The organism is Pigmentiphaga aceris, assembly GCF_008119665.1.
Classification (GTDB): domain Bacteria; phylum Pseudomonadota; class Gammaproteobacteria; order Burkholderiales; family Burkholderiaceae_B; genus Pigmentiphaga; species Pigmentiphaga aceris.
On sequence record NZ_CP043046.1, the window covers coordinates 3,045,367 to 3,103,037 of the forward strand.

Sequence of the window (57,671 nt, forward strand, 5' to 3'; positions counted from 1 at the left end):
TTCTCGGCCATGGTGGAAGCGGGCGAAAAGATCGCCATCATCGGTGCCAACGGTGTGGGTAAGACCACGCTGCTGCGCATGCTGGCCGGTGATCTGGCCCCGGATCGCGGCGAGCTGAAGTGGTCTGACAACGCCAACCTGGGCTACATGGCGCAGGACGTGTCAGACCAGTTCAAGAAGGTCGAAATCGTTTTCGACTGGATGAGCAACTGGCGTCAAGAGGGCGACGACGACCAGTCGATGCGCTCGGTGCTGGGTCGTCTGCTGTTCTCGGCCGACGATCTGCCGAAGGAAGTGCAGGTGCTGTCCGGCGGCGAGAAGAACCGCATGATGTTCGGCAAGCTGATGCTGGGTCGTCACAACGTGCTGCTGATGGACGAGCCGACCAATCACCTGGACATGGAATCGATCGAGTCGCTGCAATTCGCGCTGGAAAAATTCGAAGGCACGCTGTTCTTCGTGTCCCATGACCGTGAATTCGTGTCGGGTTTGGCCAGCCGCATCATCGAAATCCTGCCCTCGGGCGAGATTGTCGATTACAAGGGCACCTACGACGAATACCTGGAATCGCGCGGTATCGAGAACTGATACGCGCACAGCAGCCAGTCGCTGCGCCAGTGCCACGCGGCTCGTGTCCGGTCTGACAAGACTGGCACGAGCCGCAGTCGTTTGTGGCTGGCAAGACGGGCAGCGATCAGATTTGGAACAGGGAGGCTGGGCTGTCTGTCTGCACCAGACCTGATTGCATTAGATTTGATGCATCAGACTTAACCGCATCAGACTTAACCGCATCAGACTTAACCGCATCAGACTTAACGCATCAGGCATGACCCTCGGCCATGAACCGCGTGCGGTATTCCGATGGGCTGATTCCCACGCGTTGGCGGAAGTGGTGGCGCAGCCCGTAGGCGTTGCCCAGGCCTACGGTGTTTGCAATGTCATCGAGGCTGCCGCTGCGTTCCCGAAGCAGCGTTTTTGCGGCTTCCAGACGTTCCAACGTCAACCATTCGCCAGGTGGCATGCCGGTGGCTTCGACAAAGCGGCGCACAAAGGTGCGGTTGCTCATCCGGCATGCCTGCGCCATGCGGGCAATCGTCCAGCGGCCGGACAGCTCGGTGCGTATCTGGTCCAGCAGGGGCGCGATTTCGGTTCGTTCCCGCACGCGGACAGGCCGTTCAAGAAATTGCGCCTGCCCGCCGCTTCGATGTGCTGGCATGACCAAGCGGCGCGCGACGGAATTGGCGGCAGTGGCACCGAAGTCCTGCCGGACGATCTCGATCAGCAGGTCGATGCCCGCCGCGCTGCCGGCGGACGTAAAGATGTTGCCATGAATGCGGTAAAGCGCCGCGTCGTCGACGGTAATGGCAGGGAAGCGGCGGCGCATCGTGTCGGCATAACGCCAGTGCGTAACGGCCACGCCGCCGTCCAACAGCCCGGTTGCTGCCAACACGAATGCACCCGAGCAGATCGATGCCAGACGCGCGCCTCGGGCGTGGGCAGCACGCAATCGCGTGCAAAGCGCATCAGAAACGGGGGCATCGGCACTTGACCACCCCGGCACGACGATCAGATCGGCCTCATCGATCAATGCGGCGCTGTCGCTGGCTTGAACCACAATGCCGCCGTGTGCGCGCAGCGGACCATCATCCACCGCGCAACTGGCGAAGCGATACCAGCCGTCGCCCATTTCCGGTCGCGACAAGCCGAAGATTTCCGTGACGATGCCAAACTCGAACGTGCAGAGTTGGTCATACAACAGCGCGACTACAAGCGGACCGGACGCTTTTGGCATGATCTCTACGATAATTGTCAATCGCGCCAATTGTAGGGCGTGCGAGCCTGGCTGAAAATCTCATCTCACCAAGGAGATAGACGATGAACAGCGCCGTGAATACCGAAGGCACCTCGAACTTTCCCATTGCCAGAACAGCCGTCACCGCCGTTGCTCCCGCTTCCAGTGAAGCCGCCCGGCAGCATTTCGCCGCCGAATTCACGTTCGAGACCGATTGCTGGGACGTGCACGACGCCTTGCAAGATAAGGCGGATTTTGTCTTGCTTGATGTGCGCAGCCCGGCGCTGTATGCCCAGGGTCACGTTCCGGGCGCCATCAGCCTGCCGCGTGGAAAAATCATTGCGTCAAAACTCGCGGCGTGGCCGCAGGACACTGTCTTCGTGACCTATTGCGCCGGCCCGCACTGCAATGGCGCTGCGCGTGGTGCCTTGCGGCTGGCCGAGTTGGGACGTCCGGTAAAGATCATGGCCGGTGGCATCACCGGTTGGCTGGACGAGGGCTTCGCGCTTGCCGTTGGTGATTCCTCCGCAGCTTGAACAGCCGTAGCAGCGCCACCCAAACAGCCCGGCTGCTGACCCATGCGGGCGGCTGACGGCGTAGGGCAATCTGTAGCACCGGAAAACGACACTGCATCAGAAAAACCCGGCCCGGCCATGCTCGGGTGCGGGTTCTGTCTATAGACTGCTCGCCCTTGGCCGGATCTTTTGATCGCTGCGCCGCCTGGCTTTTTTCTTTCCTGACAATCCTGTCCTCACAATCTCGAGTTAACGTGTTCCGATCGTTTTGGCGCGACCTGTCGTTGCCGGCGCTTAGCGCTGGCTTCGTCGCTACCCTGGTGGGCTTCACCAGTTCCGCGCTTATCGTGTTCCAGGCAGCCGCCAGTTTGGGGGCCACGCCCGCGCAGACCACCTCCTGGGTGCTGTCGCTGGGCATCGGCCTGGGCCTGACCTGCATCGTGCTGTCCCTGCGCTACCGCATGCCAATTCTGACGGCGTGGTCCACGCCTGGGGCTGCCATGATGGCGACAGGGGCAGTCGGCACTTCCATGAGCGACGCCATCGGCGCGTTCATTTTTGTCGGTCTGCTGGCGGTGCTTGCCGGGGCAACCGGCGCGTTCGAGCGCCTGATGTCACGCATTCCCCGTTCTCTGGCCGCTGCCATGCTTGCCGGTGTGCTGCTGCGTTTCGGCATGGATATTTTCGTCGCCTTGCAACACCAGGCCGCTCTGGTGCTGACCATGTGCGCGGTGTACCTGATCGGTCGTCGCATGGCATCGCGATACGTGGTGATCGCTACCTTGATTGCGGGCCTGGTGGTGGCCTACGCCAGTGGGTTGATCCGCTTCAGTGACATCCACGTGCTGCCGTCGGAACTGGTGTTCACCATGCCAACGTTCTCCTGGCAGGTGCTGCTGGGGCTGGGTCTGCCGCTGTTCATCGTGACCATGACCTCGCAGAACGTGCCGGGCGTGGCTGCCCTGCATGCCCATGATTACCGCCCGCCGCTGTCTCCGGTGATAGGCGCGATTGGCGCGGTCAATGCGGTGTTGGCCCCGTTTGGTTGTTATGCGCTGAATCTGGCGGCCATCACTGCCACCCTGTGCATGACGGAAAACGTGGATCGCGATCCGGCGCGGCGCTACACGGCGTCTGTCTGCGCCGGGGTGTTTTACCTGGTGATGGGGGCATTTGCAGCGACGATTGTCGCGGTCTTCGCCGCCTTGCCGCGTGAACTGGTCATGGCCATTGCCGGCCTGGCCTTGCTGGGTACCATAGGCGGCAGCCTGAGCGCTGCGGTCATCGATGACAAGCAGCGTGAACCGGCAATCGTTTCGTTCCTGATTGCGGCGTCGGGCGTCAGCCTGTGGGGAATCGGGGCACCGTTCTGGGCCTTGGTCGGTGGGCTGGTAGTGCTTGCGATGCTGTCCTGGCGGCCAGGGCGGGGCGCTGCAAAGCTTGTTTGAGTCGGCAGAACGGCTTGATCAGACATAAGAAAACCCAGTAACTGTATAAATATACAGTTACTGGGTTTTTATACAGTTAGCTAGGATTCGTCGTCTGTTGCAGCAGCCCAGTCAGTTCACCACTGGCTATTGCAGCAGTGGCGTCACTTCCTCACCCGTGCGAATCGCTTCTTCCAAATTTGGGTAACCCGACAAGATGAAGCTGGAAATGCCCACCGAGGCATATTCCCGCAGCCGGTCGGCAACCTGCTGATAGCTGCCCACCAAAGCCGTGCCCGCACCGCCTCGCACCAGACCGACACCAGCCCACAAATTCGGGTAGACCTCCAGGTCGCGGACGTGGTTGATCGTGCGCCCCGCATGCAAGGCGTTCATCCGTTGTTGGCCCACTGCCTGGCTTGCACCCAGCGTGGCGCGTGCGCGCTCGATCGATTCACGAGGAATGCCGGCAAGCAGGCGATCTGCTTCGGCCCAGGCCTGAGCTTCCGTCGCACGGGCGATGATGTGCAGGCGCAGCCCGTAACGCAGCTGCCGCCCTTGTGCTGCAGCCAATTCACCGACGCGTTTCAGCCGCTCGGCCACCATGGGCGGGGTCTCGCCCCACAGCAGGTAGACGTCGCTATGGCTTGCCGCCACATGCTCGGCGGCGGGCGATGCGCCACCGAAGTAGATGGTGGGAGGGGTTGCCAGCGCATCGACCAGCCCGCCACCTTTCACCCGGTAATGTTTACCTTCGTGGTCTTGGGCGCGGCCGCGCCAGATTTTGGCGACCACATCCAGGAATTCAGCAGTACGTTCGTATCGGGCGTCGTGGTCCAGGAAGTCGCCGTAGGACTCTTGCTGGTCTTGTTCGCCGCCCGTCACCACGTTCAACAACAGGCGGTTCTGCGTGAAGGTTTGCAGGGTGGCGACTTTCTGCGCGGCGTAGGCCGGCAGCTCGAAGCCCGGCCGGAAAGCCACCAGGAATTTCAGTTGTCGAGTATCACGTGCTGCCGCTGCCGCAGTCAGCCAGGCGTCTTCGCAGGCGGGGCCAGTGGGGATCAATGCGGCATGGAAACCTGCGGCGTCGGCGGCTTGCGCTACTTGCACCAGGTAGTCGATGTCGGGTTCTCGATGCGAAATGAGGCTGCTTGACGTGCCCCTGTTCCGCACGCCTTGCACACTGGTGTTGCTGACAAGATGCCTGCCGTCGCCATTGGTAGGCAGGAACCAGTTGAATTCGATGCTCATGATGCCAGCGGCTCGGTGACAGAAGTGGAATGGGTAGGGGCGACAGACGTACTGATGGGCAACAGCGGCAAGACTTCCTCGCCCACGCGCAGCGATTCTTCCAGGTTCGGGTAACCCGACAGGATGAAACTGCTCAAACCCAGCTGATGGAATTCCTGAATGCGCTCGGCCACCTGCTGGTAGCTGCCGACGAACGCCGTGCCCGCACCGCCGCGCACCAAGCCGACGCCCGCCCACAGGTTGGGATAGACCTCCAGATCGCGCACATGATTGATGGTTTTGCCAGCATGCAGCGACACCATGCGCGCCTGTCCGACGGATTCGCTGGCACGAAACTGCTTCTGCGATTTTTCGATCACATCGCGCGGAACTTCCGACAGCAGGCGGTCGGCTTCCGCCCAGGCCGCCGCCTCGGTCTCGCGGGCGATGATGTGCGCACGAAACCCATAGCGCAATTGGCGGCCTGCCTGTGCGGCCAGTTCGTCCACGCGCTCGATGCGTTCGCGCACCATGTCCGGCGTCTCGCCCCACAGCAGGTAGGTATCGGCAAACTGGGCCGCAATCGGCTCGGCAGCCGCCGATGCGCCACCGAAGTAGATCGGCGGTGTCTGCGACAAGGGCTTGAGCAAGCCGCCATTGCGCAGACGGTAGTGATCGCCGGAATAGTCCACGCCGCGCTGCGTCCAGACCTGACGCACGATATCCAGAAACTCGCCCGTCCGGGCGTATCGCTCGTCATGGTCAAGGAAGTCGCCGTAGCCTTGCTGCTCTGTGGAGCTGCCGCCAGTCACGACATTGAGCAGCAGCCGATTGCCGGTAATGCGTTGCAAGGACTGCGCAGTCTGCGCGGCCACCGCTGGCAGCACGAAGCCAGGGCGAAATGCCACCAGGAATTTCAGTCGGGTGGTGTCGCGCGAAAGCGCTGCTGCGACGACCCAAGAGTCGTGGCAGGTTGGCCCGGTCGGGATCAACACGGCGTTGAAGCCCGCGTATTCGATTGCCCGGGCCGTGCGTGCCAGGTATTCGGGGCTAGCTGGACGGACGCCAGCGCTACTGTTTCGCAGCTGATTGTTGGTCAGGCCGTGGAAGTCGCCGTGGGTCGGCAGATACCAGTTCAGTTCGATGCTCAAGAGGATTCCCGTCTGTCAGCAGACAGTGAATAGGAGATCCATCGATTGTGCGCAGTCGCCGGACTCAGACCAAATAACGATTGGCGTTAAGCATAAGGGGGAAGAAGCGGGGCGGTGGCCGGGCGAAGGGAAGTCATATGCATATTCTAGAAATTAGATTCAAATATCTTTATAGATTCATGATTTATATAGGAAATTTCTAATTTCCTAGAATTCGCTTGAAGTTCTGTCCAAGATGCAAAAAATGAGGCTCAAGGCTCAAAATCGAGCCTTAAAACCTCAAAAATAACTTTCAAATCACCCTGTTAATCATTGATTTAAAACGTTTTTTCTCAAGTTTCTCGAATCTTCTTGAACATCACCAGGCAAGCATCCCGCTGTGTGGCGTGATCCACCACCGGGCGTGGATAATCCACTCCCAGCTTTACCCCTGACGCAGCCAACTTGCTGCTGTTTTCCCAAGGCGCGTGCAGCAACTTGGCATCGGCTTTGGCCAAGGCGGGCAGGTAGTGCTTGATGAACTTGGCGTCTGGATCAAAGCGTTCGCTCTGCCGAGACGGGTTGAAGATTCGGAAATAGGGCTGGGCATCACACCCGGTAGACGCCGCCCACTGCCAGCCGCCGTTGTTCGGGGCTTGATCGAAATCCAGCAACTGCTTGGCAAAGTAGGCTTCGCCCCAGCGGTAGTCCACCAACAGGTCTTTGGTCAGGAAGGACGCGACGATCATGCGCAGCCGGTTGTGCATGAAACCGCTGGTGTTCAGCTGGATCATGGCCGCGTCCACGATCGGGTAGCCGGTGCGGCCCTCGCACCAGGCGGCGAACAGTTCCGGGTCGTTCTGCCAGGCGATGTCGGTGTATTCGGTCTTGAAGGGCTGGGTGGCGACGTCGGGATAGTGGTACAGCAGCTGGAAGTAGAAGTCGCGCCAGGCCAGTTCGCTCAGCCAGGTCTCGGCACCTTCGCCTTTCGGCGCTGCCAAAGCTGCGCGCGCCAAGGCTCGGATTGATACCGTGCCAAAGCGGTTGTGAACCGACAGACGAGACGTGCCGGGCAGGGCCGGGAAGTCCCGATCTTCGTGATAACGCACGATGGCACGGTCAACAAAGCGTTCCAGCGCGGCCTGTGCCCCAGCCTCGCTGGCATCTATCTTGGTCTCGGCCAGCCCGGCGGGCTCGAACCCCAGCTTTTCCAGGCTGGGCATGGGCGACTCGGGAAGCTTGGCCAGTTTGTCCAGATGGTCTGCGCTGGGGTGGGCGGCGACGGCATCGTGGCCCAGTCGCTCGCGCCATTGCTTTTTGTAGGGGGTGAAGACGGTATAGGGCTTCTTCTGGCCGGTCATCACCTCGGCGCGCGCAAAGATCACAGTGTCTTTGAAGGTGCGCAGGGGGATGTCGCGCACGCCCAATGCCCGTGCCGCCAGCACGTCGCGGGCAATCGCATCGGGCTCGTAGTCTTCGTTCGTATAGACGGCCGACACCTTGTGCTCACCCGCTAGCCGCGCAATCCAAGTCACGGCATCGCCGTGCCGCACAATCAGGTCCGATCCCAATTCCTGCAGCCTGGCTTTCAGCGAAGCCACCGCAGCATGGATGAATTCCACCCGGCGATCCTGGCGCGGCAAGGGGTCGAGAATGTTCCGGTCGAAGATGAACACCGGCACCACGTCACCGACTTCCGTCAGCGCACGCGCCAAGGCGTGGTTGTCGTCCAGACGCAGATCGCGACGGAACCAGAAAAGGGCGCGGGCAGAGGTGCTGGGCATGGGCGAAACCGTTGAGGGCGGGGCGTTTGCAGTCCGGTTTGTCGGCCTGGGATCTTACCTGTTTGCCTATGGGAAAGCCGTCAGACGGCGAATCCTCTGCGTTACAAGATGAGCCGGGTGGCCAAGCTTCGGCAGCCAATGGCGCACCTAACGCGAAACCGTCCAGCCCTCGGTCTGCCTTGCGTTTTCGAGATGAAAGCATTGGTCACTATCGCGGCCGGCCTTTACTGATCCTGCCTTTACTGACCACTTGGCCAACCGACGGACGAGCCTGAGGTCGCCGGTCAGCACGTCAGCCTGACATCTTGCCGCTGGTATAGTCGTTCTCATTTCGGGGCCGATCTGCAGCGTGTGCCTGCCGCCCCGTGTTTCACCGGAATTTTCATGCGTAGTCGCCGACCTTTATCTCGGACCCGACGTGTTGTCAGGGGTCTGCTGGGTGCCGTTGGCGTGTTGACGCTGCTTGTCGCAGGCCTGGGCGTTGCCTGGCGTTATGTCAGTCTGCCGCAAATCGATGGCGAGCTTGCTGTGTCTGGCCTGCGCCAGGAAACCGAGGTGCTGCGCGACGCCTATGGCGTGCCGCACATCTACGCCAAGCATCTTGACGATGCGCAGTTCGCGCTGGGCTACCTGCATGCCCAGGACCGCCTGTGGCAGATGGAAGTCAATCGACGTCTGGTGTCAGGACGCATGGCCGAGCTGTTCGGTCGCCCCGCCGTGGATGCCGATAAATTCCTGCGCACACTCGGCATTCGTCGCGCCGCGCAAGCCATGTTCGACAGCTATTCGCCCGCAGACCGCCGCTTGCTGGAAGCCTACGCAGCCGGCGTGAACGCGTTTCTGGAAGAACATCCGCTGCGCGCCCAGCTTTCCCCGGAATTCCTGTTGGTCAACGCGCCGGCCCCTGAGCCGTGGTCACCGGCAGATTCCATTGCCTGGACCTTGATGATGGCCTGGGACCTGGGTGGCAACTGGTCACAGGAATTGACCCGCCTGCGCTTGGCGCTGCGCGGCATGGACGGCGCAGACATGGATCAGTTGCTGCCGCCGCAGCCGCCCGATCCGACGATGGTTTCCGTGGACTACAAGCAGGCCTTGCGCGACTGGGGCATTGCGTTCGAACCACTGCAAGCCCAGGCCGACCAACTGCAAACGCTGGCGGCAATCCGTCCTAACGGACTGGAAGGTGTTGGATCGAACAACTGGGTGATTGGCGGCGAGCGCACGCAAAGCGGCAAGCCTTTGCTGGCGAATGATCCGCATCTGGGCCTGAGCACCCCGTCGATCTGGTATTTCGCCAGCATGTCTGCCCCCGGACTGGATGTGGTGGGTGCCACCTTGCCGGGCGTGCCGGCGGTGATTCTGGGCCGAAACAAGCGCATCGCCTGGGGCTTCACCAACACTGGCAGTGACGTGCAGGACTTGTTCATCGAAGCGCTCGACCCGTCCGACCCGGAACGTTATCGCACGCCCGATGGCTGGCGGCGTTTCGAGACGCGCAATGAAGTCATCCGCATCAAAGGCGAGCCTGCCGAGACGCTGCGCGTTCGCGTAAGCCGGCATGGCCCCGTGCTGTCGATGGGCGGAAGCGTATCGGCAACCGGCGTCCTGCCGCCTAACTACGCGATTGCCTTGCAATGGGTTGCGCTGCAACCCGGCAACCGCACGCCGCTGGCCGCGTTCGCGCTGAACCAGGCAAACAACCGTGCCGAGTTCGAAGCCGCCATGCGCGACATCAGCGCGCCGCATCAGAACGTGGTGTACGCCGATGTGGACGGCCTGATCGGCTTCGTCGCACCCGGCGCGGTGCCAATGCGTCACGATGACAACCCGATCCGTGGACGCTTCCCGGTACCGGGTTGGGACATGCGCTACGACTGGGAAGACCGCATTCCGTATGCCGACTTGCCACAGGAATGGTCACCCGCGCGGGGTTACCGGGCAACCGCCAACGAAAAGGTCGTGGCACCCGACTATCCGTTCTTCCTGACATCCGAATGGGCTCCCAGCTATCGCGCCGAGCGCATAGCGACGCTGATCGAATCCACGGCGCGTCATGACATCGCGTCGATGAACGCCATGCAGTTGGACGAGGTGTCGTACATGGCACGCGCAACCTTGCCACGCCTGCTGAGCGCTGCGCCTACCGGCGAACGCGAGATCCGCATCTTGACCCGCATGCGCGAGTGGAATGGCGACATGCGCGCCGATGCCGCCGAGCCGGCCATTTTTGCGCTGTGGTGGCGGGAGTTGAATCGTCAGGTCGTGGATATCAACGGGCTGGGCGGTTTCGGTGTGCCACGTGCCCGTTTTCTGCAGCTGGTGCTGGCGGACCAGGATGGCGCAAGCCACTGGTGCGGCAAGCCCGACGGCATCGAGCCGCCATGCGATCGATTGATTGCGGAGTCCCTGGTTGCGGCGCTGGATGCGGGCGAAGCGGTGCTGGGGACTGATCCGCTGTCGTGGAAGTATGGGGAAATGCACCGCACGCGGGCAGAACATCGCCCGCTGGGCCGCGTGGCTGCGCTGGATTGGCTGTTTACGACGCGTGAAACGGTAGGGGGCGATGCATTTACGGTCAATGCCATGTCTGCACCGTTGCGGCCGCTTCCTGCTCCTGGCACGCACGCGCAGGAAGTGATGCAGAACGTCATGCAAAACGTCACGCACGGACCGGGCCTGCGTGCCATCTACGACATGGCAGACCCGGAACGGTCACGGTTCATTCATGGCACCGGGCAAAGCGGCAATCGCTTTTCACCACACTATGCCGACTTCTCGCCGGTCTGGGCCCGGGGTGACACGATCCCCATGCATGTGGCACGTGATCGGGTGGAACCCGGGGCAGTCGGCGTGTTGAAAATGGTGCCGGCGCAGTAGGGGGGCGTCAGTCGCAGTGGAAGCACGGCGAAACCAACGCATCCTCTTACAGATCCAATCAGAACGTGTACTTCATCGACAGCATGAAGTTGCGCGGCGCGCCATACACCCCGCGGGTATCGGATACGGCCGCAAGATAACGCTTATCCAGGGCGTTATTCAGATGCGCCGCCAGGGACAGCTGCCTGTCAACCTGATACCGGGCCATCAGGTTGAGCACGGTGTAGCTGGGCTGCGTGTAGACCACCAGCGGATCGCCGGTTTTGCTTTCCCAGTGCAGGCTGCCACCCAAGGTCAGTTTGTTCCAGTCGCCAGGCAGGCGATACGTGGTGGACAGTTTGACGGTGTGCTTCGGAATACGCGTCATCAGGCGCAGGCCGTCCTTGTTCCGGGTAACGCCATAGGTATAACCAGCCCCCACTTGCCAGCCCCGGGCCAATTCGCCAGCCACTTCCGCTTCGACGCCTTCCGTGACGATGTCATTGATGGCGGTGTAGCTACGCGTGGTGGCGTCCCACTCGGGGAAAGTGTCTTGCTGGGTACGGAACACCGACAGACTGGAATTGATCAGCCCATCTTTGAAGCTGCCTTTGATGCCCACCTCGTAGCTGGTGCCTTCTTCCGGGTCGAGCGTGTTGCCGCGAATGTCGACCACGTGCGGGGGCTGAGGGTTGAAGATCTTGGTGTAGCTGGCGTAGACAGAATACGTGTCGTCAAGCGCATGGACCAAGCCCGCGTAGGGCACCAGAATGTTGCGTTCCCGCAGGTTCGTGGAACTGACATTGCCGGTGGAATAGCTGAGCGAATCTCTATCCTGCTTCCAGTTGATCACACGGCTCCCCAGCAGCAGGCTGGTGGCACTGCTCAGTTGCAGACGGGAATTCAAATAAGCGCTGTACTGGAATTCCTTGGCCTTCGTGTTGCCGGTGGAAGCCGCCGTCGGCTTGCTCAGCTCGTTGGCCCAGTTGAATGCGTTGTTCAGCGTCACCCGAGGGCCAGGATACGAAGGGCTGTCCTGTTCAAGGCTGGACACCGTCACGCCGGCAATCAGCTCGTGGTTTCGTCCTAGCAAGGTGAATGGGCCGGTGACATAGGCGTCCAGGCTGGTCTGCTCAACCTCGCTGGCCCAGTGGATGAGCTGCGCGCTGCCCACACCGGTTGCCTGATCCAGCAGATTGACCGGCGACGCCATGAAGCTGTCGTACTTATAACGGCCATGCGTCAATTCGGCCTTGGCGCTCCAGCCCGATCCGAACCTGTGTTCAACCGAGCCAAACACGCTGTTCAACTCGTGGTCGTAATACGCCCAGTCAGGCGACGCGCCGGCCGACAGTCCTGCACCCGTGGGCTGGCCGTTGGAGTAGATCTCGTAGAACGCGCGGATCGGTGCGTCGGTATTGCGGGTGGTATGGCTGAAGCCGGCGGTAAGCAAGGTGCGGTCGCCCAGGTCCATTTCACCGATGCCGTACAGCACGCCGTAGTCTTGCCGATAGTTGTCGATCCACGCGCCGTCTCGCCGGTAATCTGCAACCAGCCGGCCACGTACAGATGCATCGGCATTGAGCGGGCGTGAAATATCCACCCCGCTTCCGTAGCGTTGCCAGCTGCCTGCTTCAGCGGTGATGCTGGTCTGCGGCTCGGCCGTCGGACGTTTGCGGATCATGTTGATGGTGGCTGCGGGGCTGCCCAGGCCGCTCATGATGCCGGTCGCACCCTTGACGATTTCCACACGGTCGTACATCGCCGTGTTCTGCAGATAATTGCTCATCGACGAGGCAACCGGCACGCCGTCGATCTGGAAATTGGTGATGCTGGAGCCGCGCGCCCACATTTGCGGGCTGTCCGAGCCCACGCTGAACTGCTTCATGGTGATACCCACGGCGGCGTCCAGCACGTCGATCAGGCTGCCCAGCCGCTGATCTTCGATACGTTGGCGCGTCATCACCGTGACCGACTGCGGCGTTTCCTGCGGGGTGAGGTTAAGACGGGTGGAACTGCTGGTGGACCAGGTGGTGTAAGACCCGGTGCCTTCGGTGGTCGAGCCGGGGGCCTTGCCGGACACCGTGACTGCCTGCATGGTCGTCACGCCCTGATTGGCGGGCGCAGCGATGATGACGATGCCGCTGCCTTCGCGCACCGCAATCAGTCCGCTGCCACTCAGCACCCGGCTCAAGGCCTGGTCTTCAGTCAGCGTGCCGGAAACCGCCGGGGCCATTTTGCCTGCGACGAGGGCAGGCGAGAAACCGATGGGCGTGCCGGTGGCGGCAGACAATGCGCCAAGTGCGGCAGCCAGCGGTTGCGCATTCAGAGCAAGATTCACGCTTGCATTGGCTGCCGCGGCTTGGGCTTGGACGGTGGCAGGAACTGCCAGCGCCAGGGCAATCGCCAAGGCGAGCGGCGCGGGGCGGAAGTGCAGGGAGGTACGGGAGGTACGGGAAGTAAGGTGCATGAAGATGGGTTTCACAGTCGGGTAGCGAATGAAAATAAGACTCACTCCCCTTAAGACGCACCAGCCCGCCAAAACTACACCGCTTTTTGAGATTTTTTTGCACGCGTGTTTGCGTGGCGATGTACGCCCGGCTGAACCCGACCGGGTGAAGCGAAAAACGGAAGCATGAAAAACGCCGGCACAAAGGCCGGCGTCATGGTCTGGCTGTCGATATGTCTAGCTGTCGATCTGTCTGACTCTCGATTTTTCCAGCTAATCCATCTTTAGCAGATCAAGCCTCGCGCGGCTTCACCTTCGCAGATGCGGCCTTGGCCTTCACGCGCGCCATGTCGACATTGGCAGCAGTTGCCAGCGCCACACCCATGCGGCGGCGAACGAAGGATTCCGGCTTGCCGAACAGGCGGATGTCCGTGCCCGGTTCAGCCAGGGCGTCGGCCACACCTTCAAACACAATGCCGCGCGCTTCCACGCCACCGTAGATCACGCTGCTGGCACCCGGCTGACGCAAGCTCGTGTCCACCGGCAGGCCCAGCAGGGCGCGCGCGTGCAGCTCGAATTCGTTTTGCGATTGTGTTGCCAAGGTCACCAGACCCGTATCGTGCGGACGCGGGCTGACTTCCGAGAACCAGACCTGGTCGCCCGCCACAAACAGCTCAACGCCAAAGATACCCAGACCGCCCAGGTCGCTCGTGACCTTCTCGGCGATTTCGCGTGCACGCTCCAGCGCGCTGTTGGGCATGGGATGCGGCTGCCAGCTTTCCACGTAATCGCCGTCCACCTGCACGTGCCCGATCGGCTCGCAGAAGTGCGTGCGGATTTCGCCTTCGCTGTCGCGAGCGCGCACCGTCAACAAAGTGATTTCGTAATCAAATTTGACGAAGCCTTCCACGATCACGCGGCCGGCACCGGTACGGCCGCCTTCCTGGGCGTAGCGCCACGATTCTTCGATGTCTTCCGGGCCGTCCAGCTTCGACTGGCCCTTACCCGACGAAGACATGACCGGCTTCACGATGCACGGGTAGCCAATGCCACCGTCGATGGCGGCGCGCAGCTCTTCCAGGGTCGATGCGAATTGGTAGGGCGAGGTCGGCAGGCCCAGTGTTTCGGCGGCCAGACGGCGGATGCCTTCACGATTCATGGTGAGCTTGGCAGCGCGCGCGGTCGGCGTCACACGGGCGATACCGGCTTCTTCGATCTCGACCAACAGGTCGGTGGCGATTGCCTCGATCTCGGGGACGATGATGTGCGGGCGCTCTTGCTCGATCAGCGCGCGCAGGGCGTTGGCGTCCGTCATGGCAATGACGTGTGCGCGATGCGCCACTTGCTGGCCCGGTGCGTCGGCATAGCGATCGACGGCGATGACTTCAACGCCCAGGCGCTGCAGCGCGATGATCACTTCTTTCCCGAGTTCGCCGGAACCCAGCAACATGACGCGGGTAGCGGAAGGGGACAAGGGGGTGCCGAGCACGACAGGGGTGGGCAAAGCCATGGAAATTCCACAAATTAGCAGTGAGGGGCGCAGATTACCGCACCCGAATTCTGCTTGCCACCCGGGTTCAGCGTGATGCTTGCGAAATCGCATATTCATATGGCTTTTCAGCGTGGTTTTACGCCGATTTTCTGACCATTACCCGGGGCTTATCGGCAATATGACAGCCGTGGTTTCCCTCGCGTGCAAACCCGCTGGGGCATACCCGATCTGGACGCTCTTGGCTGTGCTCGGTAACGTGGGCTCGTCACCCCCGAGTTAGCAATGAACGATCTGCCGAATTCCCCTCTTGTCATCCTGCTGGCTGCGACCGCGCTGTGTAGCTTATTGATGTGGCGCTGGATGGCGCATTTGCGCCTGCGATTGGTAGAGGCCAACACCGAACGCGACATGTTCCTGCGTGCCGCCGAAGGCTCGCCGTCGCCCATGCTGATCACGGGTGCCGACCGTCGGGTGACATGGGCCAATTCTGCGTTCGAGGGCCTGTGCGGGTACCGCCTGCACGAGCTGCAAGGCCGGTCGCCGGGCGAGATGTTGCACGGTAAAGACACCGATCAGGACACGGTGGCACTGATTCGCCACCAGTTGGCACGCAATGAAGTGGCCGCGGCCGAGATCCTGAACTATGGCCGAAGCGGTCGTGCGTACTGGGTCAAGCTGCACATCACCCCCATTCTGAATGCCGAAGGCGAAGTAGTGCGTTATATCGCCGTGTTCAACGAGACGACCGAACGGCGTCGCCTGCTTGAACAACTGCATCACGGTCAGCAGGAACTGGAACGCAGGGTGGCCCAGCGCACCCGCGAACTGCTGGCTGCAAAGGAATCGGCCGATATCGCCAACAGTACAAAAAGCGAGTTCCTGGGCCGGATGAGCCAGCAATTGCGCACGCCCATGCATGCCGTGCTGGCCTATAACAATCTGGCGCTGGAGCGTGTCGAACGCGATCTGAAGCTTCGGCAGTACCTGGTCAACCTGCAGAACGCGGGCACAGGCTTGCTGCGCCTGCTGAATGAATTGTTCGATGTGTCGCAGCTGGAAGCAGGGCGCGTGAACCTGTCTTTGCGCGAAACGCGGCTGTACGACGTGGTGCAGTCCACGGTCGATGCCTGGCGAGAAGATGCGCCGCTGACGGCGGCGCGGATACGGCTGGACATGATCGGCCCGAGTCCGGCCGTGGTGGCCGACGCAGACAGATTGGCCCAGGTCGTGCGTAATCTGCTGTCGAACGCCTTGCGTTACAGCGGCGACGAATCACCCGTTTACATCATGATCGACGTCACCGACGACGACGGTGTGGATACCTACGCACGCCTGACGGTTCGTGACGCAGGCATTGGTATTCCGCCTGAGGAAATGGGGCGCTTGTTCAACGGGTTCTATCGATCCAGCCGCACGGTTACCGAAGAACTGGCAGCGGCAACAGGGAAACGCGGAAGCGGTGTAGGCATCGGGCTGGCTGCCTGCCGCCACATCGTGGATTTGCATAACGGGCACATCCGCGCATGGAACAATGAAGATCACGGCAGCACGTTTGAAGTCTTGCTGCCATTGGTCACCATGGCACTGGTCGTGTAAGCGATGCCAGATTGCTGGCGCTTCAGGGGCGCCCCCCCTGAATGCTTGCCGCCATGTTTTTCGTCCCAGAGTTTTTCAATACGGCAGGTCGACCAGCGCAGCGTATTAATCTCGCCCGCATGGCACCGTCTCACTCATTTGCTATCTCATAAAGTTGCCATCTCATAAGCAGATGGCATGAGTGCAGATATGTGTATGAATTCTGCGTACCTTCTGTTTTAGAGTTGACAGCTGTTCACGGCATTTCAGGTAAATGCCTGGTCGGCAAACAGTCGCTCTATTTCGGATAGGAATCAGTATGAAATCACCACGTCGTCGCGCCTTGGTTCAGGCAGTTGCGGCTACTTTCGCCATTGCTTCTGCTGGCAGCAGCGTTGCAGCAGGTACGTCCATCAAGCCATCGGAAATGTCTGGCAAACGAATTCTGATCGTGGTGTCCAGCCATGACAGAAAAGGCCAGGATATGGTTGCCGGCTTCTGGTTTCCAGAGCTTACCCACCCTGCAAAGGTGTTTTCAGAGGCAGGTTATGCATACGATATTGCCAGCCCGCAGGGTGGCATGCCGCCATTCGATGGCTTCGATCTGAAGGACGAAGGCAATAGCTGGTTTTGGATTCAGCCCGCGCTACGCAATAAACTGGCCAACAGTCTGCCGCTTTCCAAGGTCGATGCGTCCAAATATGCGGCTGTCATGCTGGTTGGCGGGCATGGCCCGATGTGGGATTTCGTGAAAAACAACGACCTGCACAATGTCGTACGCAGAATCTATGAAAATGGCGGGATCGTCAGCGCCGTGTGTCATGGGCCGGCCGGGTTGTTGGATCTGAAATTGACCAACGGCAGCGCTTTTATCGAAGGGAAAAAGCTGACTGCTTTCACCAATGAGGAAGAAGTTTCCCGTCAGTATGACAAACTTATTCCTTTCCAATTGGAAACGGCCTTGAAAGCGCAGAAAGCCGTGTTTGAAGAAGCCGACATTTTCAAGGCTCGTGTCGTGATCGATGACAGATTGATCACCGGCCAGAATCCTGCGTCAGCCAAGCCGTTTGGCGAGGCCGTGGTGGCAGCCTTGAAAGCCCGATCCTTGTAACGTAATAAACCCTATGCGCCTCGTCACACGGCAGCCTGTTCATGAGTGATGTATCGATCGCGGCACTGCGCGCCTTCCGGGCCTTGGCGCGGTGTGGCAGCTTCACCGCGACGGCCAAAGATCTGAATCTGGCCCAGTCAGCGGTCAGCAGATATATAGGCATGCTGGAGGCGCATCTGGGCCAGACGCTGGTTCTGCGCGGTCATAGAAAGGTGAAACTTACCCACGCGGGTGAGATGTACCTGGAGACCGTGGTGCGTGTGCTGGACGAACTTGATCATGCGGCGCTTTTGCTCGCCAATGAACCGCGGCGTCCTCAAGTCAAAATTCTGGCAATGCCTTCTTTTTCGGCCCGCTGGCTGGTGCCGCGACTGACACGCCTGAAAGCGGCCCGGATTGATGTGGACCTGGAACTGGCCACTTCCATATGGGATTCGGATTATCACCAAGACCGATTCGACATTGCCATCCATTACAGCGATGGCGCGTGGCCGGGCGCGACCTTGTTGATGCATGACGGCCTGGTCCCGGTGATGTCTCCCAGACTGTTGACAAGGCCGTCGCTGGAACACGTTGAAGCACTTGGCCAGTTCTGCTGGCTGCATGACGCCCTTCGCAATACGAAGTGGGACCAATGGCTGGCCGCCAGCAGGATTGACGGTCTTAAAAGCGAGCGCCGTGTTGTGCTTCAGGATGCAGACGCCACCCTGACCGCCGCTGTTGAAGGGGTTGGTATCGCCATGGGCCACACGGTGCTGATCGAGAACGACATCCGCGAAGGGCGCTTGATCGAGGCCTGGCCCAAGCGGGTGCCGCTTGCAGCCGGTTATCACTTGATTCAATCAAAGCGATGCGCTCGCAGCCCAGCTGCGCAGGCGGTTGCCAAATGGCTGCTGGAAGAAGCGGCAATATTCGGTCGGATGCAATCTGACAGATGAATGGCAAATCCTGCCTACACGCGAATCTTGCCTAGACAATACCCAGCTTCGCTGGCGCAACCCCTGCAAAAACCTGATCCACCTGACGGGCACTCAACCCGTACATCTGCGTGAACAGCCCTGCGAACACACGCCGGTATTCATTAAGCACCGGATAGTCCCGATTCTGGAACAGGGTTGAGGCATCCAGCTTCTGTTGCTCGCCCAGAATGCGGCCACCTTGGATAGAGCCGCCCAGCACCCAGTAGACCGTTCCATGCCCGTGATCGGTACCTCGGTTGCCGTTCTCGCGGAAGGTGCGCCCGAACTCGCTGATGACCACGACAACCGTGCGTGGCCAGGCGTCGCCCATTTCTTCACCGAAGCCGGCCAGACCGTCGCCCAGTTCCGTGAACCGATCTGCCAGATAACCCGTGGCCCCGCCTTGGCCAACGTGGGTATCCCAGCCCCCGATATCGACAAAACCCACGTCAAAACGGTCTTTCATCAGCCTTGCTATGCGCCGTGCTTCGAGCGCAAAACCCTTTGTCGATATCGCCCGACCGCTGGCAGCATCCAAGGCTTCGGCGGCAGCGCGTTGCGCGTCCACCTTGACCGCAAAGCCTTCTTCGACTTGGCGGCCCAGCGGCGTCTGTTTGTACATTGCGGCGATCACGTCCGACTGCCGGGCGTTCAAGCCGCCTTTGCCCAAGGTGTTGAATGCGATGTTCGGAACTTGCTCGATGCCGCGCAGCGTAAGGGGGACTTGCTCTGTGAAGGCCACCGGGCGGGCAGCCTGCGGGCCGGACAACACATGCACCAGGCGATTCAGGAAGCCCGACTGGTAATCACGATGCGCATCCAGTCCTTGCCCAATTTCGACCGTATCCTGCGTCTCGAAGTGACTACGGCTCAGGTCGTCGGTGCCAGCAAAAGGCACGAAGGCTAGCTGTCCCGACTGGTACATGGGCAGCATGGACTTGAGCAAAGCAGGGTGCAGACCCCAGTTCGCATCCAGCGCAAGGGCGCTGGCTGGGCCTGTACCTGGGCGGGCAATCGCCAGATTTGGGCGAGACTCGTAGTAGAAGTCGCTGCTGATCGGCACCAGCAGATTGGTGGCGTCGTAGGCCCCGCGCAGGAACACCACCAGCAGCTTGGCACCCGCCTGGGGCGCGGCGTACAGACGGCCGCCAAGGGTCATCAGCGGCGTGGCGGCGAGTGCGGCCAGCAAATCGCGTCGTTTCATGTCGGGCTCCTTATCGTTCCTCGATGCATCATCGCGCCATGAATTCCGGAGACGAGAGCAAAAAGGTATTCCATTCCTGTGCATTCTTGGCCTGGGCAAGCGCATCGCGGGTTGCCGGACTCAGGCTCGGAGCGATGTGCTGCGTGAACCACGGCCCGGACAAGATCGGTGCCGCAGGCGGGGCAGCACCGAACAGACCACGGTCACTTGTTCCAATCGCGCGCGCAATCTCGAAGCGCGTGGCCAATTGCCCGGAACCGTTCCAAGCGCTGGCCAACATAGGGTAACCATCTGGGGCTACATGCCCGTAACGAGCTTGGCCCAGACGACGAATCCAGCCCTGCATGGGAGCCGTGTCTTCCAAAGGTCTATCACCATAGGCCAGGCGCACCGCAGACACGACATAGTGCACGGGGTCTTTGAAACCCTGGCCCAGCGATGCGCTGAATTCCGGCGCATCGAACAGTACCTTCAAAGTCTTGGCGATATCGCCATCGGTATGCAGGAAAGCTTGCGCGACTCGATCAACCAAGGCGGGCGGCGGGTCATCGGACACAAAGAACGTCACCAGCTTGCGCGCAATGAACCGCGCAGTGGAAGGATGACGGGCCAGGCGGTCCAGCGCTTCATCGACTTCGGCCAACCCCTTCGCGTGCAGAGGCGCACCCAGCAGCGTCTTGGGCGTGGCGTCGTGCCGCGCCGGGTTGAATTCAAACAAGCCGGTGCGAACGTACTGCGCCTGCAAGGCCGGGCGGATTTTGGCGTCGTCTTCCGGCACCCGCACGCCTACTCCAGTCAGCACCTGGGCAAGCATCTGCACGTCTGCCTGCTGATAACCGCCATCGACGCCCAGGGTATGCAGTTCCATCAGCTCACGGGCGTAGTTTTCGTTGATCTTGCCCACGGCATTCTGGTCATTGTCCAGATAGCGCAACATGGCCGGATGCCGCACGACCGCCCCAAGCAAGTCGCGGAAACGCCCCAGCGCATAGGGCCGGATCGCCTGTTCCTCGTAGTCGCCCACCAGCGCACGGATATCGCGCTTGCCCCTGAACACGCCGAAGTGGTTCACCCAGAACCAGCTCATCTGTTCCTGTAGCTGCGCAGGCGAATAGACGGCCCGCAGCAGCGCGCGTGACTCGGCTTGGCGGGCCAGTTCATTCAAGTCTTGCTGGTAGACCTGTCGCGCGGCTTGTTTGGCGGCGTCGTCGGTCAGCGCGTTGGCAGCCTGGTTGGCCGCGCTTAGTGTTCGAAGCAGTGATGGCGTGGGCTCGCGCGAGATCGGCATCGCGTCGATCTGTGCCTGAACCGATGCGGGCAATGCGGTGTCGGTGGGATGAAGCTGTTCATTCAACCAAGCGGTGCGGCCCATGCGGGTTGCCGATGCCAGTGTGGACGGGTTTGCGCCCCAGCTGATGCGGTCCACCCATGCATAGGCACCTTGCGGGCTGAAGTCAGCGCGGCCAGCGGGTGGGGTGGAGCATGCAGCCAGCAGCGCCGCCGTGGCCAACACAGCAGACACGATCCCGCCAAGCCTGCGCGGTGATGCCGGCACGGGCGACAAGACAAAGGATCGGGGCATGCCGGGTCTCCGGTGGATGAGCCAGCCGCCACCTTATTCCTCAAAGCTGACGGAAATCTGCACGGCGTGATGGCAGATGTAAGTGACTGGGGCTGGCCGCCAGTTGGACAGACCAACGCGGCGCTCGATCCATGCGCTTATCTTGATAGTTACATTTGGCAACACTTGATTGGAGGTTTTTTGATTCAGACGAAGACGGCACGTTGATACGGGGCAATCGTCTTCGTGATGGGTTTACGCGGCTACGGCCATCAAGTAACGCGAAATATCGGATTTCAGGGCTGGTTGCGGCGGCGTTGCGAGGGTCTTTAGGATGCGTGGCGTCGTGGCTGCGGTCACTTCTGTGCCGCTATGCCAACCCTGTTTGCTGTCGATACGACCACCCGTCCAATCAGCAGCAGCTTCTTGAACTCTTGCCCCCAGGTCATCCATGTCCACTTCCACCGCCCAGGCACACCCAGACCTTGATTGCACCAAGGCAGACACTGGACTGACCGCCCAGGTTTCCTGGCGTGTGGCCGACGCGCTGGCCTTGTTTGCGTTGCCCTTGATGCAGTTGCTGGATCGAGCGCGTGAAGTGCATCGCCAGCACCACCCAGACGGCACGATCCAGCTGTCCAGTCTGCTGTCGATCAAGACCGGTGGCTGTCCGGAAGACTGCGGATACTGTCCGCAAGCAGCCTGGCACGATACGGGCCTGGACGCCGACAAGCTGATGCCCTTGGATGAAGTGCTGACGGCAGCGCGTGAGGCTCAGTCGCAAGGTGCCCATCGCTTCTGCATGGGGGCGGCGTGGCGCAATCCGAAAGATCATCAGATCGAGTTGGTTGCCGAGATGGTGCGAGAAGTCCGCGCGCTGGGCCTGGAAACCTGCGTGACACTGGGCATGTTGAAGGCCACGCAGGCACAAGCGCTGCAAGCAGCCGGGCTGGATTACTACAACCACAACCTGGACACCTCGCCGGCTTTCTACGGCAACATCGTCAAGACCCGCAGCTACCAAGACCGGCTGGATACGCTGGGTCATGTGCGCGATGCCGGTATCAAGGTGTGTTGCGGCGGCATTGTCGGCATGGGCGAATCGCGGCGAGACCGGGCGGCCTTGCTGGTGCAGTTGGCAAACCTGTCGCCGTACCCGGAATCCGTGCCCATCAACAACCTGGTTCCTGTTGCCGGAACGCCCCTGGCAGACGCCGAACCCATCGACCCGTTCGAGTTCGTGCGCACGATTGCCGTGGCCCGCATCACCATGCCGCGCGCCGTGGTGCGCTTGTCCGCGGGACGCGAAAGCATGGACGACAGCCTGCAAGCCCTGTGTTTCCTGGCGGGGGCCAATTCGATTTTCTACGGTGAAAAGCTGCTGACCACGGGCAACCCGCGCTTGCAGGCCGACCGGGCGTTGATGTCGCGGCTGGGCCTGACGGTGGCGGCATCTGCCGAGGCTGGCATCGACGCGCAGACATGCAACCGACGCGGTGCCGCGACATGACCTACTTGATATTGAGCATGTTGTGCAGCGTGGGCGTGTCCGTGCTGCTGAAACTCGCCGCCCAGTTTGGCGTGGATACGCGCCAGGCCATCGCCGTGAACTACGGCGTGGCGGCCACCATGACGGCGCTGCTGCTGAAACCGCAATTGGCAAGCTTGGCGCAACCCAGGGGAGGCGCGGCGTTCAGCAGTTGGGCGCTGATTCTTGCGCTGGGCGTGCTGCTGCCGTCTGTATTTCTGGCCATGGCCGCTGCTGTGCGCCATGCCGGCATCGTGCGCAGCGACGCCGCACAACGCCTGTCGCTGTTCATTCCCGTCATCGCCGCGTTCACGGTGTTTGGGGAGTCAGTAGAAACCGGCAAGTTGATGGGTCTGGCGTTGGCGCTGGCTGCCATGACTTGCCTGGTCGGCCGCTACCGTCCCGGCATGAAAGGCGACACATCGGACGCGGGCAGCGAAGGGGCCTGGCGTTGGTTGCTGGTGATCTGGCTGGGCTACGGCAGCATCGACATCATGTTCAAACAGGTAGCCAAGGCAGGCACCGCGTTTGCCCCGGCCTTGCTTGCAAGCTTTGTGTTGGCAGGGATCGTGATGCTGATCTGGCTGACCTGGCACCGCGTGCGCTGGGATCGCCGCAACGTGGCGGGCGGCGTGCTGCTGGGCCTGCTGAATTTTGCCAACATTCTGTTCTATATCCGCGCGCATCAGCACTTTGCCAATAATCCGACGCTGGTTTTTGCGACCATGAATATTGGGGTGGTGGCGCTGGGCACGGTGGTGGGTGCGCTGGCGTTTCGCGAGCGTCTGAGCGCCCGGCATGGTTTGGGGATTGCATTGACGCTGCTGGCAATCGTGGTGATGTTGCCAAAATGAAAGCGTGGCATGCGTTCAATGCAGAAAGCGGGTAGGGCGCTGTGGATCTGGCGGCTGCCGGCTAAGCTTGTGGATGTGGTCCCACCTGGAAAGTCAGCGCAGCGATATCGGCATGCGTGGGCCGGGTGACTCGGGGACAGATTGAGTCAGCTGCATCCCGCGTTCCAGCATTAAGCAGGACCGTGTCTTGACTTGCTTCCGGCCACTGTTTCCTTTGCTGCACTCATCTGCAAAACGTCCATCAAACGTAAAGGCTTCACCATGCGGTTTGCTGTCTTCTTTCTTTCGTTGACTGCGGCGATGAGCTTGTCATCGCAGGCAATTGCCACGGAAATGAATACCCCGACCGAGCGGCTGGAGCTTGCCAGGTCAGTGATTTCTCCCAACCCGGTACCGATAGATAAGCAGATTCCGACGATTGAGGTTGTCCGGACTGAGTTTGGTCTGTTTTTCCCGCCTGGGTCTACGAAGAAGAAGTTTGTATCTGCCCGGACGGTGCCGTTGGTGGAAAATCAGATGTACGGTTGGCGGGTGTATTTGAAGCCGGGCGTTGGGAAGGTGCGTTGGCGTGAGGAATTTGTTTTGCCTGTCGCGCCGTCGACCTGGGGTGGGTCGCTTCCCGGGGTGACGCAGGATGTGTCGTCTGACGGCAGAACGTCGATCAAGGAGGGTACGGTGTCGGGTCAGCAGGGGGTGATCTGGAATGTTTGGTCTGTGGCTCCGGGAGATCCGACGGGGAAGTATGTGATTCGCGTGTTTGTCGAAGATAAGTTGGTGAAGACGTTTGAGTTCAATGTGGAATGAGGTGGTTTTCTTGTGATGGTGTTTTTGTTCTTTAGTCAGTCGCGGGCAGTGGGGCCGGCTCGTCTGCCCCGCTTGACCTTGGCGTCGGGTCTCCGCCCTCCACCGTGTCCAGAAGGGCAGCCAAGCCGGCCCCACCACCCACGCCTTCAAAGACGTTTGGTTAAAAGCTGATCCCGCCTTTGGGCGGCGTGCGTTTTTCTGGCTGCCGGGTGCTGGAATCGGTTCTCGGCATGCGTGGGCCGCCATCCTTGAACGCCATGCGGCTGGCCGTGGGGATTGGCTGCCCAGGTCGCCACGAAGCGACTCAGCGGCTCGCGTCTCGGGCCGTGCTTAACGGGCCTTTCAGGGCAGCGCCACTCAAAAAAATTCGCGCGCCTGCTTGGTGGTGGGGTGACACCGAAGCGGGTGGCCGCCGCGTTACGGCATGCGGAGAGCGGCCGCGACGATCTTGGCGCTGGCGGCTGATTTGCGAAAAACGCTTGTGCTGCGCGTTGGTCGCGGCGCTTGCCATGCGCAATAGCAACGGGGCATCGGTAGCCTGAAACGCTCAGCTGCGTACAGCGATCTTCGCGTCCTCGATCATCTTGTTTCCGGCAACGATGACAAGCCGCGTCTCGATTGGCGGTGGCACGTGCTGGGCTGTTGGAAGCGTTGGCATCATCGGCACTCACCACTGCCCACTAATTTTCATCGCCGCTTTGAACGTTTTTTTTACCGCCTCGAACATTCTGCACCGTCGTGAACGTTCTTCACCGCTTTGAACATTCGTCCTCGCTTCGAACATTCGTCACCGCGTCGAACGTTCTTCATCACTTGAAACGTTTAATGTTCAGCCTTCAAAACGCGGACCTTCAGCGCCCCGCTTTTTCGTCGCATTACCTGATGCGCGGCCACCCGCTTCCGTGTCACCCCACCGCTAAGCAGGCGCGCGAATTTTTTTGAGTGGCGCTGCCCTGAAAGGCTGCTGATATACGGTCAGAATCGTGAGCCGCTGACTCGCTTCGTGGCGACCTGGGCAGCCAGTCCCGAGGGCCAGCCGCATGGTGTTCAAGAATGGTGGCCAACTCATGCCGAGAACCGCATCCAGCCCCAAGCAGCCAGAGAATTCCGGTACGCCCACAGGCGGGATTAGCTTTTAACCAAAGCAGTTCTGAAGGCGCGGGTGTCGGGGGCGTGGCGTCTGCCCTTCTGGACGACGTGGAGGGCGGGAGACCCGACGCGTAGGTCCAGCGGGGCAGGCGACGCGCCCCCGACACCCGTGACTGGCTACAAAGCGGCATACCCGCAAATAAAAACAGCTTATTAGTTCAATACAAAACGGCTGATGCTCACGATCAATAACAGGTGCCTAACCAGCATGACGGCGCGCAACATAGCCCGTTATCATCCCGCCTTCACCATCGCCCACGTGCCATCAAACCCGTCATGCCGCTGATCGTCGCCGCCGCCCAAACCATCTCTGTAGCTGGCGACGTGCCGGCCAACATCGTCAACCATTTGCGGGTCATGCAGGCAGCGGCCAATCATTGTGTGCAGCTGCTGGTGTTTCCCGAGTTGTCCCTGACAGGTTATGAGCCGACCTTGGCGCATGATTTGGCGATCCTGGCCGATGACCCGCGCTTGGCTCCCATGCGAGAGCTGGCCCAGAAGACCGGCATGCGCACCGTCATTGGTGCACCCCTGAAAATGAGCGTGGAAAAGGGCGCGGGAATCGGCATTGCCGCCTTGGTGCTTCAACTGGACGGCACAGTATCCGTCTACACCAAGCAGCACCTGCATCCGGGCGAAGAAAAAGCGTTTGTCCCAGGTTTCGGCGGTACGCCCGTGTTGGTCGATGACGCCAAGATCGCATTGGCCGTCTGTGCCGACGCCACCCATGCAAGCCATGCAGACCACGCCGCGCAAATCCAGCCTGCGGTCTATGCAGTCGGGTCAGTCATCACAACCGGGTCGTATCCCGCCGAGAGCGCGCAGCTTGCGGGTTACGCCGCCCAGCACAACATGGCAGTGCTGTTGGCCAACCACGGCGGGCCGACGGGGGGCTGGTCATGCGCTGGATGCAGCGCAGTGTGGGCACCGGGCGGCGAACAGGTCGCAGTCGCACCGGGCTTGGGCGAGTTTCTGGTGATAGCAACGCGCAACGATGGCATCTGGTCGGGCGAGGCTATCGCGCTGTAACAAGGTCAGAAGGCGGGATCAGTGCTGGCAGCGTTGACGTCTGTATCAGCGCTTGTGCGCTGATGCATACCGCACGCGCAACTGACGCGCGCCTGTGCCTCAAACGAAGCACAGGCGCGCAGTCCCGGCACCAAGCCCAATCCCAACCCCAAACCCTCAAGCAGACAACTTCTGCATTTCCACAAACAGATCCGCCTTCCCCTCAAAACCAATCCCGGGCAGATCAGGCATGGTGATGAAGCCGTTCTCCACTTTCACCCCATCCGGGAATCCGCCATACGGCTGGAACAGATCGGGGTAGGACTCGTTGCCGCCTAACCCCAGGCCAGCTGCGATGTTCAGGGACATCTGGTGGCCGCCATGGGGAATGCAGCGCTTGGGCGACCAGCCGTGTTCGCGCAGCATGTCGAGCGTGCGCAGGTATTCGACCAGGCCGTAGCTCAGCGCGCAGTCGAACTGCAGCCAGTCGCGGTCAGGGCGCATGCCGCCGTAGCGGATCAGGTTGCGGGCGTCCTGCATCGAAAACAGGTTTTCGCCGGTGGCCATGGGGTTGCGGTAGTAGTTACGCAGCGTGGCCTGCAATTCGAAGTCCAGCGGGTCGCCAGCTTCTTCGTACCAGAACAAGTCGTATTGCGACAGCGCCTTGGCGTACTGCACCGCGGTGTCCAGGTCAAAGCGGCCGTTGGCGTCCACCGCCAGTTTCTGTCCGTCGCCCAGCACGCTCAGAATCGAATCGATGCGGCGCAGGTCTTCGTCCAATGAGGCACCGCCGATCTTCTTCTTGACCACGGTGTAGCCACGGTCGATATAGCTGCGCATTTCGTCTTTCAGCTTGCTGTGGTCCTGGCCGGGGTAGTAGTAGCCGCCGGCGGCGTAGACGAAGATCTTCTTGTCTGGCGTACCGTTGCCGTAGCGGTCGGCCAGCAACTGGAACAGCGGTTTGTCGGCGATCTTGGCGACGGCGTCCCAGATGGCCATGTCGATGGTGCCGATGGCCACCGAGCGTTCACCGTGGCCACCCGGCTTTTCGTTGGTGAACATGGTGGCCCAGATCTTGTGCGGGTCTAGGTTGTCGCCGGCATCATTCACCAGCGAGGCCGGATCGGCTTCCAGCAGACGCGGGATGAAGCGCTCGCGCATCAGCTTGCCTTGGCCGTAGCGCCCGTTGGAATTGAAGCCGTAACCGACCACGGGCTTGCCGTTGCGGATCACGTCGGTAACCACCGCGACCAAGCTCAGCGTCATCTTGCTGAAGTCGATGTAGGCATTCCGAATGGGGGAGCTGATCGGAATGGTCTTTTCGCGGATCTCGACGATTTTCATGCGTTTCTCCTGGGGATGCTGTCGGTCATTGCCGACGTGGAACCGCTAGGCTAATCGCCGAACACAACGCTATATTTCACCTGTTTTCATTTTTCAATTCACTTCAGGTGAATGATCAGGGCCGCACCTACTACCGTGAAAACCGACCTGAGCAACGATCTGAATTTCTTCGTATTGCTTGCCCGCCACGGCAGTTTGTCTGCCGCTGCGCGCCTGCTCGACATCACGCCGCCTGCCGCGACCAAGCGGCTTGCCTTGCTGGAAAGCCGGCTGGGCGTGCGGTTGGTGAACCGCACCACGCGCAGCATCAGCCTGACCAGCGAGGGGGAAACCTATCTGCAGCACGCGACGCGCATTCTCAGTGATGTGCAGGCGATGGAAGATGCGGTGAGCGGCGGGCGGGCGTCCCCGAAAGGCTTGCTTCGGGTCAACGCTACGTTGGGCTTCGGCCGCACCACCATTGCACCGCTGGTGTCCGACTTCGCCGCCAAGCACCCGGACGTCGAGGTGCTGTTGGACGTATCGGACCGCCCGGTAGACCTCGTGGAAAGCGGGTTCGATCTGGGCATTCGGTTCGGCGCTTTGCCGGACAAACGCCTGAACGCACGCCGGATCATGTCCAACCGGCGTTTTCTGTGCGCGTCACCCGGCTACCTGAAAAAGCACGGCACGCCTCAGACCTTGGCCGATCTGGCCCGGCATCGTTGCATCATCCACCGGCAAAACGATGACGCCTATGGCATCTGGCGTTTCATGCGCGGTGAAAACAGCGAAGTGATCAAGGTGCAGGGCAGCTTGTCGAGCAACGATGGTGACATCGTGCTGGGCTGGGCCTTGGACGGCCACGGTATTTTAATCCGGTCAGAATGGGATCTAGCCAAATACCTGGAAAGCGGCAGATTGCGTGTGCTGCTGCCTGAATTCGAATTACCCGCTGCGGATTTGTTCGTTTATTACGCCAATCAGCGAAATCAGTCGGCGCGAATACGCGTTTTCATTGATTTCCTAGTGGAACATTTCGCCAACACACCCGCGAAACAGAGGGTGAAATAGGGTCCACTTTTGCGCCGTGACATTGCCTGTTGTTGGGTGAACACGGTGTCAGAAAACTTGATGGTAACTGTGCCAGAATCGCGTCGTTTTCGCAGGTCTTGAACCTGAGAAACCCCTGCTGCTACCTGCATAATCCGTCACCCAAGAGTGTTAGGCCATGTCCTTGAAATTTCGCCACAAGATCCTGCTGGCCGCTGCAGTCGTGGTCGTTGCGGCTTTCGCATCGTTTGCGGTTTACAACGATTATCTCCAGCGTAAATCGATCACCCAGGATATTGAATCCTCGGTCGCCCAATCCGGCGCGCTGGCTGCCACCAGTATTCAAAGCTGGCTGAGCGGAAGAATTCTGTTGCTGTCGAATCTGGCCGAAAACGTTGCGCAACGAGGCAGCGACGCTGACCCGGCCGACCTGGTCGCCCAACCGTCGTTTACCTCGACGTTCCAATACACCTATATTGGCGACCAGAATGGCAAGTTCACCCAACGCCCGGACGACCCCATGCCGGCGGGTTACGACCCACGCAAACGCCCGTGGTACACCGCCACCGTTGAAGCCGGCCAGACCATTCTGAGCGCCCCTTATCTGTCATCGGTAGGCGGCTTGGTTGTCACCGTGGCCAGCCCCATCAAGTCGCAAGGCAAGATCACGGCCGTGGCCGGTGGTGATCTGAGCTTGGATACTTTGGTGAAAATCGTTGATGGCGTGGACTTCGGCGGCATCGGCCACGCGTTCCTGGTGAGTGAAGACGGCCTGATCATTGTCAGCCCGGACAAGCGCCACCAGATGAAGAACCTGAAAGAGGTCTACCCGGGGCAAGACATCAAGCTTGGCAAAGCCTTGCATGAAGTGACCCTGGACGGCCAGCAACGCCTGTTGTCGTTCTTGCCGGTTGCCGGTCTGCCCTCGGCTAAATGGCTGGTGGGCGTGTCCATCGACAAGCAAAAAGCCTACGCGCCGCTTCAGCAATTCCGCAGTTCGGCGCTGCTGGCGACCTTGATTGCCGTTGTCGTGATTGCCTTGCTGCTGAGCGTGCTGATCAACGCGCTGATGCGCCCGCTGACGACCATGGGCCGCGCCATGCGTGATATTGCACAGGGGGAGGGCGATCTGACCCGCCGCCTGACGGTGCACAGCAAGGACGAGTTCGGTGAACTGGGCGAGTCCTTCAACCGCTTTGTCGAGCGCGTGCACGTATCGATTCGCGAAGTGTCGTCTGCCACGCTGCAAGTGCACGACCTGTCGCGCCGGGTGGTCGATTCGTCCAATGCGTCGATTACCGGCTTCGATGAGCAAAGCTCGCGGACCACCAGCGTTGCTGCGGCCATCAACGAACTGGGTGCAACCACCCAGGAAATCGCGCGCAATGCGTCGGATGCGTCCCAGCAAGCCAGCGAAGCACGCGGGCAGGCCGACGAAAGCCGCGCCGTGGTCGAGCAAACGATTGCTGCCATGGGCACCCTGTCGGGCAAGATCAGCAATGCACGCACGCAGATCGAACAACTGGATGTGAGCACCGGCAACATCGGCCACATTCTGGAAGTCATCAAAGGCATTTCGCAGCAGACCAACCTGCTGGCACTGAACGCCGCGATTGAAGCAGCGCGTGCCGGCGAAGCAGGGCGGGGCTTTGCAGTGGTTGCCGACGAAGTGCGCAGCCTGGCACATCGCACGCAGCAGTCCACAGATGAGATCCACGGCATGATCGGCGCACTTCAGTCGCGTTCACACGCGGCCGTGACCAACATGAACGAAAGCCAGGCCAGCAGCGAAGCCAGTGTGGAAGTGGCCAACCAGGCGGGCAGCCACTTGGTCAGCGTGACGCAGCGTATTGGCGATATCGACGGTATGAACCAGTCGGTGGCCGCTGCAACGGAACAGCAAAGCGCGGCGGTTGATACCTTGAACGTCGAAATCAACCAGATCAACCTGCTGAATCAGCAGGGCGTGGCGAACTTGAATGACACCTTGAAGGACTGTGCGGCCTTGTCGGAACAGGCTGCGCGCTTGAAGCATTTGGTGGACAGCTTCAAGATTTAGGCAGGCGGATGCTGACGCCCGCAGCCGGCCTGGACGGCGGTGCGGGCGGCTTTGCTGTCTGGTTTCAGCTGCTTGGGTTCGACCGCTCAAGGGGCGGCTGATAGTGGGTAATGGATGCCCGATCCCAGGCCGCGATTGACCACATCGTCGGTCAGCAAACAACCGACGACATACCGCCATCAATCCCGGCTCTTCTTATCCCACGATTCCACAATCGACTTCGCCAAGCTTCCTGAAGGCGTAAGCGTCATGGAATTAGGCAGATAAGCCGAGGCTCCCTCGGCCTTGTCGTTGATTGCCCAGCTGACATGGCTGATGTCGTTGCTTCGCAAAAAGCGCATCCACGCCTCGGTCTGCTCGCGATTGACCTGCCCATCTCCATGCGCATTCACCGAACCCCATTCCGTCACGAACAAGGGCAGCTTGTTCTGCAGCGCCACTTTCGCCTTGTCGCGTTGCTGCTCGCCGTGCGTATCGGCGTAGAAGTGCAGGGCATAGGCAACATTGTTCGCGTTGATGGGCGCGCGTGACGCCACGTCCACATCCTGCGACCAGCCGGGTGTGCCCACCACGATCAGGTTGTCTTTGTCTTCCGCCCGAATCACCTGAATCATGCGTTCCGCATAGGGCTTGATCGTGTTGTCCCAGGACACCTGCAAGGGCTCGTTGTAGATCTCGTAGATCACATGCCGGTATTGCCCGTACTTGCTGGCGATCTGGCGAAAGAAGTCTGCCGCCTCGACCTCGTGCAGCTCGGCCTCGTGCGAGTGCCAGTCGACAATCACGTACATGTCCTGCTCGATGGCCGCCTGAATGACCGCCTCGGTACGCGCCAGGTTTCCTACCGGATCGTCCAGATAACCACCGGCTTGCTCCACGCCCACCGGAATCCGGATGACGGACGCACGCCACTCGTCCTTCAAATGTTTGACGATTTCGCGCGTGTAGAACTTCTCGCCGCCCCAACCTGTGTTGCTCCAGAACAGGCTGACACCCGCCAGATTGGCAGGCGCATTGCCCGCCAGGACTTTGCCATTGGCCACGGACAGCGGACGAACATCTGCATAGGCCGGGCCGGACATGGGCGCAGCGGCAAGCAGCAGAAGTGCAAAAGCTAAAGACTTCATTGTGATCAGATCGGTCCAGTTGCGGGCCACCTAGGGCCGGTCTTGTCTTGTTGTGTAAGGACGAAGGAACGTTTCGTGCGCTTCTATCCAGGCGCCGACACATTGCCGGCGCGACATGCTTGTATCACGGCGACGCCGCAGTCTGACAGAGTCGCCCGAGCATGGCACGAACGAGGGGTTGCACGCACATGGCCACACGCCTTTTGCGCAACCTCGTCCATTGCACCGCTGTCCGCAGGAAGTCTGAAATGCCCATCCCTATTGAACGACGCCGTTCTCGGCTCGCCGTTGCCGTATATAAATTATTCGATCCCATTCCTTTCGGCATGTTCGTCGGTGCATTGATTTTTGATGTGGTCTACGCCAAGACCGGCGAATTGCTGTGGATGAAAGCGGCCGCATGGCTGATCGCCATCGGGCTGATCTTTGCAATCATTCCTCGTCTGGTGAACCTGGCACTGGTCTGGTTTCCTGCCAGAAAGCCGGATTCGGCAGCACTGAAAATCGACTTTTTCCTTAATTTCCTGGCCATCGTCGCGGCCATCTTCAACGCGTTCGTGCACAGCCGCGATGCGTACGGCGTAATGCCTGCCGGCATGTGGCTGTCGATTGCCACGGTAGTGCTGTTGTGCGTGGGGAGCGTGGTTCGAACCTCATACGAATTCGATCTTGAGGAGCGCGGCCATGACTAAGTTCTTGCAATTGTCCGAGCGGAAGTCTTCGCATAAGTTCCATCGCAGGCCCTTGATGCTGAGCGCGCTGTCGGTGTCGCTGGTCCTGGCCTTGTCGGCGTGCAGCGAAAAAGCTGCGCTTGATCCTGCCCAGCAGACGGGTGCGCAGCCGCCGCTGCCGGAAGCGAAGAACTTTCTGATTCCGCCCATGCAGGTACCCAAGGGCGTGGGCTGGGAAAACGGCCGCATGCCGCGTGTAGCCGAGGGTCTGAAAATCGAAAAGATCGCGGGAAATCTGCTGCATCCGCGTCAATTGCTGACCTTGCCCAACGGCGACGTGCTGGTGGTGGAAGCCAACAGCCCCGGCACGACGCCCGTGACCACCCCCAAGCAGCTGATTGCCAGCATCGTCAAAGGCAATTCAGGCAAAGGAGGGAAGGGCGGTAACCGCATCACCCTGCTGCGCCCGAAACCCGGCTCGGTTGAGTGGGAACAGCACGTGTTCCTGGAGAACCTGAACTCGCCGTTTGGTGTGCAGTTGATTGGCGATTCGCTGTATGTGGCAAACACCGACAAGATCATGAAGTACCCCTATGTGGCCGGGGCGACGCGCATCAACGATGCCGGCACCGAATTCGCAGACCTGCCCGACACGCTGAACCATCACTGGACCAAGGCGCTGCTGGCCTCACCCGACGGCAGGAAGATGTATGTCGGGGTCGGGTCAAACAGCAACGTCGGCGAAAACGGCCTGGCCGTGGAATACCGCCGTGCGACCGTGCTGGAGGTCGACACCGCTACCGGCGCAAGCCGCATCTTTGCGTCAGGCCTACGCAATCCCACCGGCCTCGGCTGGGAACCCACCAGCGGCAAGCTGTGGGCCATCATCAACGAGCGTGATGAAATCGGGGCCGACCTGGTACCGGATTACATGACCTCGGTGCAAGAGGGCGGTTTCTACGGCTGGCCGTACAGCTACTTCGGCCAGCATTTGGACACCCGCGTGAAGCCGCAGCGCCCGGACTTGGTGAAGAAGGCCATCACGCCGGATTACGCGCTGGGTTCCCACGTTGCGCCCTTGGGCATGTGGTTCTACACCGGGTCCAACTTGCCGGCGAAGTATCAAGGTGGTTTGTTCATCGGTGAGCATGGCAGCTGGAATCGTTCGCCACTGAGCGGCTACCGCGTGACCTATGTGCCGTTCAAGGACGGCAAACCTGCGGGCAAGGCTGAACCGGTGGTCACTGGCTTCTATTCGGAAGACGAAAAGGAACTGTACGGTGCGCCGGTGGGGGTGACCCAGGCGGCAGACGGAGCCTTGCTGTTTGCCGATGACGTGGGCAATGTAATTTGGCGAGTCAGCGCAGGAAATTAAGCAGGAACTGGGTGCGCAGGTAGATGCCTGCGTGCCTTGTTGAATGGACAGCGCCTGTTTCTTCGGCTTCGGAGAGCAGGCGTTTTTTTGTCCGCACGTTCGCTGAAAGTGCATTGCCTGGTCTGAACGCCAGGAACAACGGCCATGTTAAAAAAACGGCCATGATGAACATGGACGCTGTGGAGCACCTTATGGCCGATGATCGGACAGCTGAGCTTATTCGTGTATATGCCGGAAAGAATGCGAAAGGCGCGGTATATGAAGAACTGCCAGCTAAGAAAATTGATGCGCACACATATGAACTGCTTTCATCTCCGGGCTTGGCCTTGAACCTGGCACGCGGCGACATCGTATCGCTGGAAAATCCGCAGACACACGCCGAGGTGCTGAAGCGCGGCGGGAATTTCTGCATCCACATCTACGGTGAGCACATCGCACCAGAGCGGCTGCAGATGCTTGAGGCAGGCGTTGCCAGCGAGCTGAACGGCACGCTGGATGGCGTCTATAAAGGGAATCTGTCGTTTGCTGTTCCTGCGCGAAATGGCATGGACAAGATTGCAGATTTCTTCGATGCGTTTCGTGAGCAAACCGGCGTGCAGTGGTATTACGCAAATATCTACAAGAATATCGATGACATAGACGATGAAACGCTGCTGAATTGGTGGCTGGATAGCTGACTGGCAATCGGTCTACGCAAACAAGCAAGTCAAATGATGCAATTCAACAGGCAGAATGCCAAGTTGCGTCAATCGTTACCAGACTACTGATTCGGGTATGGGTGTCAGCGGGTAGACAGGCAGGGCGTTTCACCATGTTTGCATATCAATGCAGGCAGGGATTTACCCATGACACCCAACACAAGCTTGAATAACGGCCCAGCGGCAAGGACAACGCCGCATGTAGTTAAGCCGCATACAGTTCAGCCACATGCAGTTCACCGCCGTTCACGACCGGCCACCGTGCTGTTCAAACTGCTCAACCCCATGCCATTCGGCTTCTTCGTGGCCGCCCTGATTTCCGACATCGTTTACTACCGCACCGGTGAGTTGATGTGGATGAAAGGCGCGGCTTGGCTGATCGCAGCCGGGCTGGTATTGGCCATCATTCCCAGGCTGATCAACCTGGTACAGGTGTGGTTCCCGGGGCGGAATCACGTGGCGGGCGCGCAGCGTTTGGACTTCTTCGTGAACCTGCTGGCAATCGTGGCTGCCATCTTCAACGCGTTCGTGCATAGCCGCGATGCCTATGCCGTGATGCCCGAGGGCATGTGGCTGTCTGTCGTTACCGTCATCTTGCTTTGCGTGGGAAATGTCGTTCTGGCTTCGCACGAATTCGACGTTCAAGAGGTTCGCCATGCATAAGCTGAAGCCAACCAAACACAAAGCAATTTGGCTAAGCGCACTGTCTGTCAGCGTGATGTTAGGCCTGAGCGCATGCAGCGAAAAGGCGCAGGTCGATCCAGCCAAACAGCTTGGCGGCGATCCTACTTTGCCAGCCGCAAAGAACTTCCTGGTGCCGCCCATGCAGGTACCAGACGGCGTAGGCTGGGCCGCAGGCAAAACCCCCAAGGTCGCGGCTGGGCTGAAAATCGAGCAAATCGCCTCTGGTCTGATGCATCCCCGGCAGCTGTACACACTGCCGAATGGCGACATTCTGGTGGTCGAATCCAATGGCCCGGGTACCGAAGCCGTCACCACGCCCAAGCAGCTGATTGCTGGATATGTGAAGAACCAGTCGGGCAAAGGGGGGAAGGGCGGTAACCGCATCACCCTGCTGCGCAAGCCGGCGGGTGCGGCTGGTAATGCCGGTGAATGGGAAAAACACGTATTCCTGGAAAACCTGCATTCGCCCTTCGGCGTGCAGTTGATCGGCGACACGCTGTACGTGGCCAACACCGACAACATCATGAAGTACCGCTACGTGGCGGGCGAAACCAAGCTTAGCGACCCGGGTACGGAACTGACTGACCTGCCCAGCACCGTCAATCACCACTGGACCAAAGCCTTGCTGGCGACGCCGGACGGCAAAAAGCTGTACGTGGGAGTAGGGTCCAACAGCAACATCACCGAGAACGGCCTGGCCGTCGAATACCGGCGCGCAGCGGTGCTGGAAGTCGATACCCAGTCGGGTGCCAGTCGCGTGTTTGCATCGGGCCTGCGCAACCCGACCGGGTTGGGCTGGGAGCCCCAGACCGGCAAGCTCTGGGCGATAGTGAACGAGCGCGACGAAATCGGTGCGGACCTGGTGCCGGACTATTTGACGTCGGTGAAAGAAGGGGGCTTTTACGGATGGCCGTATAGCTACTACGGCCAGCACGTAGACAGCCGCGTTATGCCGCAACGACCGGATTTGGTGAAGAAGGCCATCAAGCCGGATTACGCGCTGGCTTCGCACGTCGCACCGTTGGGCGTGATGTTCTATACCGGCAAGGGGTTGCCCGCGCAGTATCAGGGCGGTGCGTTCGTCAGCGAACACGGAAGTTGGGACAGATCGCCGCTGAGCGGGTATGAAGTCACGTATGTGCCGTTCGCCAATGGCGTGCCGTCAGGCCCGAAGCAATCGGTGGTGACCGGGTTTTACTCGGACAACCAGAAGGAGCTTTATGGCGCGCCAGTTGGGTTGACGCAATCTGCGGACGGCTCGTTGCTGATCGCGGATGACGTGGGCAATGCGGTCTGGGCCGTGAGCGCAGGCGGCTGACATTGACATGGTTGCGGCGGCCCGAATTCTGTGTGGCCGCCGCAATCTCGCGTCGCGCGAATGCACGAATCAGCAGCTTGGTGACACTGATCCAATGACTGCCTGAACTGTTGACCGCACCAGATGTTGGATAATGTTCGCTTGGCACGTATCACTGTCACGGTACATGAGCGTGCCGACAATCACTCGCGCGATCGGTCTCAATCTTGGCACCATCGAGTAGAGGCGTCATGAATGCACCAGGCGACCAACGGGCGCGGGAGACAGAAGATGTTTGAAAATACCGTGCTCAGCATGCCCGCGGCGCTTCGGATCAACGAAGCCGGCCTGCTACCCGACGAGCGTGCAGTCGACCGCACTGCCGAGCTGCGTGAAGCACTGGCCATCGTCGAAGCCCAGAAGTTTGAACTGGAAAACGCCTTGCGCGCTCGCGACGAGGTCCAGCGCCAGCTGGAAACCGAGCTGGAAGATGCCCGGCTCTTGCACAGCATCAGCTCGATGATGAGCGACGAAGACTCCGCCGATGTGCTGTATCAGAAGCTGGTGGCAGCCGCGACCATGGTCATGCGCTCGGATTTCGGCAGCATGCAGCGCTATGACGCGGATCGCAATGAACTGCGGCTGATTGCGCACTACGGACTGAACAACGAGGCCGTGAATTTCTGGCAGTGGGTCTGCTCGGGCCGCGCCACCACGTGTGGCAAGGCCCTTGAGATTGGCGAACGGGTCATTGTCAGCGATTTCGAGGTCTGTGACTTTTTGCAGGGCAGCGAAGACTTGCTGATGTTCCGCAAGGCAGGCGTGCGCGCAGCACAGTCCACCCCGCTGATGACGCGCAACGGGCATCTGGTGGGCATGATCACCACGCACTGGAGCCGTTCATATCAACCCCGTGAGCGTGATCTGCGCCTGTTCGACATCATCGCGCGGCAAGCCGCCGATCTGATCGAACGCGCAACCTCGGCCGAGGCTTTGCGCCAGCAAGCCGAGCGGCTGCTGGAAGCCGACCGCTACAAAGACGAGTTTCTAGCCACGCTGGCACATGAACTGCGCAATCCGCTGGCTCCCATCCAGACCGGTTTGACCGTGCTCAGGATGGGCAAACCAGAGCAGGCCGGCAGGGTACTTGGCATGATGGAACGGCAGCTTGGTCACATGGTGCGGCTGATTGACGATCTGCTTGATGTCTCGCGCATCAGCCGGGGGATGGTCACTTTGAAACCCACGCGCACAAGCCTGGCGTCGGTGATCGAAAGCGCAGTGGAAACCAGCCGGCCCTTGATCAACGCCGCCAATCACCGATTCACGGTGTCGGTGCCGGGCAACGCCGTATGGCTGGACGTGGACGTGACCCGCATTGCCCAGGTCATCAGCAACTTGCTGAACAACGCGGCCAAATACACGCCGCAGGGCGGACACATCGAACTGGTGGCGGAAGTGGTCGGTAACGAAGCCGTCGTGCACATCATCGACAACGGCATCGGCATTCCGCCGGCGATGTTGCCCAGAATCTTTGAATTGTTCACGCAGGTGAACCGGGCAGACGAGCGTTCCCAGAGCGGCCTGGGCGTGGGCTTGGCACTTGCCAAGCATCTGACTGAAATGCATGGCGGCCGAATCGAGGTTGCCATCAGGGAAGGGCAGGCAGGTTCGGTTTTCACGCTGAGTCTGCCGCTCGCCGATTGTCTTGCTGTGACGACGGATGTCGATCAGGCGCAGACCCGGGCCGACAATCCGGTCGCGCGTATTCTGATCGTCGATGACAACGCCGATGCAGCGGAAACGCTGGCCATGCTGTTGGAAGAACTGGGCCATGCAACGTGCGTGGTGCTGGAATCGCCTAAAGCCTTGGCTGCTGCGCTGGCATTTCGGCCCGATGTGGCGTTCCTGGACATCGGCATGCCGCAGTTGAATGGCTTTGATCTGGCGCGGCAACTGCGGGAGCACGCGGCGTTGAAAGACGTTTATCTGGCAACGTTGAGTGGCTGGGGCACGGAAGATGACCGCGCCAAGAGCCGTAGCGCCGGTATCGATCATCACCTGACCAAGCCTGTGATGTTGAACGAAGTTCTGGACCTGCTTACGCTTGCTGTACGCAGGTGATTTGTCGTTGGCTGGGCCATGCATATCTGCAGGCTCAACCCGCAAACAACCCGCAGTCAGGGGCAAATCACCAGAAATGCCCCTGACTGCACCACTACCCAGCCTTTATCCTGGTTTTGAGTGACGCATAATGTATATTATGTCAACTCATGTCATTGGTTAAGCACGTATAGCCCCCCTTGAAACCACTTTCCGCCCCCTATCCCACTACGCCAGATGGCCGCTACTTCGTTGTGCGCGGTCGTTTGTGGCGAACATCGAATCCTGCTTTGGACCCAGACACGCGTGATGCGTTGGTCAAACAGTTGATGGACGCCAGGCGCGCGCTTCGTGGCAAAGGATCTTCCAACACGGGATCTTCCAACACGGGATCGACCGACAAAGCACCGGACAAAGCCTCGCTCGATCAACGCGCCGCTGCACGTGCCGCAGTCGATGCAGCCAAGACTGCACTCGGCGAGCGCGGCCCAGTTTGGTGGACGGACGGCGCGCCGGACTACAACCGCAAGCTTGCGAAGAACACGCCGTACGCGCAGTGGTTCCAAGACTTGCCGACGGAATCCGCCAACGCCTCGTCGTAGCCGGCATCTGGCAGGACCAAGACCCAAGACCGTCAGATGGTGACGCTGGCAAGAAAGCCTGCCAAGTCCCACACCCGTCTCAACACCCTTGCAACACAGATCGGTCCATCTCCCCGGGACCATTGTTTGCTGGACGGTCGAGCATCTATATAGTCCAGGCTGCCGATCAAATCCGTCAGCTCATCCTAGCAATGCCAACACACGCGTCCGCCGAACACTTTCTTGCCGTCGAAGGCGAGCTGCCCCGCCTGATTGCGGAATTTCCTTGGGAGACCACGGCGGCTGGTCCGATTGCAGCGTGGCCGGTCGAACTGAAGAACTGCATTGGCATGCTGCTGCGTTCGCCGGTGCCGATCGTCAGCCTTTGGTACGAGGACGGCGTAATGATCTACAACGACGCCTATTCGGAATTCGCCGGCAGCCGGCACCCAAGCCTGCTGGGATCCAAGGTGCGTGAAGGCTGGCCAGAAGTCGCAGATTTCAACGATACGGTGATGAAAGTTGGTCTGGCTGGCGGCACCTTGTCGTTTCAGGATCAGGAACTGGTTCTGCATCGTGATGGCCGCGATGGTCAGGCCTGGATGAATCTGGACTATTCGCCGGTCATCGATGCACAGGGCAAGCCTTTTGGCGTGATCGCCATCGTGATCGAGACAACGGGCAAGGTGCGCGCCGAACACGCGCGGCGCACCAGCGAGGCACAGTTCCGTACCTTGGCCGAAGCCATGCCGAACCATGTTTGGTGGGCATCGCCGGACGGGCGCATGAGCTGGTGCAACGAGCGTTATTACGCTTATACCGGCGCGACGCCAGGTGCCCTGCCCGGCGACGATTGGCTGCAACGTGTTCACGATGACGACCGTCAACAGGTGGCAGCGCTTTGGCAGACGTCGCTTGCCACCGAACAGGATTTCGACGCCGAGTTTCGGCTTTGCCGTGGTGATGGCCATCACCGCTGGCATTTGGCGCGCGCCGTGCCGCAGCGGCATGAAGATGGCAGCGTTGCCCGGTGGATCGGCACGCATACGGACATCGAGGACCAGAAAGCCGGGGCCTGGGCGCTGGCACGGCTGAACGCCACGCTGGAAGAACAGGTGGCGCTGCGCACCGCCGATTACGACCGCATCTGGCGGCTGTCTACCGACCTGATGCTGGTGTGCCAGCTGGACGCCACGATTGTCGCGGTCAATCCAGCATGGAATACGGTGTTGGGTTGGGACGAACTGCATCTGGTTGGCCGCTCGACGCTGTCGTTGACCAATCCTGAAGACCACGAGGCAACGCGCGCGGAATTTGCCAGGTTGAGCGATGGCATGACGACGATGCGCTTCGAGAATCGCTTTCAGACGCAAGATGGCGCGTATCGCACCATTTCCTGGACGGCGGTTCCTGAACAGGGAATGATCCACGCCGTCGGTCGAGACGTGACGACTGACCTGGAAGCTGCGGCCGCCTTGCGTCGTACCGAAGTTGCCTTGCAGCAGGCACAGAAGATGGAGACCGTGGGCAAGCTCACGGGCGGCGTGGCGCATGACTTCAACAATCTGCTGCAAGTCATTGCCGGCAATTTGCAGTTGCTGTCACGTGACGTGGCCGGCAACGAGCGCGCCGAACGCCGCGTCGCCAGCGCGCTGGCAGGCGTCAGTCGGGGGGCCAAGCTTGCCAGTCACTTGCTTGCATTCGGACGCCGCCAAGTGCTGGAACCGCGCGTGGTCAACATCGGCCGCTTCCTGACCGGCGTCGAAGACATGCTGCGGCGGACCATTGGCGAGGCCATCGACATTGAAACCGTTGCGTCTGGCGGGCTGTGGCATACCTTGGTGGACCCGACGCAGCTGGAAAACGCCCTGCTGAACTTGGTGATCAACGCCCGTGACGCCATGTCTGGCCACGGCAAACTCACTGTTGAAGTCAGCAACGCGTTCCTTGATGCGGTGTACGCGCAAGACCACACCGAAGTGATCCCAGGCCAGTACGTGCTGCTTGCGGTCACGGACACAGGCACCGGCATGCCGCCAGAGGTCTTGGCCCGGGTGTTCGAACCCTTCTTCTCGACCAAATCCGAAGGCAAAGGCAGCGGCTTGGGCTTGTCGATGGTGTTTGGTTTCGTCAAGCAGTCCGGCGGCCACGTGAAGCTGTACAGCGAGCTGGGCCACGGCACGACAGTCAAACTGTACCTGCCGCGCACCCAGCAGCCGGAAGATATCGTCGCCCTGCCCGACGCCACGCCGATCTGTGGCGGTTCTGAAACCATTCTGGTGGCGGAAGACGATGAAGACGTGCGTGCCACCGTGGTCGAAACGCTGGGCGAACTTGGCTATCGCGTGCTGCGGGCCAAGGATGCATCCAGCGCGTTAAGCATTGTTGAAGGGGGCGTCTCGGCAGATTTGCTGTTTACCGACGTGGTGATGCCCGGCCCGCTTCGAAGCCCTGATCTTGCACGCCGCGCCAAGGAACTGTTGCCGGAGACGGATTTGCACCTTCCGCGCATGAGCGGCCGCACGCTGGCAGGCGAAGCACGCGTGCGACATCCTCGGATCGCCGTGATCGTGGCGACTGGCGATAGCGGTGTCGACGGGCTGCCGTCCGGCACGCGTGTGATGCGTAAGCCTTATGATGGCGTGGCGTTGGCTGCGGCAGTGCACGAAGCCATCGGTACAGTGTGAATGTCATCCCGCACCCACAATGCGTTCAACATCGTTGATTCACCGGGGTGATGGCATTGTTTGATGCCTCCCCTCTGCTCTGCTGGCAATAAAGACTCAAATGGAACTGCAATTCACCTGGTCGCGCATGGCGTCCCTGACTGTCCTGGACTTGTACGAGATCATCAAAGCCCGGGAAGCGGTGTTCGTGGTTGAACAGAAGTGTGCGTACCAGGAAACCGACGGGCTTGATCCGCATGCTTGGCATCTTTGCGTGCACGCCGGGGGTGAACTGGCGGCTTATTCCCGTGTGGTCGATCCCGGCTTCAAGTTCCCGCAGCCGTCGATCGGGCGGGTCATGACGGTGGAAAAATTCCGAAGCCTGAAAATTGGCCGGGCACTGATGCTGGAAGCCATTCGTTTTACGGAGTCCACATTCCCTGATCAGGGAATCAAGATCGGCGGCCAAGTGTATTTGCGGAAATTCTATGAATCGCTGGGCTTTGAAGGCGTCAGCGACATCTACAGCGAAGACAGCATTCCGCATCTCGACATGGTGAAAGCGCCCGTCCTGTCAGGTTCCCCTGCCCTGTGATGAGCCGGGAAGACTGGCTGGCGTTCATTGAATATGAATCAGATGCAGTCACGTCAGCTACACAGCCACTTGCTTACCGGGCTGCGCTCACGCCACCTCGAATCAACGCTGCAAAAGTATTCGCGGCGTCCGACTCGGTGTAAGTCCCCTGCACCATTGCTGCCGACAAGGCCTCGCCAGCGCCGACCAAGCCCACGCAGCGTCGAGCAAGCTCGGCGGGCGACAACTCGCTGAATGGAACCAGCACGCTGGCAAACAACTGCACGTAGCCATCCAGTAGTTCTTGCAGCACAGCACCTTTTTCCTCGCTACCCGCCAGCGCCGCCCCAATCGCATGCCATTCACCGCCCGTGTCGACAGCGCAATTGATATAGGCGGCGGCAAGCAGATCTGCGGTTTCCGCCAGATTCCGTTCACCCGCGCTCAACGCCTGCTTGAGTGCGTTCGTTTGCCGCAGATCCAACGCCTTGTAGAGCGCAATCAACAGCGCTGAGCGGGTGCCGAAGTGTTCGTAGGCAACTGGCTTGGACACCCCTGCCCGAATCGCCAAGTGCCCCAGCGTCAGCCGATCGCCCCCCTCTTCCCGAATGATCTGCAGCGCCGTATCCAGCAGTTGCTGCCGGCGATCTGCCTTCGACAGCCGACGTGACGTGAGGGCCTCAGCCTTGATGTGTTTCATTTATCGCCTACCGTTGCGGAACCTACCATTGGTAGTTTAGTCTACCTACTATTGGTAGGTTTCTACTTGGTTCAGGAGATTCAACGATGTCGATCAATCCCATTTTGTTAGTTGGCGGCTCCGGTACTGTCGGTCAATGGACCGCGCGTTTGCTGCGCCAGGCGCATCCAGACGTGCCCTTGTTGATTGGCGGCCGCGATTTGGCGAAGGCTGAAGCAGTCGCCAAAGAAGTAGGCGGTGCCGAAGGCGTTGTCATCGATTTGCGTGCCAGCGACCTGGGTTTGGGCGAGCGCGCAGTCAGTGCCGTAGCCGTGCTGTTCATGGATGAACGGACAGCAAGCTTGCGCTTTGCGCAGTCGCGCGGCGTGCCGCATATCAGCATCTCGCCGGGCATCATCGAGATGGGGCCGGAAGTTGCCGCCTATATACATAGCCCGACGGTCGCACCGGTGGTCTTGGGCACCGAGTGGCTGGTGGGCGCAACCACGATCCCGACGCTTGAATTCGCCAAAACCTTCAGTCGCGTGGACGAGATTGCCGTCGGTGCCCTGCTGGACGAAGAAGATGCCTGGGGACCCGCCGCAGACGCAGACCTGGAACGCCAGACCAAGACCTTGCCGGCCGCATTGGCCCGCCAGGATGGTGCGTATGTCTGGCGTGTTGGCGACGATGCCAAGACCGAGTTTCGGGCGGCGGATGGCACCACGATGGCGGCATCGGCGTTCTCCGTTTACGACGTCGTAGGCCTGGCCACGGCAACCGGCGCGCCGAATGTTCGTTTCAGTCTTGCCCTTGGCATGAGTTCGACGCGACGCCGTGGTGAGCCGATGTCGACCGAAATCATCATTGAACTGTCGGGCGTGGACTATGCCGGCAAAGCGCTTCGCACCCGTCACGCAGTCGTGCATCCCGAAGGACAAATGCCCTTGACCGGGCTTGGCGTGGCAATGGTGTTGGAACGGCTGACCGGGCTCGACGGCAAGACGCCGAGCCCGGCTGGGCTTTATTTCCCGTATCAGCTGTTGGACCCAGCCGCCTACTTTGCCCGCTTGAAACAGATCGGCGGGGTGATCTTGCCGCTTGATGCGGCTTGATCCTGGCGGCGATCTGGGGATTGTTTGATCACCCATCAAATGGGGCACCCGCGCTGATATCGTTCACAAACGCTGGCTGTCGCTCAAACGGTCTCTTGCTCAAGACAGCAAGTTGAAGGCTTCCTGATCGACAAATTTTTGCGCTTTGTCGATCGCAGGAAGCAATACTTGGTCAGCATATGCGCAACCCGTGTGCTGGATTCGCTTCTGCCCGGTTTTGTCAGCTGCTTCCGGGTGATGGCCATGCCCTTCCTCCAGATGACGAAGCATGGGCGCATACCCCGCCTTCCAAGACTGGATTTGGGGGAAGCTTGCGCGCATGGCGGCCAGAATTCGCATGCCCGCGTAGTCCAGATCGCCCCAGAACCACGTTGGTGCGGCGTCGGCGGAAGTAGATGTCAGAAGCCAATTTTCAAAACGATCTGATACCGGGGTATCTTTCGTGCCGAACTGCGAATAGAACAAAGAGCAGGTGTCCAGGCTGCGCAATCGTTTGGCACTTCCTTTGAACCCTGATGCGTAGACAAGTGCCAAGCGGGAAAAACTTGGGGAATGTGAGCGTAGGGCGCGTTCAAAAGTGACTTGGTTCTCGATGAACAACACCTCGCTGTAATTGCTGGGTAGATAAACCTGCAATTGAACCGGTGACGCTGGAAATGGGCATTCCTCTTCGCCCAGCACGGCAGCGACCAACGCCTGACGCTTGTCCAGAACTTTGGACATCCCCCAAAACAGCTTGGCGGAAACCTCTCTCAACAGCAGCTGCTCGGCTGCAATCGCATGCAGCAGGTTCAGTCGCTGCACGATGTCGTCCGTTGAGCGTTCAGGAATATCAATGCAGTAGCCAGCCGCGACGGCTTTGCCCGCGTCGGACGTATCAAGAATACGTTCCACCGCATCTTTCCATTTCTCAGCGCTCGACTTCACTCGAAACGGGCGCTTTGCAGCAACTCGTAGCTGGTTTTCGTCAAGCACCACGACTCTGGGTTTCAGGTCGTAGCCAGAAACCTTGGTGGCTGCAGACGCCGGCGTGACGGACAGCCATCCCCGCCGGCACATGTCACGGAAATGCGCCCAAAGTTCTTCCTTGCGCGATTCCCGATCTGCACGATAAAGCGCAGGCCACGTCTTGTCGTTCAAGGCCACGGACTGCGCGCGTGCGCTTCCCCGTAGCTCCGCTTTTTCAAGATGTGCCACAAGGTTCAGCAGCAGCGCTTGTACCTCAGAAGTATCAAGCCACCAAGGCTGGTCGCTCATGACGTGGCAGCAACCTGAGCCGACTCAGGGGTTGGCTCAACGACTGATGCGTCCTCCGGCTCAGCCGCATCAAACAACAACTTAGCCTGCCGCCGCGCATCTTCCCGTTCCTGCGCCCACAATTCCCGCATCTTGTCCGACCGCAATTCCCGCTCGTCGCAATCCAGCACGAAGTCCAGCTCGCCGTTGGCGTCTACGTTCGCCCGCGAATAGCTGTATTCGCGCGTGAATTCTGGCCGCAAGCCGCCTGCCGAGCGCGTAGGCATCGCGCTCATCACCTGCAATCCCAGACCATCCCGCAGGAAACCCAGCACCGCACGGGCACGCGGTTCATCCATTTTCGAGAAGGATTCATCGCTGACCAGCAGCTTCAGGCTGGGGCCTTTCTCGAAGAACTTCAGACGGTTGGTGACGACCGCAGCGCGTACCAGGTAAGCCGGCGTTTCCAGCTGACCGCCGGAACCCGTGCCCCAGGTGGACAGCGCGATCTTGCCGCCGCTGTCGGACTCGTTCCAGATCTCATACCTGCGGTAATTGCGGTAATCGGCAATACGCAGCAGGTCGCGAGATGCGCGGTCCTGGTCAGTGTCCAGCAGCAGTTTGACCAGGCGGTCGCGGACTTCGACTTCCTTGGTGGTCAGGTCCGAACCGTCGAACAAGTCCACGGTTTCCGCCGAATCTGCCATCTCGGCCACGGCCTTGAAGAAGCCGTAGTATTCCTCGAATTCCGGTTCCCACTTCGACCAGTCAATGCTGAAGCGGTCTGATCCGAATTTCAGGCGGGACAGTTCGCCGTTCAGCTGCCGCAAAGACCGAATGCCGTCATCCACCTTGGTCTTGATCTCGACGCAGAACTGTTTAGTGAACACGTCGTGGAAAGACCGTTCGGCGTTGTCCAGTTCGTTGCGGTTGCGATAAAGCCCCAGGCTGTCCAGGTCGGCATGCAGTTTGGTGACGGCACGGCCCAGGGTGGCGACCGGTTCGTAGTATGGGTCGAAGGCGGTGGCGTCGTAGAAGTGTGGCAGTGCCACCGGGAAGCGTTCTTCCTGGCGGGCGTAGTTGTTGTAGTCGGACAGCAGGTCGCGCACTTCGCCCAGGTGTTTGTCGGGCAAGGTTTTGTAGCGCATGACGTCGCGCTCGACGCTGGCCAGGTCAGTGCCGGCAAGGGTTGCCAGGCGTTCGCATTCGTCCGACAAGACGGTGTAGGTCTTTTCTGGGTTGACCCGGCACAGGTGCTCCAGGCGTTGCAGTTGCTGGGTCAGGGCGGCCAACTGCCCTTCCCTGCGGCTGCCCAGGCGGCCAATCGCGACCTCAGCATCGGCGATGCGTTGGCGGGCCAAGGTGGCGGCCGAGTCTGCCTGGCGAATGGCGTCGTCGTGGGCACGCACCTGGGCTTCGAGCGCGTCCAGGCTGGCTTGCAGTTCTTCGATTTCGCTCAGGTCCAGCTGTGACAGCGATCGACGGGCGTGGTCGATGTCGCTGGCGTGCTCGGTCAGCGCCTGGGCGTCGAACACGGGCTCGCGCAAGATGGCCAGGCTGCGTTTGACCGCAGACAGGTCGTCTTGCAGGCGGCTCAGGCGGTCGACTTCCTGTTCGGCTGCCGCCAGTTGTTCCTGGGCAGCAGACAAGGCGCGTTCACGCGCGGCCCGGCCCAGCACGAGCTTGCTTTTCTCGTTGTGGAACATGGTGCGGCTGCCGCTGCCTTTGCCGTCCAGCATCAGGCCGCGAGCCGTGCGGCGCAGCTGCTGCACGCTAGACACCTTCACCACCGGGCCGAACATGTCGATCAGGTAGGCCTCGGCCACCGGATGATCGGTTTTCAGTTCGTGGATGATGGAATCGGGCGGTACGCGGGCGGCATCGGCTTTTGCCATGCACTCTGCGCCCTGAACGACCTTGGCACGAATGCGAGCGTCGTGCAGGAATTCGATGGCAGCAGCCTCGAATTCGGGTTTGACGATCAGGTTGAAGCGCGCGCCGGCAATGTAGGACTCAATCGCCGCCTGCCATTCTTCCGACAGGGGTTCGATCAGGTCGCACAGCACTTGTACGTGAGCGTCGGGCAGACGCTCGCGCATGCGATCCACGGCGCGGGCCACGTCGGGCGGGTAGTCGCCACCGCCGCCTGCCAGGCGTGCTTTGCGCTCGGCGAGTTCCGTCACTGCACCTTGTGCGCTGACGATTTTCGCGTCCAGCCCGGCACCTTCTGCCGAAATGGCCGCGGCCACGCTGTCCACCGGGCCTGCCAGGGCGCGATACACGGCTTCAATGCCGGTGTTGGCCCCTTCAAAGGCTTGTGGCAGGCGCAGCAGTTTGTCGACGTTGGGCGTGTCTTCGGCAAGCGTGTCGCTGACAGCATCACGCAGGTCGGACAGGCGGTCGAAGGACGTGCCGGCAATGGCTTGGGCAACGGCTTCCACCGAGGCTTTCAAACGCGGGAATTGTTCGGGAATCGGCTTGCCCAGCAGTTGCTTGGCAGCGTGATCCAGGTGGGCCGCACCGATCAGGGACTTTGCCAAGCCCTCCAGCGTGGCCTTGGCACCGCTGGTGGCACGGGCCAGCGTCTGTTCCAGGCGTGATTTTTCACCGTGAGCCGGAATGCCGCGCAGCCGCGCGCTCAGGTCGATACGGCTGCGGTCCACACCTTCACGAATGGTGGTTTCGGCCTTGGCCTGCGCCGTGTACTGCTCAGCCAGGCTAGTGTCGTCCTTGATCTTCTGGCGGGCGGCGGCAATACGTTCGTCGTCGCCTTGCACTTGCACCTTGGCCAGCGCCAGGTCGTGCACCACCTGCTGTTCGTAGGCGTGCGTCGTCTCGCCAATCGCACGCTTCAGCTTGTCCAGGCGCTTGACAGCGGCATCCAGGCGTTGACCTTCGTGCTTCAGATTGGTCACCTGGCGCATCAGGTCGCTGATGCGGGTAATGCTTTCCTGCAACTGCTTGCCATCGAATTCCAGGATGTCGTCACGTACCAGTTCGTGCACTGAACCGATGGCCCGATACGCAATCGACTGGGTCCAGGCGCGCGCGGCGTGCTGGGTTTCATCCCAGGTGACAGACGTGCGGCCACGGAATCGGCCGTACAAGGCGCACAGGTAGTCTTTCTTGTGGCCGTCGTAATTGGTGACCTTGGGATATTTGCGTTTCAGGCGTTTGACGATCTCGTCGGCGGCGACCCATTCGCCGGCTTCCGCGTCTTTCAGGAAATCGTCCACGCTGAGCGCGACTTCGTCCACGATCAGCATTTCCATGCGTTCAAGCTTGGGCACGCGACGGTCGCCCACGCCTTCCACGCGCGCCGCAATGGCAATCACCGCAGTGAACGCCTTGGCCGTGTCTTCGCCTTCGCTGGGGCGAAACACCGCTGCCAAGTAACCATGCGCGCCATCGGGCCGCGAAAACTTGCTGTATTCAGCCCCCACCACAAACGATTCCAGCGTGCGTTTGGTCTTGCCGCGTCGCTGCCCTTGCTGGACTTCGTCTTGCCCGGGGTTGTAGGCCACAATGCCTGCGTAGGCAGCAGTCATCAAGGTTTGCAGGCCGTCGAGCATGGTCGACTTGCCGGAGCCGGTCGGACCCGTCAGTAAGGTCATGTCGCCAATGTCGTAATCACCGTGGCGCAACTGACCCCAATTCACCAATACCAGTCGGTCGAGTTTCATCGTGTGCCCTCCTGGTCCGCGTCCAGTTCAGTTTCCGGTTCGATCACGCCATCGGCGTCCAGCGCAGCGCTCAACGCTTCGTTGCTGACCACGCCCAGAATGGTCGGGCGGATCGACAGCAAGGCGTCTTCGTCGGTGATCGAGAAGGTGGACGAATACCCAAGCAGGCGGTGGCGGCGCAGTTCCGACAATAAGGTCAGCTTGTCAGTGGTGCTGGACGGCAGCGGCCGCTTCAACTGGGTTTGCAGCGTGACGGCCAATTCCTCGAAGCCGATCAAGGCATCGCCCTGGGGTTGGATGTCGCCGTTGTTCAACTTGTTCTGATACAGGAAACGCAGGGCAAGCGCGGCTGCCACGAAGTCGGTGGACACGCGGGCACGCAAGGATGGCACCGGCTCGTACACGTCTTCAGCCAGGCCATCGACAATCGCGCCCGGCGGATACAACCGGAAGAACTGATTGTTGGTGTCGTGATGCAGCAGGAAACCGGCAACGTCGAAGTATTCGTCCAGCAGGCTTTCCACACGACGGGCATCGTCGTAGAACTGCTGTTCGGTCTTGTCCTCGTCGCGCACCACAATGCCGTAGGCCAGCAGGCGCGCAACCAGTTCGCGAAATCGTTCGGGTTTGATATTGGCGACCAGCAACTGGTCACGCACAAAGGCAGAGATGCTCATTTTTTGAAGTCGATTTCGTAGTCGGTGCCGCTGTAGAACGTGTTGGCTAGGCGAATGGGCAGCCTGCGGGCTACCAGGTCGCCAGCAGCGCTGTTGCGCGCAGCTTCCACGGCCTGCATGGCGCGCAGCACTTCGCGGGCGGTGCCGGTGGGCAATGACGACAGTTTCAGCGGATGGCGGAACAGGCGCAGGTCTTCGCGCAGGGTTTCGGCGATCAATTCGTTGGGAATCGAGAACACCTCGGTTTCTGCCCGCATCATGGCCGCGCGCAGCTTGGATTCGCGGCTGGGACGCGGCTGCATGGACACCGTCACGGCGCGACGGCGCTGGGTGGCGGTACGCAGGCGGAAGCTGGCTGGGTCCAGCACACGCACTTCGGCGGCGGTGATCTGTTCGCCAATGGCGGTCAGCAAGCGGTCTTGGCGTTCGCGTGAACTTTCCGCGACACGTTGGATGGCGCTCAGGTAGGCGTGCCGATTCTGCCCTGCGCGCAGCATCATCGACTGCAAGGCCAGGCCGTTCACACGCTTCAGATAGGTTTCCATGGCTTTCAGGAAACCGGGCTGGCGAGATTCACAGGCGGCATCGACAATGTCTTCAATGCGGCCCAACATCCAGTCGTACAGCGAGGGGCCGTTGAATTCACCGACCGCCCAGTGGGCAATGTCGTGCAATTGCGCATCCACCCGCGACAGCTTGGCGTCGGACACCGCCCGCAGCTTTTCCAGCTTCTGGCGAATCGCCTGGCGGTTCAGCGTGGCGTTGTCGGCAGTCAATTGCTTGGCGTAGTCGCGCTGGAAACGGTCCAGAAATTCCACGAATTCGTCCCACTGCGTATGCAGCGAAGCAGTCTGCATCAGCTTGCGGACCAGGTCCTGGAAGTAGTCGATACCTTCACTCAGGTCGTCCAGCACCTTTTCGGCGTATTCGAAGGCGTCAACAATGTCGTGCGCGTCACCCCGGTCCGACAGCGCAGCTTCCAGCGCATTGCGGCAACCGCGCATGTTGCGTTGCCGGCTGCGGCTGGGCCGGTCCAGCGCCCACAGCGCTTCGGCAAACAGTTTGCCGGCGCGCGTGAAGCGAAATGCCGTGATCAGGCCATTGCGATCTGGGAAGGTTTCGATCCAGGCGTCGTCCAGCAGCACCCGCACCACGACGGTGGTCAGTTGCTGTGGGTCATCCAGTGCAGCGGAATCCAGGTCGTCGACCCCTACCCCGCTTGACAGCGATGCCGGGTCGAGTTCTGCCTGGTATTGACGAACGACCGGCAGCAGCAAGTCCCGCAGGGCTTCGCGGGTCAAGTTCTGGTGCTGGTCGGCCGAGGGGCTGTGCAGGCGCTGGTACAGCGCGCGCAGGCAACCCGCCACGAGTTCGCGGCGGGTGCTGTTCAGCGGTCGGAAAAAGCGTTGACGTTCGCCCTCGAAAAATACCGGGAGCCTGGTCATGCTTTCCGTACAGCCATGCTGGCGGCCGTGATCTGGACTGACGGCCGGACTGTCTTGCGCCGGGAGGCCGGCACGAGACCGACGACTTCCGTCTTGAATTTGATTCGACTCACAGGTTTTTCGCCTTCTTGCGGGTTGCCTTTATATTGCCCCCGGGCGGTCCCTGCAAGTGCCAAATCGGATCAGGATGTCAGATGAAGCGGCTCAGGAAGGCCCGGGTTCGTGCATGTTGCGGATTTCCCAGCACTTCGTCCGGGGTTCCCGCTTCGACCACCACCCCACCGTCCATGAACACCACGCGGTCGGCTGCTTCCTTCGCAAAACCGATTTCGTGGGTCACAACGATCATGGTCAGGCCTTGTTCGGCCAGATCGCGCATGGTGGACAACACTTCGCCCACCAATTCCGGGTCCAGCGCGCTGGTTGGCTCGTCAAACAGCATCAGTTTGGGTTTGATCGCCAGGGCACGCGCGATCGACACCCGTTGCTGCTGCCCGCCCGACAACTGACGCGGATACGCATGGGCTTTTTCGCGCAGGCCCACCCGTTCCAGCAGTTCCATGGCATAGGCCTCCGCGTCGGCACGTTTCTGCTTGTGCACGCCAACCGGGGCTTCCGTGATGTTCTGCAGCACCGTCAGGTGCGGATACAGGTTGAACTGCTGAAACACCATGCCGATGTGGCTGCGCTGTTGCGCAAGCTTGGCGGGCGACAAAGTGTGCAGTTGCCCGTTGCGCAAGGCGTAGCCTACCTGTTCTTCACCCACCACGATGGAACCACTGTCCATGGTTTCCAGGTGGTTGATGCAGCGCAGGAAAGTAGACTTCCCCGAGCCCGACGGCCCAAGAATCACCACCACTTCACCGTGCTTGACATCCATGTCGATGCCTTTCAGCACCTCATTGTCGCCGAAGCGCTTGTGTACGCCGCGCGCGCGCACCAGCACCTGCGGATTTGGCTGCACTACCGTCTGCACCACCGGCGTAATCGGCTGTGCGCTCATCATGCTTTCTCCTGGGGGGCGGCAGCCGGATCTACCCGGCGAACAGATGCGCCGAGTTCACCCCGTGCGTAATACTTTTCAATGGCAGACTGGCCCACGTTCAGCAAAGACGTGATCAGTAGGTACCACAGCACCGACACCATCAGCAGTGGAATGATCTCGAAGGTGCGGTTGTAGACGGCTTGCACCGAATACAGCAGGTCGCCCATAGCGATCACACTGACCAGCGAGGTTGCCTTGATCATGCTGATCAATTGGTTGCCCGTCGGCGGCACGATGGCCCGCATGGCTTGCGGAATGACAATGCGGCGCAGCGCACGGCTGCGTGTCATGCCGAAGGCCATCGCGGTTTCGGTCTGGCGCGAATCCACCGACAACAGGCCGCCACGAATGATTTCCGCCATGTAGGCCGCTTCGTTCAAGGCCAGGCCGGCAATGGCTGCCGTCAGCGGGGTGATCAGGTCGTTGGTGTTCCAGGTACCGAAGCTGGGGCCGAACGGAATGCCCAGCGAGATCTTCGGGAACAGGGTCGACATGTTGTACCAGAAGATCAACTGCACCAGCAGCGGCGTCCCCCGGAAGAACCAGATGTACAGGCCCGCCAGTTTGCGCGCCAACATGTTGTCCGACAGGCGCATCACGGCCAGCACCAGGCCGATGGCAACCCCCAGCACCATTGAGATGACCGTCAGACCAAGCGTGACGCTCAGTCCTTTCATGATCGACGCCTCGGTAAACCAGGCGGCTACCACGTGCCATTCAAAGTTCTTGTTGTGCGCAACGACCCAGGTGGCGTCAAAGGCGAGCGCGATGACCGCAATCCATGCCAGCCAACGTCCGATGGCAAGCGGACGTTTGGCATGTGCAACGTCACGCGGATCGTGACGGGCCCCGGCAACCGGGGTCGGGTGTGCGCTGGCGCTCATTGCGGTGCTTTGCCAGCGAGGTTGATGCCAGGCGTCTTCAGCATGTTGTCCTTAAGACCCCACTTCAACATGATGGCTTCATAGGTGCCGTTGGCATACAGCTTCTGCAGACCTTCCAGCAGAATCGGGCCAAGCGGCGAGCCTTTTGCCACCACGGCACCTTGATACAGATCCTGGAAGCCGTTTTTCTGACCCACTGCTGCCAGTTCCAGCGCGCCGTTGGTCTGGCCGACGAAGTACGTGAGCGGAGCTTGCGACGAGAAGAACGCGTCCGAACGCTGCGAGCGCACGGCCAGAATGGAGGTCGGCTGGTCAGCGAAAGACTGAACGGTGATGGCCGGCTTGCCCTTTTCCGTGCAGTTGATGGCCTGCTGCTTGATCACTTTTTCAGCCGAACCACCCGACATCACGGCGATACGGTGGCCGCAGGTGTCGTCCAGGCTCTTGATTCCCTTGGGATTGCCCTGCTGCACCGCAAAGACCACGTATTCCTGCACGTAGTCGATGAAGTCATTGGCAGCCTGACGGTCCGGGAAGTCGCCGGTCGGGCCCATGCCGAACTGATAGCGGCCGGACTTGATGCCGATCAGCAGGCCCGACAGGCCGCCGACGGTTTCATGCTTGATGGTGATGCCCAGGATTTCGCCCAGTGCTTGCGCCATGTCGGCGCTGGCACCGGTCAGCGTGCGCGTGTCGCTGACGATGTCATAGGGCGGGAACGAGCCATTGTTGGCGGCTGTCATGAAACCCGCGTCCAGAATGTCTTTTGGCAGCTTGGCACGCAGCGCCGGGTCAAGCTGCTGCGTGGGGATCTTGGCCGCGTCGGCGGCCCAGGCGGATGTGGCGGCGAGTGCTGCGCCGAGCACAAGGGCTTGCGCGATCTGGGTCAGTTTCATCACAGTTTCCTTAGGCTTCGTGGGCAGCGTCGTCGCGCAGCTCGGGGCGGGCGAAACGGCGGTTCTGGAGGGACGGCAACACCTTGCGGGCGTGGGCAATGCGGGCAGGATCGATGTCTGCGAACAGCAGCGTGGGCGCTTCGGCCGCACGGACAACAGCTACGCCCAGCGGGTCAACGACCAGGCTGCCGCCGATGTTGCGTTCGCCGCATTCGCCAACGGCCACCATGTAGCAGGTGTTTTCCAGCGCACGGGCGGTGCATAGCACGTCCCAGTGCATTTCCTTCAGCGGACCCTTGACCCAGGCAGCGGGCAGCACCAGCACATCGGCACCATCGTGGGCCAGACGGCGTGCCAGTTCCGGGAAACGCACGTCGTAGCAGGTCATCAGGCCGATCTTCAGACCGCCTACGTCCACCAGCGGCGGAACAGCCGGGCCGGGAATCACGTTGACCGACTCTTTCATCATGAACGCGTCGTACAGGTGCAGCTTCAGGTATTGGGCAATGATCTGGCCGTCGCGAATGGCGATCAGGTTGTTCCAGACACGACCATCGGGTGCGGGGTTGTGAACGCACATCATGGTTGTCATGTCGTTGCCACGGCTGACTTCCAGCAGGCGGGTGACGAACGGGCCATCGAGCGGCTGGGCCGACTTGCGCACCAGATCCGGGTCGGTGATGTCACGGGCCAGGATGCCTTCGGGCAGCACCAGCAATTGCGCGCCACCGGCCCTCGCCTGTTCCATCAGGCGCACGCAGGTGTCGGCGTTCTCTTCCCAGACGCGGGCCACCGCGAACTGTCCCAACGCTACTTTCAACATGTGTGATGTCCCCTCTATTTATAGTGATATTGAATCTGATCAGCGCGCCGCGAAGTGCGGGAACAGGTCGGCGGGCGACAGGCAGCGATCGGTGATCTGCTGCGCATACAGTTCGTGGCCGAAGTCGGCCACCATCGGCAGGTTGATGGCAAAACCGTTGTCGTTCCAGCCTGCTGGCAGGTCGCTTGCGGTCTGGCGCAGTTCGTCGATGATCCACGGCGTGGTGTCGGCGTACTTTTCGCGTTTGGCCAGCCACATGCGGCTGGATTCATCCAGCAACTCGCTCAGCGCTTCGGGCAACCAGGGGTGTTCGGCCACGATCTCGGGCTTGATGCCCAGGACGTGAATGCCAGGCACGTAGCCCACGGCCTTGAAATACGCCACTTCGGTTTCGCGGCAGTTTGGCAGCAACTGGCGCAGGCCGGAACCGGCATCGAAGAAACCCTTGGGCATGAACGGGGTGAACACCGCGTCCAGATCGCCGCTGTGCAAGGCGTCGACCAGGGGCTGCTCGTTGGGCATGGCCATGATGCGACCCGGCCGGCCAAAGCCGCCCAGGCGATCGGTGATCGGATGATCTTCAGTCAAACGGCCCACGTACCAGTCCACATCTTCCAGACCGATGTTCTCGCGGCTGAGAATGGCACGCGTCCAGGTGTTGCCGGAATCTTGCCAACCCGTCATGCCGATGCGCTTGCCAGCCAGGTGGTCAATGCGGGTCAGCGGGCTGTTGGCGGCGGTGATGATGCAGCGATGGCGGAAGGCGCGCATCAGGAAGTGCGGCACGCCGACCAGTGATTCGTCGCCGCGTGCACGGGCTTGGGCATAGCGGCTGAACGACACTTCGCCTGCGTCGTAGCGGTCGTCGGAAGCCAGGTCTTCCGGCAAGGTGCCGACCCGGTGCACGTCGAGATTGAAGCGTTCGCTGCGTACATCGCCCAGCGCCAAGGGGACGATGTAGTCCCAGTCGCGAACGGCCAAACGTAGGGTGAAACTCACGTTGATGATTCCGGAAAGTGGCTGCCACGACACGGGCAATGCGCGGCCAGTAATCAAATCGTAATTGTTCAATTATCGTCGTACAATCACATCTTTGTTATCGAACAAAGTTTTTTTCCATGAGCATTGACCTGCCGATAGCTTGGTACGCCGAGCGCCTGCAAGACCGCACGACGCGGGGCATTGCCCTGGAAACCACCGCGCTGATCCGGTCGGGTGCCATCCCGATCGGCACCCGCCTGCCCGCCGTTCGTGACCTGGCGGCGGTGCTCGATGTCAGCCCGGCCACGATCTCTGCCGCATGGAGCCAGCTGCGCCGCTTCAAGGTAATTTCGGGCACCGGCCGCAATGGGGTGTGGGTGTGCGGCGATCAGGTGTCGCTGCGCCCCGTGCGCTTCGAGACCATCGGCGACTTCGGTGGTCGCATCGTGGCCGACCTGACCTACGCCACGCCCGACCCTGCCCTGCTGCCGCCTTTGGCCGATGCGCTCGCCGCTGCCGCCAAGACCCCGGATCTGAACAGCTACCATCGCGTTCCCATTACCGATCGGCTGAAGGAAAGCGCGCTGGCTCGCTGGCCGTATCAGCCGGAATCGCTATTGGCCGTCAATGGCGGTTTTGAAGGTGTCTACGCGACTTTGCAGACGCTGGTGATGCCTGGCACAGTGGTCGCGATTGAACAACCTTCGTCCTTGCGACTGCTGGATATCCTGGACAGCCTGGGTGCACAGGTGCTGCCGGTGCAGTGCGACGAAGATGGCCCGATGCCCGATGCCTTGCGTGCCGCGTTAAGGCAGAAAGCGTCCATCTTCCTGTATCAGCCACGCACCCATTCGATTACGGCAACGGTGGTTTCTGCTGAGCGCATGGCTGCGCTTGCCGACGTGCTGCAAAAGAGCACAACCATCGTGATCGAGGACGATGGCGTAGGGGATATCTCACGTTTTCCGTCGATCAGTCTGGGCAAGTGGTTCCCGGAACGGACGGTGCATATCGTGTCCTATTCGAAGACCTTGGGGCCTGACCTGCGCGTGGCGGTGTTGTCGGGGCCAGAAAAAATCGTGCGCGAGATCCGCGCGTATCGGAACTTCGGTGCCGGCTGGACCAGCCGGGTGATGCAGGACGCCACAGCCTGGTTGTTGGACGACCCGCAGACCGGGCAGCTCGTGGAGCAGGCCCGGAACATCTATGCAGCCCGTCGCGGGGCCTTGGTCGATGCGCTGCAAGCGCGCGGCATGACAACGGCAGGTAAGGATGGGTTGTGCGTGTGGGTACACGTGCCGTCCGAGCAGTTTGCGCTCGTCACCATGGCGGCACGCGGCATTGCGGTGTATCCGGGGTCGCTTTGTTCGGTCAACAACGACACGCAGCATATTCGTATCGCAACAAGCCTGCTGACCGAGCACGTGGACGTGGTGGCCGAGGCGTTGGCGCTGTGTCAGACGGGGCGTGGCATCTGACGTGCGGGGTTGAATCAGGGAGTTCGAATCAGGGGGCCGGGATTCGACAAATGCATGCGGAAATACGGGCGGATAACTGATCCATAT

Annotated in this window: 45 protein-coding genes and 1 pseudogene (1 of these 46 running past the window's edge); 25 read left to right on the top strand and 21 right to left on the bottom strand. The window is 60.6% G+C overall.

Annotation, left to right across the window (positions count from 1 at the left end; genetic code table 11):
• Positions 1–588, top strand: partial view of an ABC-F family ATPase gene (locus FXN63_RS13260; RefSeq protein WP_148815540.1) — the end only. The gene continues 1,017 nt to the left of window position 1, outside the view; the window shows 588 of its 1,605 coding nt (coding positions 1,018–1,605); its start codon lies beyond the left edge, outside the window; it ends in the stop codon at positions 586–588.
• Positions 589–820: 232 nt separating this feature from the next.
• Here FXN63_RS13260 and ftrA read toward each other — a convergent pair whose 3' ends face one another.
• Positions 821–1,792, bottom strand: a complete 972-nt coding sequence (ftrA, locus tag FXN63_RS13265) for a transcriptional regulator FtrA (protein WP_148815542.1) — start codon at positions 1,790–1,792, stop codon at positions 821–823.
• Positions 1,793–1,875: 83 nt separating this feature from the next.
• Here ftrA and FXN63_RS13270 point away from each other — a divergent pair, with 83 nt between their 5' ends.
• On the top strand, positions 1,876–2,328 hold the full coding sequence (locus tag FXN63_RS13270; RefSeq protein ID WP_148815543.1) for a rhodanese-like domain-containing protein: 453 nt from the start codon (positions 1,876–1,878) through the stop codon (positions 2,326–2,328).
• A gap of 233 nt (positions 2,329–2,561) precedes the next feature.
• Complete coding sequence (locus tag FXN63_RS13275) at positions 2,562–3,755, top strand: benzoate/H(+) symporter BenE family transporter (RefSeq protein ID WP_246165135.1); 1,194 nt, start codon at positions 2,562–2,564, stop codon at positions 3,753–3,755.
• A gap of 126 nt (positions 3,756–3,881) precedes the next feature.
• Here the strand turns inward: FXN63_RS13275 and FXN63_RS13280 are convergent, their stop codons facing one another.
• The 3 genes from FXN63_RS13280 to FXN63_RS13290 form a co-directional block, all read right to left on the bottom strand.
• Positions 3,882–4,985, bottom strand: a complete 1,104-nt coding sequence (locus FXN63_RS13280) for an LLM class flavin-dependent oxidoreductase (protein ID WP_148815545.1) — start codon at positions 4,983–4,985, stop codon at positions 3,882–3,884.
• Positions 4,982–6,115, bottom strand: a complete 1,134-nt coding sequence (locus FXN63_RS13285) for an LLM class flavin-dependent oxidoreductase (protein ID WP_148815547.1) — start codon at positions 6,113–6,115, stop codon at positions 4,982–4,984. The genes FXN63_RS13280 and FXN63_RS13285 overlap by 4 nt, the downstream gene beginning before the upstream one ends.
• A gap of 332 nt (positions 6,116–6,447) precedes the next feature.
• Positions 6,448–7,878, bottom strand: a complete 1,431-nt coding sequence (locus FXN63_RS13290) for a cryptochrome/photolyase family protein (protein WP_148815549.1) — start codon at positions 7,876–7,878, stop codon at positions 6,448–6,450.
• A gap of 384 nt (positions 7,879–8,262) precedes the next feature.
• Here FXN63_RS13290 and FXN63_RS13295 point away from each other — a divergent pair, with 384 nt between their 5' ends.
• On the top strand, positions 8,263–10,758 hold the full coding sequence (locus FXN63_RS13295; RefSeq protein WP_148815552.1) for a penicillin acylase family protein: 2,496 nt from the start codon (positions 8,263–8,265) through the stop codon (positions 10,756–10,758).
• A 58-nt stretch (positions 10,759–10,816) separates the two neighbouring features.
• On the opposite strand, the gene FXN63_RS13300 is transcribed toward FXN63_RS13295, so the two are convergent.
• Positions 10,817–13,207 carry a TonB-dependent siderophore receptor gene (locus FXN63_RS13300; protein WP_148815554.1) on the bottom strand — a complete coding sequence of 797 codons (2,391 nt, stop codon included), beginning with the start codon at positions 13,205–13,207 and terminating at the stop codon, positions 10,817–10,819.
• A 271-nt stretch (positions 13,208–13,478) separates the two neighbouring features.
• On the bottom strand, positions 13,479–14,696 hold the full coding sequence (purT, locus tag FXN63_RS13305; protein ID WP_148815556.1) for a formate-dependent phosphoribosylglycinamide formyltransferase: 1,218 nt from the start codon (positions 14,694–14,696) through the stop codon (positions 13,479–13,481).
• 264 nt (positions 14,697–14,960) lie between these two features.
• Between purT and FXN63_RS13310 the strand changes: the two genes are divergently transcribed.
• From FXN63_RS13310 to FXN63_RS13320, 4 genes and pseudogenes are all read left to right on the top strand, one after another.
• Positions 14,961–16,274: a PAS domain-containing sensor histidine kinase gene (locus FXN63_RS13310; protein WP_148815558.1), complete on the top strand. Its 1,314-nt coding sequence runs from the start codon at positions 14,961–14,963 to the stop codon at positions 16,272–16,274.
• A gap of 298 nt (positions 16,275–16,572) precedes the next feature.
• A complete protein-coding gene (locus FXN63_RS13315) occupies positions 16,573–17,364 on the top strand; it encodes a type 1 glutamine amidotransferase domain-containing protein (protein WP_148815560.1) in 792 nt (263 codons plus the stop codon).
• A gap of 41 nt (positions 17,365–17,405) precedes the next feature.
• Positions 17,406–17,588 (top strand): annotated as a pseudogene (locus tag FXN63_RS27075) (helix-turn-helix domain-containing protein); the annotation flags it as partial.
• Positions 17,589–17,618: 30 nt separating this feature from the next.
• Complete coding sequence (locus FXN63_RS13320) at positions 17,619–18,302, top strand: LysR substrate-binding domain-containing protein (RefSeq protein WP_246165193.1); 684 nt, start codon at positions 17,619–17,621, stop codon at positions 18,300–18,302.
• A gap of 31 nt (positions 18,303–18,333) precedes the next feature.
• Here the strand turns inward: FXN63_RS13320 and FXN63_RS13325 are convergent, their stop codons facing one another.
• Entirely contained in the window at positions 18,334–19,527 is a 1,194-nt protein-coding gene (locus tag FXN63_RS13325; RefSeq protein ID WP_148815563.1) for a DUF1501 domain-containing protein, read from the bottom strand.
• A gap of 28 nt (positions 19,528–19,555) precedes the next feature.
• A complete protein-coding gene (locus FXN63_RS13330) occupies positions 19,556–21,109 on the bottom strand; it encodes a DUF1800 domain-containing protein (RefSeq protein ID WP_148815565.1) in 1,554 nt (517 codons plus the stop codon).
• Between the two features lie 430 nt (positions 21,110–21,539).
• Between FXN63_RS13330 and bioB the strand changes: the two genes are divergently transcribed.
• From bioB to FXN63_RS13350, 4 genes are all read left to right on the top strand, one after another.
• A complete protein-coding gene (gene bioB, locus FXN63_RS13335; protein ID WP_148815567.1) occupies positions 21,540–22,598 on the top strand; it encodes a biotin synthase BioB in 1,059 nt (352 codons plus the stop codon).
• Positions 22,595–23,470, top strand: coding sequence for an EamA/RhaT family transporter (locus FXN63_RS13340; protein WP_246165136.1), 876 nt, complete (start codon positions 22,595–22,597; stop codon positions 23,468–23,470). The genes bioB and FXN63_RS13340 overlap by 4 nt, the downstream gene beginning before the upstream one ends.
• A 192-nt stretch (positions 23,471–23,662) precedes the next feature.
• Positions 23,663–24,274, top strand: coding sequence for a hypothetical protein (locus FXN63_RS13345; RefSeq protein ID WP_148815571.1), 612 nt, complete (start codon positions 23,663–23,665; stop codon positions 24,272–24,274).
• 1,425 nt (positions 24,275–25,699) lie between these two features.
• Positions 25,700–26,452, top strand: a complete 753-nt coding sequence (locus tag FXN63_RS13350) for a carbon-nitrogen hydrolase family protein (protein WP_148815573.1) — start codon at positions 25,700–25,702, stop codon at positions 26,450–26,452.
• 156 nt (positions 26,453–26,608) lie between these two features.
• On the opposite strand, the gene FXN63_RS13355 is transcribed toward FXN63_RS13350, so the two are convergent.
• The gene (locus FXN63_RS13355) at positions 26,609–27,775 is read right to left on the bottom strand and encodes a mandelate racemase/muconate lactonizing enzyme family protein (RefSeq protein ID WP_148815575.1); all 1,167 of its coding nucleotides are present in this window, start codon (positions 27,773–27,775) and stop codon (positions 26,609–26,611) included.
• A gap of 135 nt (positions 27,776–27,910) precedes the next feature.
• Here FXN63_RS13355 and FXN63_RS13360 point away from each other — a divergent pair, with 135 nt between their 5' ends.
• Together FXN63_RS13360 and FXN63_RS13365 are read left to right on the top strand one after the other, a co-directional pair.
• On the top strand, positions 27,911–28,828 hold the full coding sequence (locus FXN63_RS13360; protein ID WP_148815577.1) for a LysR family transcriptional regulator: 918 nt from the start codon (positions 27,911–27,913) through the stop codon (positions 28,826–28,828).
• A 157-nt stretch (positions 28,829–28,985) separates the two neighbouring features.
• On the top strand, positions 28,986–30,866 hold the full coding sequence (locus tag FXN63_RS13365; RefSeq protein WP_148815579.1) for a methyl-accepting chemotaxis protein: 1,881 nt from the start codon (positions 28,986–28,988) through the stop codon (positions 30,864–30,866).
• 179 nt (positions 30,867–31,045) lie between these two features.
• On the opposite strand, the gene FXN63_RS13370 is transcribed toward FXN63_RS13365, so the two are convergent.
• The gene (locus FXN63_RS13370) at positions 31,046–31,993 is read right to left on the bottom strand and encodes a glycoside hydrolase family 5 protein (RefSeq protein ID WP_148815581.1); all 948 of its coding nucleotides are present in this window, start codon (positions 31,991–31,993) and stop codon (positions 31,046–31,048) included.
• Positions 31,994–32,196: 203 nt separating this feature from the next.
• Here FXN63_RS13370 and FXN63_RS13375 point away from each other — a divergent pair, with 203 nt between their 5' ends.
• Positions 32,197–32,685, top strand: a complete 489-nt coding sequence (locus FXN63_RS13375; RefSeq protein ID WP_246165137.1) for a DUF2231 domain-containing protein — start codon at positions 32,197–32,199, stop codon at positions 32,683–32,685.
• Positions 32,686–32,740: 55 nt separating this feature from the next.
• Positions 32,741–34,039, top strand: a complete 1,299-nt coding sequence (locus tag FXN63_RS13380; protein ID WP_148819304.1) for a PQQ-dependent sugar dehydrogenase — start codon at positions 32,741–32,743, stop codon at positions 34,037–34,039.
• Here FXN63_RS13380 and FXN63_RS13385 read toward each other — a convergent pair.
• Complete coding sequence (locus FXN63_RS13385) at positions 34,023–34,211, bottom strand: hypothetical protein (RefSeq protein ID WP_148815583.1); 189 nt, start codon at positions 34,209–34,211, stop codon at positions 34,023–34,025. The two genes, FXN63_RS13380 and FXN63_RS13385, sit on opposite strands and share 17 nt — an antisense overlap.
• On the opposite strand from FXN63_RS13385, the gene FXN63_RS13390 reads away from it, so the two are divergent.
• The 7 genes from FXN63_RS13390 (at position 34,201) to FXN63_RS13420 (ending at position 42,663) form a co-directional block, all read left to right on the top strand.
• Entirely contained in the window at positions 34,201–34,716 is a 516-nt protein-coding gene (locus FXN63_RS13390) for a DUF4265 domain-containing protein (RefSeq protein ID WP_246165138.1), read from the top strand. The two genes, FXN63_RS13385 and FXN63_RS13390, sit on opposite strands and share 11 nt — an antisense overlap.
• Before the next feature lie 282 nt (positions 34,717–34,998).
• Positions 34,999–35,400 (top strand): DUF2231 domain-containing protein, encoded by a 402-nt coding sequence (locus tag FXN63_RS13395; RefSeq protein ID WP_148815585.1) that lies wholly within the window; start codon positions 34,999–35,001, stop codon positions 35,398–35,400.
• Between the two features lie 55 nt (positions 35,401–35,455).
• Positions 35,456–36,739, top strand: a complete 1,284-nt coding sequence (locus FXN63_RS13400) for a PQQ-dependent sugar dehydrogenase (protein ID WP_148815587.1) — start codon at positions 35,456–35,458, stop codon at positions 36,737–36,739.
• A gap of 270 nt (positions 36,740–37,009) precedes the next feature.
• Positions 37,010–38,842, top strand: a complete 1,833-nt coding sequence (locus FXN63_RS13405) for a hybrid sensor histidine kinase/response regulator (RefSeq protein ID WP_187395194.1) — start codon at positions 37,010–37,012, stop codon at positions 38,840–38,842.
• A 179-nt stretch (positions 38,843–39,021) separates the two neighbouring features.
• Entirely contained in the window at positions 39,022–39,423 is a 402-nt protein-coding gene (locus tag FXN63_RS13410) for a hypothetical protein (protein WP_148815592.1), read from the top strand.
• A 191-nt stretch (positions 39,424–39,614) separates the two neighbouring features.
• Positions 39,615–42,089 carry a hybrid sensor histidine kinase/response regulator gene (locus FXN63_RS13415; RefSeq protein WP_148815594.1) on the top strand — a complete coding sequence of 825 codons (2,475 nt, stop codon included), beginning with the start codon at positions 39,615–39,617 and terminating at the stop codon, positions 42,087–42,089.
• Positions 42,090–42,240: 151 nt separating this feature from the next.
• Entirely contained in the window at positions 42,241–42,663 is a 423-nt protein-coding gene (locus FXN63_RS13420) for a GNAT family N-acetyltransferase (RefSeq protein ID WP_246164812.1), read from the top strand.
• A gap of 73 nt (positions 42,664–42,736) precedes the next feature.
• Here FXN63_RS13420 and FXN63_RS13425 read toward each other — a convergent pair whose 3' ends face one another.
• Positions 42,737–43,342, bottom strand: coding sequence for a TetR/AcrR family transcriptional regulator (locus FXN63_RS13425; protein WP_187394890.1), 606 nt, complete (start codon positions 43,340–43,342; stop codon positions 42,737–42,739).
• Positions 43,343–43,428: 86 nt separating this feature from the next.
• Between FXN63_RS13425 and FXN63_RS13430 the strand changes: the two genes are divergently transcribed.
• The gene (locus FXN63_RS13430; RefSeq protein WP_148815598.1) at positions 43,429–44,436 is read left to right on the top strand and encodes an SDR family oxidoreductase; all 1,008 of its coding nucleotides are present in this window, start codon (positions 43,429–43,431) and stop codon (positions 44,434–44,436) included.
• Positions 44,437–44,535: 99 nt separating this feature from the next.
• Here the strand turns inward: FXN63_RS13430 and FXN63_RS13435 are convergent, their stop codons facing one another.
• From FXN63_RS13435 to FXN63_RS13475, 9 genes are all read right to left on the bottom strand, one after another.
• Positions 44,536–45,693: a Wadjet anti-phage system protein JetD domain-containing protein gene (locus FXN63_RS13435; RefSeq protein ID WP_148815600.1), complete on the bottom strand. Its 1,158-nt coding sequence runs from the start codon at positions 45,691–45,693 to the stop codon at positions 44,536–44,538.
• Positions 45,690–49,355: an SbcC/MukB-like Walker B domain-containing protein gene (locus tag FXN63_RS13440; protein WP_148815602.1), complete on the bottom strand. Its 3,666-nt coding sequence runs from the start codon at positions 49,353–49,355 to the stop codon at positions 45,690–45,692. The genes FXN63_RS13435 and FXN63_RS13440 overlap by 4 nt, the downstream gene beginning before the upstream one ends.
• A complete protein-coding gene (locus FXN63_RS13445) occupies positions 49,352–50,032 on the bottom strand; it encodes a DUF4194 domain-containing protein (RefSeq protein ID WP_148815604.1) in 681 nt (226 codons plus the stop codon). The genes FXN63_RS13440 and FXN63_RS13445 overlap by 4 nt, the downstream gene beginning before the upstream one ends.
• Positions 50,029–51,477, bottom strand: a complete 1,449-nt coding sequence (locus FXN63_RS13450; RefSeq protein WP_148815606.1) for a Wadjet anti-phage system protein JetA family protein — start codon at positions 51,475–51,477, stop codon at positions 50,029–50,031. Before FXN63_RS13450 ends, FXN63_RS13445 begins: the two co-directional genes overlap by 4 nt.
• Before the next feature lie 190 nt (positions 51,478–51,667).
• Positions 51,668–52,480: an amino acid ABC transporter ATP-binding protein gene (locus FXN63_RS13455; RefSeq protein ID WP_281290877.1), complete on the bottom strand. Its 813-nt coding sequence runs from the start codon at positions 52,478–52,480 to the stop codon at positions 51,668–51,670.
• A complete protein-coding gene (locus FXN63_RS13460) occupies positions 52,480–53,406 on the bottom strand; it encodes an amino acid ABC transporter permease (RefSeq protein ID WP_148815610.1) in 927 nt (308 codons plus the stop codon). Before FXN63_RS13460 ends, FXN63_RS13455 begins: the two co-directional genes overlap by 1 nt.
• The gene (locus tag FXN63_RS13465) at positions 53,403–54,302 is read right to left on the bottom strand and encodes an ABC transporter substrate-binding protein (RefSeq protein ID WP_148815612.1); all 900 of its coding nucleotides are present in this window, start codon (positions 54,300–54,302) and stop codon (positions 53,403–53,405) included. The genes FXN63_RS13460 and FXN63_RS13465 overlap by 4 nt, the downstream gene beginning before the upstream one ends.
• Positions 54,303–54,312: 10 nt before the next feature.
• Positions 54,313–55,125, bottom strand: coding sequence for a deaminated glutathione amidase (locus FXN63_RS13470; protein WP_187394891.1), 813 nt, complete (start codon positions 55,123–55,125; stop codon positions 54,313–54,315).
• A gap of 39 nt (positions 55,126–55,164) precedes the next feature.
• Positions 55,165–56,124: a substrate-binding domain-containing protein gene (locus FXN63_RS13475; RefSeq protein ID WP_148815614.1), complete on the bottom strand. Its 960-nt coding sequence runs from the start codon at positions 56,122–56,124 to the stop codon at positions 55,165–55,167.
• A 119-nt stretch (positions 56,125–56,243) separates the two neighbouring features.
• Between FXN63_RS13475 and FXN63_RS13480 the strand changes: the two genes are divergently transcribed.
• Entirely contained in the window at positions 56,244–57,584 is a 1,341-nt protein-coding gene (locus tag FXN63_RS13480) for an aminotransferase class I/II-fold pyridoxal phosphate-dependent enzyme (protein WP_148815616.1), read from the top strand.
• Positions 57,585–57,671: the final 87 nt, after the last annotated feature.

Excerpts from the sequence above, each read along its gene's own strand:
- ftrA (WP_148815542.1), bottom strand. The coding sequence starts at position 1,792 with ATGCCAAAAGCGTCCGGTCCGCTTGTAGTCGCGCTGTTGTATGACCAA.
- FXN63_RS13270 (WP_148815543.1), top strand. The coding sequence starts at position 1,876 with ATGAACAGCGCCGTGAATACCGAAGGCACCTCGAACTTTCCCATTGCC.
- FXN63_RS13280 (WP_148815545.1), bottom strand. The coding sequence starts at position 4,985 with ATGAGCATCGAATTCAACTGGTTCCTGCCTACCAATGGCGACGGCAGG.
- FXN63_RS13290 (WP_148815549.1), bottom strand. The coding sequence starts at position 7,878 with ATGCCCAGCACCTCTGCCCGCGCCCTTTTCTGGTTCCGTCGCGATCTG.
- FXN63_RS13295 (WP_148815552.1), top strand. The coding sequence starts at position 8,263 with ATGCGTAGTCGCCGACCTTTATCTCGGACCCGACGTGTTGTCAGGGGT.
- FXN63_RS13300 (WP_148815554.1), bottom strand. The coding sequence starts at position 13,207 with ATGCACCTTACTTCCCGTACCTCCCGTACCTCCCTGCACTTCCGCCCC.
- purT (WP_148815556.1), bottom strand. The coding sequence starts at position 14,696 with ATGGCTTTGCCCACCCCTGTCGTGCTCGGCACCCCCTTGTCCCCTTCC.
- FXN63_RS13310 (WP_148815558.1), top strand. The coding sequence starts at position 14,961 with ATGAACGATCTGCCGAATTCCCCTCTTGTCATCCTGCTGGCTGCGACC.
- FXN63_RS13315 (WP_148815560.1), top strand. The coding sequence starts at position 16,573 with ATGAAATCACCACGTCGTCGCGCCTTGGTTCAGGCAGTTGCGGCTACT.
- FXN63_RS13325 (WP_148815563.1), bottom strand. The coding sequence starts at position 19,527 with ATGAAACGACGCGATTTGCTGGCCGCACTCGCCGCCACGCCGCTGATG.
- FXN63_RS13330 (WP_148815565.1), bottom strand. The coding sequence starts at position 21,109 with ATGCCCCGATCCTTTGTCTTGTCGCCCGTGCCGGCATCACCGCGCAGG.
- bioB (WP_148815567.1), top strand. The coding sequence starts at position 21,540 with ATGTCCACTTCCACCGCCCAGGCACACCCAGACCTTGATTGCACCAAG.
- FXN63_RS13340 (WP_246165136.1), top strand. The coding sequence starts at position 22,595 with ATGACCTACTTGATATTGAGCATGTTGTGCAGCGTGGGCGTGTCCGTG.
- FXN63_RS13350 (WP_148815573.1), top strand. The coding sequence starts at position 25,700 with ATGCCGCTGATCGTCGCCGCCGCCCAAACCATCTCTGTAGCTGGCGAC.
- FXN63_RS13355 (WP_148815575.1), bottom strand. The coding sequence starts at position 27,775 with ATGAAAATCGTCGAGATCCGCGAAAAGACCATTCCGATCAGCTCCCCC.
- FXN63_RS13365 (WP_148815579.1), top strand. The coding sequence starts at position 28,986 with ATGTCCTTGAAATTTCGCCACAAGATCCTGCTGGCCGCTGCAGTCGTG.
- FXN63_RS13370 (WP_148815581.1), bottom strand. The coding sequence starts at position 31,993 with ATGAAGTCTTTAGCTTTTGCACTTCTGCTGCTTGCCGCTGCGCCCATG.
- FXN63_RS13380 (WP_148819304.1), top strand. The coding sequence starts at position 32,741 with ATGCTGAGCGCGCTGTCGGTGTCGCTGGTCCTGGCCTTGTCGGCGTGC.
- FXN63_RS13390 (WP_246165138.1), top strand. The coding sequence starts at position 34,201 with ATGATGAACATGGACGCTGTGGAGCACCTTATGGCCGATGATCGGACA.
- FXN63_RS13385 (WP_148815583.1), bottom strand. The coding sequence starts at position 34,211 with ATGTTCATCATGGCCGTTTTTTTAACATGGCCGTTGTTCCTGGCGTTC.
- FXN63_RS13400 (WP_148815587.1), top strand. The coding sequence starts at position 35,456 with ATGTTAGGCCTGAGCGCATGCAGCGAAAAGGCGCAGGTCGATCCAGCC.
- FXN63_RS13405 (WP_187395194.1), top strand. The coding sequence starts at position 37,010 with ATGTTTGAAAATACCGTGCTCAGCATGCCCGCGGCGCTTCGGATCAAC.
- FXN63_RS13415 (WP_148815594.1), top strand. The coding sequence starts at position 39,615 with ATGCCAACACACGCGTCCGCCGAACACTTTCTTGCCGTCGAAGGCGAG.
- FXN63_RS13425 (WP_187394890.1), bottom strand. The coding sequence starts at position 43,342 with ATGAAACACATCAAGGCTGAGGCCCTCACGTCACGTCGGCTGTCGAAG.
- FXN63_RS13430 (WP_148815598.1), top strand. The coding sequence starts at position 43,429 with ATGTCGATCAATCCCATTTTGTTAGTTGGCGGCTCCGGTACTGTCGGT.
- FXN63_RS13435 (WP_148815600.1), bottom strand. The coding sequence starts at position 45,693 with ATGAGCGACCAGCCTTGGTGGCTTGATACTTCTGAGGTACAAGCGCTG.
- FXN63_RS13440 (WP_148815602.1), bottom strand. The coding sequence starts at position 49,355 with ATGAAACTCGACCGACTGGTATTGGTGAATTGGGGTCAGTTGCGCCAC.
- FXN63_RS13445 (WP_148815604.1), bottom strand. The coding sequence starts at position 50,032 with ATGAGCATCTCTGCCTTTGTGCGTGACCAGTTGCTGGTCGCCAATATC.
- FXN63_RS13450 (WP_148815606.1), bottom strand. The coding sequence starts at position 51,477 with ATGACCAGGCTCCCGGTATTTTTCGAGGGCGAACGTCAACGCTTTTTC.
- FXN63_RS13455 (WP_281290877.1), bottom strand. The coding sequence starts at position 52,480 with ATGAGCGCACAGCCGATTACGCCGGTGGTGCAGACGGTAGTGCAGCCA.
- FXN63_RS13460 (WP_148815610.1), bottom strand. The coding sequence starts at position 53,406 with ATGAGCGCCAGCGCACACCCGACCCCGGTTGCCGGGGCCCGTCACGAT.
- FXN63_RS13465 (WP_148815612.1), bottom strand. The coding sequence starts at position 54,302 with ATGAAACTGACCCAGATCGCGCAAGCCCTTGTGCTCGGCGCAGCACTC.
- FXN63_RS13470 (WP_187394891.1), bottom strand. The coding sequence starts at position 55,125 with ATGTTGAAAGTAGCGTTGGGACAGTTCGCGGTGGCCCGCGTCTGGGAA.
- FXN63_RS13480 (WP_148815616.1), top strand. The coding sequence starts at position 56,244 with ATGAGCATTGACCTGCCGATAGCTTGGTACGCCGAGCGCCTGCAAGAC.